Below are 56,713 nucleotides of genomic sequence, written 5' to 3'. Positions count from 1 at the left end.
CGCCTCCGGTCAGGTCGACCTGGTCAACGGCAAGGTGGTGCTGACCTCGATCGGCATGTCCAACACCACGCAGGAGTTCCAGAAGTTCATCTCCACGGCCAAGGCGTACTCCGGCCTGAACGACAAGCTCGTGATCGTCGACGGCGCGCAGGGCGGCCAGGACGCCAATGCCTGGGCGGATCCGGCGAACGCGACGTGGTCGGTGCTGGCAAGCCGGCTTTCCAATGCCGGTGTGACCGCGGCTCAGGTGCAGGCGGTGTGGCTGAAGGAGCAGTACGTGGGCGACAGCCTCGGGTCCTTCCCGGCCGGGGCGCAGAACCTGCGCAACTCGCTCGCCTCGATCCTGCGCAACGCCCGCTCGAAGTACTCGAACCTGGCGCTGGGCTATGTCGCCAGCCGCATCTACACCTACGATCCGGCCCGCAGCGCGGGTGCGTATCAGCAGGGCTGGGCCGTCAAGAAGCTGATCCAGGACCAGATCAACGGCGCCTCCGACCTGACGTACGGGACGGGCGGTGTCGCGCCGTGGATCTCGTGGGGTCCGTACATGTGGGCGGACGGGCTGGGCTCGGACCGTGTGGCAGGCGGCACGCCCGGGCGCGGCGACGGTCTGGAGTGGAAGTGCTCGGACCTGGAGTCCGACGGTGTCCACCCCTCGTCCATGGGCGAGCAGAAGGTCGCCAACATGCTTCTGAAGCAGTTGTCGAGCGACCCGACCTCCACTCCGTGGTTCAACAAGTAGCCGGCCGGCCGGGGAGAAGCGCGATGCCGCACATCGAGATCCCGGCGCCGGTGCCGGGCATCCGCGGGCTGATGGCCGCCAAGCCGTCCTCGGGCCGCCGGCTCAGCGAGCTGGCCGAGCAGTTGCTGCGGGGTGCCTCGCCGCTGTCGGTGGCCGAGCGGGAGTTGATCGCCGCGTATGTGTCGTACCGCAACGGGACCCGCTACTGCACGGGCTCGCACACGGCCGCGGCGGCGCACGCGCTCGGCGGCGACTACGCGCTGGTCGAGGCGGTGCAGCGGGATCCGGCGACGGCTCCGGTGAGTGAGCGGCTGCGGGCGTTGCTGGTCCTCGCGGGGAAGGTGCGGGGCGATGCCCGGACGGTGTCCGGGGAGGACGTGGCGGCCTCCCGGGCGGCGGGGGCGGATGACGAGGCCATTCATGACGCCGTGCTGATCGCGGCCGCGTTCTGCATGTTCAACCGGTATGTCGACGGGCTCGCGGCGATCGTTCCGCAGGATCCGGCGGCGTACGACGAGATCGGTGCCGCTCTGGTGGCGAACGGGTATCTGCCGCAGGGCGGTGCGGCGGCCCGGTGACGACGTGGCGAAGTTGCTTCGAGTACCGGACAGGAGGCGGGTTGGGGCCCAGCTCGCGTGCAGGCTGGTGTAGTCGGCCGTAGTCGGCGTGGACGATTGGGAAAGCGAGGAGCACATGTCGTTTCAGGCGTACCTGGACAACATTGAGGACAAGACGGGCCTGACGCCTCGTCAGTTCATCGAGCTGGCGAAGGAGCGCGGGTTCGAGGGGCCGGACATGAAGGCGGGGCCGGTCCTGGAGTGGCTCAAGGAGGACTACGGGCTGGGCCGGGGGCATGGGATGGCTCTGGTGCACGTCTTCAAGAACGGCGCGAAGATCTCCGAGAAGCACGTCGGTTCGGACGGCACGCACCGCGACGACTCCGACACCCTGTGGCTGGAGGGGAAGGCCAACCGCCCCTGAGTCAGCGCCGGGCAACGCTGCGGCACCACGACGCCGGCTCCCTCTGCGGGGAGCCGGCGTCGTGCTTGTTGTTCAGCGTCGTCCGTTGCGGCGGGCCTGTTTGCTGACGGCCTTCCACTGGCGGCGCATGTCGGCCATCTCGGCGGGGTTCTCCCGGCGGCGGCGGTGGGCCATCTCGCCCTGGAGCTTGCGCCAGGTGGCCAGTCGGGTGGTGGGCAGGGTGCCGGTGCGGACGGCTTCCTCGACGGCGCAGCCGCTGTCGCCGTCGTGGCCGCAGTCGGCGTACCGGCAGTGGGCGGCGAGGGCTGCGAGGTCGGTGAAGACGTCGTCGACGGCCTCCCGGCCTGCGGCTACCTCCAGGGAGCGGATGCCGGGGATGTCCAGGAGGACTCCGCCGCTGGAGAGCAGGTGCAGGCGGCGCGTGGTGGTGGTGTGGCGGCCGCCCGCCCGGCCGGTTGCGGCGACGGCTTCGGCGGTGCCTTCCAGGGCGTTGAGCAGGGAGGTCTTGCCCGCGCCGGAGGGCCCGAGCAGCACCGCGGTGGTGCCCGGGCCCAGGTGGCGGCGCAGGGCGTCGAGGCCGTCTCCGGTCAGGACGCTGACCGGTATCACGGGGACGCCGGGGCTGAGGGCCGCGGCGGTGGTGGCGTCCTCGGTGCCGGCGTCGTCGGTGGTGTCGCTCTTGGTCAGGACGAGCACGGGCCGGGCGCCGCTGTCCCAGGCCATGACGCTGAGGCGTTCGACCATGGTGGTGTTCAGCCCGCTGGCCAGCGGGACCACCACCAGGACGGTGTCGATGTTCGCGGCGAGGACCTGGCGGCCGTGTCCGGCGGCCCCGGCCCGGCCGAGGACGGTGCGGCGGGGGGCCACGGCGTGGACGCGGCCGTCGTCGCCGAGCCGGATCCAGTCGCCGGCGACCGGGGTGACCGGCAGGGTGGGCGCGATGGCGGCGGTGTGCGCGGCGAGGGTGCCATCGTCGGCGGGCCGCAGTACGTCGCAGACGGTGCCGTGGTGGACGACGACACGCGCCCAGCCGGTGCCGGCGGGCATGTGGCCGAGACGGGTCTCGATGGTCGCGGAGGCGGTCGCCGAGGTGGTCGCGGCGGTGGTCGCGGCGGTGGTCGTGGCGGTGCCGGTCATGGGGTGTCCTCGGTGATGAAGCCGGTGTGGGTGCGGCGCAGCCGGTCGCCGGCGGTGGCGTCGACGCGCTGGACGGCGTGCATGGTGTGGGCGCGGAAGACGACCAGGCGGTTGGGGCGGGGCAGGATGAGCGTCGGGTGCGTGGTGGTGTGGAGCAGCGCCGCGCCGTCCGCGGCGTCGGCGCGGGAGGGCTCGTCGATCATGGTCAGGCCGCCGCCCCAGTCCGTGTCCCAGGCGCGGTGGGTGAAGTAGACGTAGGCGCCGACGCGTCCGGCGCCGGCGTCGTTGTGCCAGCTGAGGCGGGAGCCGGCGGGGTAGCCCCAGGCGCTGAGGGTGAGGGAGAGCCGTTCGGCGCGGTCGGGGGCGCCGAGGAGGCCGAGGAGGTCCAGGTGTGCGGTGATCTGTTCCTTGACGGCGCGCTGCCAGCGGGGCGTGTCGTCGGGGCTGTCGGCCAGGCGCTGTTTCTCCTCGCCGCCGCGGTAGGCGAAGCCGTCGTAGACCGGGTCGATGGTGCTGAGGACGGGCTTGAGGCGGATGCGTTCGAAGGCGGCGGCGGTGTCGTCGAAGTCGGCCTGGGGCAGCAGGTCGTCGATGACGACGAAGCGGTCGCCGCGGGAGTGGACGCCGGCGTCGGGGCCGGTCGCGGGCGGGGCCAGCAGGGTGGCGGTGTTCATGCGGTTGCCTTCCTTCCGTGTCCGGCGAGGGATGCGGCGGGGATGCAGAGCAGGACGAGTACGACGGCGATGCCGGTGAAGACGGTGTCGTAGTGGTCGGCGGTCAGCCCGCCCAGGAGCATGCCGAGGGGGACGCCCGCGGCGTTGACGAAGTTGTCCACGGAGCCGAGGCGGGAGAGGTACCGCTCGGGGATCTCGCTCTGGTAGGCGGTGTCCCACACGATTCCGCAGGCGGCGGTGGTCAGGGCGGACAGGACGAACGCCGCCGCGACGACGGCGGTGGGCAGCTGGTCGCGCAGGGCGAGCGCGGTGAACTGGAGTACGACGCCGACGGTGACGACGACGGCCGCGGGCTTCCAGCGGTGCTTCTGGGTCGCCATGACGGCCAGTGAGCCCAGCAGCGAGCCGACGGCGAGGCAGGTGGCCAGCAGCGACCAGGCGCCGGTGCCGCCGAGGGATCGTACGGCCAGCACGGGGCCTGCGACGGCGGTCAGGCCGATGCCGAGGGAGACCACGAACCACAGGGCCATGCCGAAGGAGAACCACGGGTAGCGGGCCATGACCGCGAACCCGGCGCGGAACCGGGTGTCCGGCTCCGCGTCGGGGGTGGCGGTGGGCTGTGCGGTCGGGGTCGTCCGGTCGCGCAGGGGGGTGTACAGGCGGGTGAGGCGGGCCAGGCAGGCGAGGTTGACGGCGAAGGACGCCACGTCGAGCCAGAGGATCCAGGAGAAGCCGGCCGTGGTCATGAGGACCCCGGCGAGGATCGGGCCCAGCAGGAAGCTCACGTCGGCCACGAGGGAGAGCAGGCCGTTCGCCCGCTGGAGCTGTTCCCTGGGGACGAGTTCGGGGGTCAGCCCGATCTGCGCAGGGTTGTAGAGGGCGGTTCCCGCGCCGTAGAGGGCTGCCGACAGGCACAGGTGCCAGCTGTGCAGGGGCAGCGGGCTGATCGCGACGACGGCCAGTGCGCCCTGGGCGAGCAGGCGCAGTACGTCGGCGCCGATCATCACGCTCACCCGGTTGTGGCGGTCGGCGAGTCGTCCGCCGGTGGCGACCAGGAGGAAGCGGGCCGCCCACAGGGACAGCAGGACCCAGGTGAGGGCGGCCGCCGAGTGCGAGATCTGGTAGGCGGCCAGGGCGAACGCGACCGGGACGGGGGCGTCGCCGAGTTTGGAGACGACGTGGCCCGTGAAGAACGTGGCGAAGCGGCGCTCGCGGAGCATCGCGGCCTGGTCCTTGAGCGTGGCGGTCAGCACAGGCGGGTTCATCCTTCGCAGATCAGGAAGTCGTTGCGGGCGCCGAAGGCGACCAGGGCGCGTACGTCGGTGGTGGGCAGGTCGCTGCGGACGGCCAGTTCGCCGAAGGTCAGGGCACCTCCGCGGGCCAGCAGGCCGACCGTGTGCCCGAGCCGGGTGTCCAGGCGGATGCGCCGGCCCATGGTGGTGACGGTCAGGTGGTCCTCGTCGGTGGTGATGTACGGGGGGAAGCGGCTGGCCCAGCGGATGCGGGTGGTGGGCTGGACCTCGCCGGTCAGCGCGCTGGGCAGGGAGGCGCCGGCGCGGCGGTCGGGGCGCTGTGCCAGGCGGGCGGCCAGCCACTCGCGGCCGGGGTCGGGGGCGGGCCGGCCGGCGAGTTCGTGGGCGGCGCGCGTCTCCTCCAGTACGTCGGCGAACGGCTCGTATCCGACGGTGAGATGGACGGTGAGGTCGCCGGTTCCGCTGACGCGGTGGGCGGTGTCGCGCGGCACGGACAGGCACATGCCGGGGGTCAGGACGCGGTCGAGGCTGTCGTCGGCGAGGTCGCGGGAGCGGGCGCCGACGCGGGAGTCCACCTGCCAGTGCTTGCGTCCGTGCAGTTGCAGGATGAGCGCGTCGTGGTCGTCGCTGTGCACGTCGAAGGCGCTGTTGTCGCCGGCGGTGATGTAGCAGTTGACCCAGGCGCGGGCGTGCAGCAGGTACTCCAGGGCCTCGCAGAGCAGCATGACGCGTTCGTCGAGGGCTTCGAGGTGGCTGACGACGAGGGTGGCGCCGCGTTCGACGGCGCTGTGCAGGTAGGCGGGGACGAGGGCGGTGTGCAGGACCTCGCCGTCGCCGACGCGGGAGCGCAGCCAGCGGCTGCGGTCGATCTGCCGGCCGGACTCGACGAGTCGGAAGTTGGTGGCGAGCGCGCCGGGTCGGGCGAGTGCGGACCAGACTCCGGCGAGGAGGGCGTCGCGGGCGGCGGCGTCCGCGGCCTTCCCGGGTTCGTACAGGCGGACTCTGCCGGCCGGTGGCTGCCGGTCGCCGAGGCCGTCGAGACTGTCGAGGCCTTCGAGGAGCGACTGGGCGTGGGCGAAGGCGTCGAACGCGGTCATGGGGCGGTCACCGCCCCCATGGTGTGCAGGGCGCGGGCGAGTTCGGCGCGGCTGCCGGGCGGGAGGGTGTCGGGCAGGGCGGCGGTCAGCTCTTCGAGGGTGAAGGGGGCGGTGGAGGCGGTGGCGTTCTCCAGGGCGGTGAAGTCGGCGCGGTGGGGGATGGTGAGGGTGCGGCCGCGGGCGACGAGGACGGTGCCGTCGGGGTGGGGGGCGGCGGCGACGGCGCCGGGCCGGGCCCAGCGCAGCGGGGTGCCGGGGGCGGGTGGCGTGGCGGGCAGGGCGGCGCGGTGGGGCGGGCTCAGGTAGCCGTTGGTGCGCAGGCGGAGCCGGGCGAGGGCCAGTTGGTGGGCGACGCGGTCGGCGAGGGCGGTGCCCGGGGTGCCGTCGTCGCGCAGCAGGGTGCGGGCCCGGTCGGTGACGTGGCGGGCGGGCGGGTAGGCGGCGAGTGCTTCGGCCGGCTCGGCGGTGCGCCACAGGGCTTCGGTGATCAGGGAGCGGGTCCGTACCGGGTAGAGGGTGAGCCCGAGGAACGTGGAGGGCCCCAGGTTGCGGAAGACGTGGTACGTGTCCTGGGGGATCAGCAGGAAGTCGCCGGGCCGCAGGAGGTGACGCTCGGCGGAGCCCAGGTGCTCCTCGATGTCGAAGGTGATGCGGCCGAAGGACGGGCTGGGGGTGATGCCGGAGGCGTCGAAGGGGTGGTCGTGCCAGACCCACACCTCTTTGGGGGAGGGTCCGAGGTGGAAGATGAGCGAGGGTTCGCCGTCCTTGTGGATGCCGAACGGTGTCCATCCGGAGTGGGCGACGAAGGTGTACACGTCGGTGCCGGAGGGCAGTTCGTGCCGCTCGTCGGCGACGAGCTCCGCCACGATCCGGGCCGCCTCGGTGCCGAGGGGGAGGCTGAAGGCGGCGATGTCGTTGACGGCCAGGCAGGATTCGTCGCTGTCGGCGGTGCGGGCCAGCCAGTCGGTGGCGCTCTCGCCGTCGTCGAGCGGTGTGTTCACGAACCTCTGGGTGAGCCGGTAGTCGAACGCACCGGGTCGGAAGGCGCGCAGGCGCAGGTCTCCGGGCGCCTTGCGGGTCGCCGTCCGCAGGCCTTCGTCGATCAGCCGGCGCAGGTGCTCGGGGTCGGTGACCAGTCCGGGCAGGTAGACGGTGCGGGTGAAGTCGGGGGCGTGGGCCGCCGCGAACGCCTTCCAGGTCTTGAGGTCGATGCTCATCCAGCTCACCACTCGCTCGGGGTAGATGGCCGACGCGGCCGGTTGTCCGGAGAGAGGACGACCGGCCGCGTCACGGTGCGGGCCTCAGTGGCCGACGTCCTGACGGGGGCCGAACTCGGCCTCGAAGTCGTAGTTGTCGTCCTCGAGGATCTCCATGACGAGGTTCTTCTCGTTCTCCATGATGCTTTTCCTTTCCTGTTTACAGTGATTGGGTGACCCGTTCCGTCGGGGGATTCGGATATTCGAGTCGGGGACTTGCTGTTGGAATTGAGCGGTCCTTCAAGCGGGGTTCTTTTTGCTTTCCGGCCCGTTCTCTGGAATGACTCTGACATGCCCGCAAGGGGGTTGTCAGCATTTTTTGGCGGCACAGGAATGCCTTGACACTGTTGTGTCACACCAGGCCGCTTCGGGCGGCCTGCAGGCCGAGTTGGAAACGGCTGCGGGCGCCTGTCCGGTCGGAGAGATGGGAGATCATGCGCCGTTCGCTGCGCAGGGAGATGCCGAGTTTTCGGGCCGCGGCCTCGTCGGTCAGTCCCTCTGCGAGAAAGCGCAGCAGGGCGCGTTCTCGCGGCGAGTACATGTCCGTGGCGTCGTCACCGGCGCCGTCCGTCGGGTCCGTGCCGTCGGCCGGGGTCGCCGTGTCCCACAGGTGCGTGAACAGGGCGCGCAGTCCGGCCAGGGCTCCGGGTTCGTCCAACAGGACGGCTCCGCCGTCGGGTTCGTCGGGGTCCAGGGGCAGGATTGCGCTCGCGCCGTCGACGAGGCGCAGGTGCAGCGGCAGCGCGGGCAGCGTGCGGATCTCGGCGCCGGCCCGGGTGAGGCGGCGTACGGCGTCGCGGCGCCGGGCCGGGCCCGTGGTGCTGTCCATGTGGAGGACGCGTACGCGCACGCCCCGGTCCAGCAGGTCGAGATGGAGGGGCACGTCGAGGTCCCAGGGGCCGTCGCCCGCCGTGGTGGAGGGGGCGAGCGCGAGGAGTTCACCGCGGGCCTGCGCGGTCAGGTCGGCCTGGAGGCGGCCGACGGCCTCGGCGCCGGTGAAGCGCTCCACGCCGGCGCCGGCGGTGCGGCCGAGCGCTGTGTAGCCGGCCAGCAGGTCAGCGACCGCGGCACGGCTCGCGTCGATCTCCAGCTGGGTGCGGGCCAGTTCGTCCTGGCGGCGTTCCAGGAGTGCGCCGAGTCCGGCCCGGGGCGGCACGAGCAGCGGGGCGCCGCAGGTGCCCTCGGGCGCGGCCGCCCTGCGCAGCAGCGCGAGGTCGGCGAGCGTGTCGAGGGCCGCGGTGACGGCGGACCGGTCCTGGTCCAGTTCCTGGGCCAGCCGGTCCACGCCCCAGGAGGGATGGTCCAGCATGAGCCGGTAGACGGCCTCCGTCCCGAAGTCCAGTCCGAGTACGCGCAGCATCAGCGTCCCCCCGCATCGTGTGGGTGCCGGGCACATGCGTGCCACGGCATGTTCGTGGCCCCGTCAGGACTGGGACGGGACCGGTGGCGTGCGGCACACTCGGGTGCGTGCACCTCGTCGAGTTCGCCTTCGCCAAGCCGCACGACGCGCCGGAGCTGCCCGGCGACGTCCTGCTCGCCGCCCTGTGGGCGGTGTGCGGCCCGGACGACGGCATGGAGCACATCCGGGTGCACGTGAGCCGCGCGGGTGCCCGGGGTGCCGCGTTCCTGCTGGCGCCGGACGGGCCGAGCGCCGTCCGTCAGTGCCGGGCGGTGTGCCGGCGGGCGCTGGCGGTGACCGGCGCCCTGAGCGCGTGGCGGCTGACCTGTCCCGGCGAGGCATGAGGCGGAACGGCCCAACGTGCCCGTACCGGCACGGCCATCTGCCGAAGTCCCGGTGTACCGCGAGGTGTTGCTTGCCACGTCTCCATTCTTGGACTAGCGGGCGGCGGGACGCTTCTCTCTGAGTGCGCAGATGGGAGCGCCGGCCGGGCCGGCCGGAGTCCGCATTCTGGGAGTTGGCCGGGCCGCCCACGGGTTCCGACGATGAGGGCCCCGTCGGTAACACGGCAGACAAAGGACGCGCATCGTGCCCCACATCGAGCTGACTCATGATCTTCCCGGCATCAGCGGGCTGTTCGCCCAGCGCCCGGACACCGCGGACGTGCTGTCGCAGCTCGCGGAGACCCTGCTGCGCAGTGGCCCCTCGCCGCTGAGCCGGGGGGAGCGCGAGCTGATCGCCGCCTACGTCTCCCACCTCAACTGCACGGAGTTCTGTGCCGGTTCGCACAGCGCGTTCGCGGCGGCGCAGCTCGACGGCGGCGCCGAGCTGGTCGCCGCTGTGCTCACCGACCCCGGCACGGCCCCGATCTCCCCGCTGCTGCGGGCGCTGCTCGCGGTGGCCGCCGAGGTGCAGGCGAAGGCGGCTCCCGTGTCCGACAAGGCGGTCGCCGCCGCCCGGGCCGAGGGCGCCACCGATACCCACATCCACGACACGGTCCTGATCGCGGCCGCGTTCGCGATGTTCAACCGGTACGTCAACGGCCTGGCCACCGAGGTTCCGTCTGACCCGGCGTTCTACGGCGTGGCGGCCGAGCTCATCGTCGAGCACGGCTATGGCGCCGCGCACTGACCTGGCGTCCGACCGGCGTCCGAGGAGGACGACATGACGTGGTCCGCAGCAGATGTTCCCGACCTGAGCGGCCGTACGGCCCTGGTCACCGGCGCCTCGGGTGGCATCGGCCGGGAGACGGCCCGGGTGCTCGCGGCCCACGGGGCGCATGTCGTCCTCGCCTGCCGCAGCGAGCAGCGGGCACGGGCCGTGGCCGAGTGGGCCGGGGGCAGCACCGAGGTGGTCGAACTCGACCTGGCGTCACTGGACTCGGTGCGCCGGGCCGCCGCGCGGGTGCGCGACCGGCACGCCCGTCTGGACCTGCTGGTCAACAACGCCGGGGTGATGTTCCCGTCGTACGGGCGTACGGCGGACGGCTTCGAGGTCCATCTCGGTGTCAATCACCTCGGTCACTTCGCGCTGACGGGGCTGCTGCTCGGTCTGATGTCGGGGGTGCCGGGCTCACGGGTCGTCACCGTCGGGAGCCTCGCGCACCGTGTGGGCCTCGGCGGTTTCGACGCGGACCGCGCCCGGTCCGGGTCCGGGCGCCGGTCGGTGACGGCGTACGGGCGCTCCAAGCTGGCGAATCTGCTGTTCGCCCGGGAGTTGCAGCGCCGTCTCACCGCGGCCGGTGCCGCCACCGTGTCGCTCGCCGCGCATCCGGGTCTGTCGCCGACCGGGCTGTGGCACGGCGACCCTCCCGCTGTGCTGCGGCCCGTGGTCGCGGCGGGGATGCGCTGGCTGGCCCAGCCGGCGCAGGCGGCGGCGCTGCCGTCGCTGCGGGCGGCGACGGACCCGCAGGTGCCGCGGGGCGCCTATCTGGGGCCTGCCCGGCGGTTCGGGAGCCGTGGGGCGCCGGTGCCCGCGCGGTCCAGCCGTGCGGCGCGCGATGCGGCGGCGCAGGCCCGGCTGTGGGAGCTGTCGGAGGAACTGACCGGGGTGCGGTACGAGTTCGCGTCGGCACCGGGGCCCGGGCCGGGAGAGCCGGCCGCGGGTGTGTGCCCGGTCATGGGATCGCGGGGCTGAGCGCCGTGGCCGGGGAGAGCATCGCGGCCGGTGTGGGTGCGGGTGTCACCGGTCGGGCCCGGTTCCGTCCGGTGGCTGCCTGGGCGTGGATGTGGCGGAACTTCGACGCGGTGCTGCCGGACGGCGATGACGCAGTTCCGACGACGGGTTCGGCGGACGCAGTTCCGGCGTCGGGCCGGCCGCTCCCACTGCGGCCGGCGACCGTGCTCGCGGTGGCCGACGGGGACGGGGACGAGGGGCTGCCGCTCCCCTGACGGAGCGCCGCGCGACGCTGCGGGCGGCATCGACTTCACGAAGTGGGTCCGGTTCTTTCTTCCCCCGTGCTCACTGCGGGCTCGGACCGTCACTGCGCGTGCGCGCGGGCCTAGCGTGGCGTTCGATCGCCCGCAGATTCCCCGCACATCCGCGCAGATCCCTCCGCTCCCTCCCGAAAGGCGACTTGTCATGGCTCAGACAGCACAGCGGCCTGCCGCGCCCCCCTCCCGGGCGCAGCGGGCCGCAAACACCGGTCCCGCATCGTCATCGTTCTTCTTCAATGGCCATGCGCCGCGCCGCCGCACGCTGGTCGCCGCGGTCGCGGCGGTCTTCGGTTTCGCCCTGACGGTGGTGTGGTCCGCACAGTTCGTGGACCGGACCATCGGCGACAACGTCGCGGACACCCTGCTCGGCCACGCGGCCAAGGGCACGCCGATCGCGGGTGTGCTCGCGGGTCTGGCGTTCGCGCTGGCCACCGGTGTCGCGGGCACGTTCACCGCGTGCAACGTGGCCGTCTTCAGCGCGCTGGCGCCGCTGGCCGGCGGCCCTTCCACCTCCCGGCGGGGCCGGATGGCCGCCGCGCTGCGTCCGCTGAGCCGGCTCGCGCTCGGTGCGGTCGTCGTGTCCGCCGCGTACGGGGCGGTGGTGTCCCTCGTCGGTACGGGCATGCCGCAGTTCGACGACAGCCAGGGCGGCGGCGGATTCTCCGGGCGTCTGGTGCAGGCGATGGTGGTCTACGGGCTGATCGGTCTGCTGATGACGTATCTGGGCCTGGCCGCGCTGGGTGTGGTGCGTGATCCGCTGGCGCGGCTGTCACGGCGCTTCCCGGGCGCGCCGATGCTGGTGATGGGCGGGCTGATCGGGGCGTTCCTGATCGGGCGTCCCTTCCCGCTGTTCCGCCAGCTGTTCCGCGACGCCGCCGAGAGTCACAACCCGCTGTACGGCGCGGTCGCGTTCGGCCTGCAGTCGATCGGCAACATCACTGTCATGTCGGTGCTGTTCCTCCTGGTGGCCGGTCTGTTCGGGGAGCGGCTGCACCGGTGGACGGCGCTGCGGCCGAGCCGCGCGTCGGCGCTGATGGCGGCGGGCTTCCTGGCGGCGGGCGTGTTCCTGGTCCTGTACTGGGACGTGCGGATCCTGGCCGTCCGCGATCTGATCTGGTACCCGATGGCGCCCTGGGCGAAGTGAGGTGACCGTGCGTCACCTGGTGGGGCCCGGCCGGAGCAGCCTCCGGCCGGGCCCCATGTCGTACGGGGAGGGGTTCAGCCGCCCGCGGCGGCCACGGCGGCGACCAGCTCGCCCGCCGTGTCGAGGATGCCGGGGGCGGTGAGCCGCGGGTCGTCCAGGACGGGGACGAGGCCGGCGAGGGTGCGGGCGAACCGGCCTTCGTTGTCGTGGACCATCGTGACGGCTCCCTCCCACAGCGCGGCCCGGATGCGGCGCGAGGTGAGCAGGCCGTCACCGGCGACGGAGGTCAGCAGCAGCCCGGCGACGCGGACTTCGAGCGGCGTCGGGCGCCAGGTGCCGGTGCGCAGGTCCGCCAGAAGGCCTTCGACGCTGCCGCGCGCGTGCGGTGGCGGCAAGCTCGGGAAGCTGGGCGGTGATCGTGGACACGGGTGGTTCCTCTCGCGGGTCGCGGCCGGCTAGTCGAGGCCGGCCACGGCGCGCAGGGCGGCGGCGCGGTCGATGCGTTCCCAGGTGAAGTCGGGGAGTTCGCGGCCGAAGTGGCCGTACGCGGCGGTCTGGGCGTAGATCGGGCGGAGCAGGTCGAGGTCGCGGATGATGGCGGCCGGGCGGAGGTCGAAGACCTCGCCGATGGCCTGTTCGATGAGGTGCAGGGGGATCTCCTCGGTGCCGAAGGTCTCCACGAACAGGCCGACGGGCTCGGCCTTGCCGATCGCGTAGGCGACCTGGACCTCGCAGCGCGAGGCCAGGCCCGCGGCGACCACGTTCTTGGCGACCCAGCGCATCGCGTACGCCGCCGAGCGGTCCACCTTGGACGGGTCCTTGCCGGAGAACGCGCCGCCGCCGTGGCGGGCCATACCGCCGTACGTGTCGATGATGATCTTGCGGCCGGTCAGACCCGCGTCGCCCATCGGGCCGCCGATCTCGAAGCGGCCGGTCGGGTTGACCAGCAGGCGGTAGCCCTCGGTGTCCAGCTTGATGCCCTCGTCCAGCAGCGCCTTGAGCTCCGGCTCCACGACGAACTCACGGATGTCGGGGGTGAGCAGCGACTCCAGGTCGATGTCGCTCGCGTGCTGCGAGGAGACGACCACCGTGTCGAGGCGGACGGCCTTGTCGCCGTCGTACTCGATGGTGACCTGCGTCTTGCCGTCCGGGCGCAGGTAGGGGACCGTGCCGTTCTTGCGGACGTCCGAGAGACGCTTGGACAGGCGGTGGGCGAGCTGGATCGGCAGGGGCATCAGTTCCGGTGTCTCGTCGGTCGCGTAACCGAACATCAGGCCCTGGTCGCCGGCGCCGCCGGTGTCCACGCCCTGCGCGATGTCCGGGGACTGCGCGCCGATGGACACCGACACACCGCAGGAGGCACCGTCGAAGCCCTTCAGGGAGGAGTCGTAGCCGATCTCCAGGATTTTCTCGCGGACCAGCTCGGCGATCGGCACGTAGGCGGTGGTCGTCACTTCGCCGGCCACGTGCACCTGGCCGGTGGTGATCAGGGTCTCCACGGCCACGCGGGCGGCCGGGTCCCGGCCGAGCAGCGCGTCGAGCAGGGTGTCGCTGATCTGGTCGGCGATCTTGTCGGGATGGCCCTCGGTGACCGACTCCGAGGTGAACAGCCGTTTCGTCATGAGCGCATCAGATCCGCGGCCGCGGCCGGACCGCAACCGGACCTGCCCGAGTCACGGCCGGCACCGCGGATGCGTGACGCTTGGGCATGTCAGGCAGCGGCCGGAACCTTCTCCTGCGTGGTGCGCGAGGCGCGTACGCCGACCACGGACCGGTACAGCAGGATCGCGGCGCAGCCGGCCGTCCCGTACAGCAGGCTCATGCCGAGGGCGGGGACGAACGCGCCGAGGGTGACGCACAGGGCGGCGACGAGGAGCCCGATCCGGGCGTTGAGCGCGTAGGCCGCCATGTACTTGGTGCGGGCCTCGGGGTCGATCAGGTCGGCCAGGAGCGCCTGGCGCACCGGGACGCTGGCGATCTCCCCGAAGGTGAGCAGGACGGCCGCCGCGATGAGCACCCAGCCGATGTCGCTGACGGCCCAGACCATGTAGCCGGCGGTGAAGACGGCGATCCCGCCGTACAGCCGGAGCCGCTCGGGGACCCGCGCGAGCAGGGTCTTGGCGAAGAGGACGAGGGCGACGACCAGGGCGGCGTTGACCGCCCGCAGGATGCCGAGGACGGCGACGCCGTCCACGTCCAGCCGCAGGCCGCCGACCGCGAGCAGGGTCTGCCGCGGGAACTGACGGGACAGGCGTACGGCGATGTAGTAGCCGATCTGCATCTCCACCGCGGCGATCAGCGCGGCCGCGGCCAGCTGGCGCAGGAAGACACGGTCGCGCGCCACGGTGAGGTAGCCGCGCAGCATGGCGCCGGGCCCGGCCGCCGCCCTGCCGGTCTGCGGGGCGGTCTCGCTGATCCAGCGCCACATCACCGACGTGGTCAGCAGGCACAGCGCGGCGGCGCCGGTCAGCAGCTGGAGGAAGTGGCCGTCGTAGAGGAACCCGCCTAGCAGGGCGCCCACGGTGAACGCCAGGTTGATCGACCAGTAGTTGATCGTGTAGACGAGCGGGCGGTTGTCGGGGGTGGAGACGTCGACCATCATCGCGTCGGCCGCCGGGGTGGCCAGTTGCGAGCAGCAGGTGTTGAGCAGGAACAGGCCGAACGTGACGGGCCCGGAGGTCCACCACGGGGAGTTGGCCAGGGCGAGCAGGCCGAAGGTGAGGGTGGCGCCGAGTTCGCCGGCCACCATCACGGGGCGCCGGCCGTGGACGTCGGCGAGGTGGCCGCCGAGGAAGTTGGCGGCGATGCCGGCCGCCGCCACGCAGACGGTGAGGACACCGGCGACGGCGGGGCCGTAGAGGGCCGCCAGATGGATGACGAGCAGCGGCATCAGCATGACCGACAGCAGCCGCTGGACGAAGCCGACCGCCATCCGCAGCCGGATGTTGGGGTGCAGGGAGCGCAGGGTCATCGCCGGCCTCGCCGGGAGCGGGATTCGTCGGCGAGGTGGCCGCCGTTGCCCCAGTGGTCGGGGTCGACGTCCCGCACGATGACGGTGACGGCGTCGTCCGGGCAGCCGGACACGCGCGTGACCACGTCGGTGATGCCCGCCACCAACTCCTTTCGCGCTTGCCGGTCGTTGCCCTGCCACCAGTTGACGGTGATCACTGGCATGTCAGCAGTCCTTTGCTCCGGAGGACGATTCAAGGGCGCGGCGGCTAGAGAATCCCCGGGGCGCCACGACGTTGACAAGCCAAGGCCGCACACGGAATACGACTTGAACAAGTCGGCCCTTTTCCGCGGGTTTTCCGTGCCCGAACGGGAGCGAGTTGGTGAAGTCGTATCGCCTTTTCGGCTTCCGTTGCCGCCGGATTGAGCCACGTGCTGTGATCGGACGCCGGGAAGGACTTGCGGTGCCGTGCCCGCGCTCCCCCGCCGGCACGGCCACGCGAGTCCCTGACATATTCGGAGGGAATGCTGGTGTCCCTGTTCGACATACGCCGGATCGGCGGCAGGATCGGCGCGGAGGTCACAGGCGTCGATCTGTCCACCGAGCTGTCGGATTCCGATTTCCGGCAGATCCACGAGGCATTCCTGGAGTACAAGGTCCTCTTCTTCCGGGACCAGGACATCACCGACGAGCACCAACTCGCCTTCGCCGGCCGCTTCGGCCCGCTGACCCAGTCGCACCCGATGATGCGCACCGTCGACGGCTCCCCGCAGGTGATTCCCGTCGACGGGGAGGACCAGCGGGCCGACCACTGGCACACCGACATCAGCTTCACCACCGCGCCGTCGCTGGGCACGACCCTGCGCAGTGTGGTGCTGCCCCCGTACGGCGGGGACACCCTGGTCGCGAACGCGGCCGCGGGCTACCGGGACCTGCCGGCCGAACTGCGCGCGGTGGCCGACCGGTTGTGGGCCGTGCACACCAACCACGCCGAGCAGCCGCGGCTGGGCACCGAGCGCGGCGACAAGGTGCGCGCGGCGTTCCTGGCCCGCCGGTTCGAGACCGCCCACCCGGTGGTGCGCGTCCACCCGGAGTCCGGTGAGCCGAGCCTGTTCCTCGGCGGTTTCGCCCAGTGGCTGCTGGGCGTGGAGCCGCGCGAGTCCCGGCCGATCATCGATGTGCTCCAGGGCTATGTGCGCCGGCCGGAGAACGTCGCCCGCTGGCGCTGGCGCCCCGGCGACGTGCTGATCTTCGACAACCGCAGCACACAGCACTTCGCGGTCAACGACTACGGGCGCCACCAGCGGGTGCTGCACCGGGTGTCGATCACCGGTGACGTGCCCGTCGGCCTCGACGGCAAGCAGAGCTACGCACTGAAGGAAGGGGAATGAGCATGGCGTCCGTCTCGCATCCGGACCCGGGGTTCGCGGCGCGGCTGCGCCGCCGGGAGCCCCTGGTGGGTTACTGGATCTCCCTGGACAGTCCGGTCGCGACCGAGCGGGTCGCCGGGCTCGGCTACGACTACATCGGCGTGGACGGCCAGCACGGTGTGCCGCACCAGCCCGGGTGGCAGGCCGCGATGCTGGCCGTGGACGCCCGCGGCCGCTCCGCCGGGGTGATCCGGGTGCCGTCGCCGGACCCGGTCGCCATCGGTGTCGCGCTCGACACCGGGGCGCGCGGTGTGATCGTCCCGATGGTGGAGAGCGCCGGGCAGGCGCGCGACGCCGTGCGGGCCTGCCGGCACCATCCGGCGGGTACGCGCAGTCTGGCCGGGCCGGTCCGCGCGGAACTGCGGCTGGGATCCGTACCGGCCGAGATCGACGACCGTGTCGCGTGCGTCGTGATGATCGAGACCGCGGCCGCGCTGGACGACCTGGAGGCCATCTGCGCCACGGACGGCCTCGACGCGGTGTACGTCGGGCCCGCCGATCTGTCGGCCGCGCTCGGCGCGCGCTGGTTCGGCGACCCGGCGGCCGCCGACGCGCTGGAGGCCGCGCTGGAGCGGATAACGCAGACCGCCCGCCAGCACGGCATCGCCTGCGGCATCCATGTGCCGGACGGCGAGAGCGCCGCGAAGCGGCTCGCCGAGGGCTTCACCTTCGCCACCGTCTCCAGTGACATCACCCACCTGCAGCAGGCGGCCACCGCGCACCTGCGCGCGGCGCGCGGCCTGAGCACGGTCTGAGCGCGGCGGACGGGGGGGGAACCATGACGACAGAGGTGAGACACACCGCCGCGGAGCCGGCCGGGTCCGCGGAGCAACTGGGCGGTTCCGCGGAGCAATTGGTCCGGCCCGTGGAGCAACTGGTCGGGTCCGTGGAGGAACTCGTCGGGGGAACACCGCTGTTGGAGGTCCCGCTGCCGGGACTGGCCGGCTCGGTGCGGCTGCTGGCGAAGCTGGAGATGGCCAACCCGTTCTCCAGCGTGAAGGACCGGCCCGCGCTGTTCATGGTGCGGGCCGCCGAGGAGGCGGGGCTGCTGCCCGCGAGCGGGGGCACCGTCATCGAGTGCTCCTCCGGCAGCACCGGCATCTCGCTGGCCGCGCTGTGCGCCCGCCGCGGCCACCGGTGCATCATCGTGATGCCCGACAACGCCACCGAGGAACGCCGTCTGATCCTGCGCCGGCTGGGCGCCGAGGTGCATCTCGTGCCGCACCGGGACGGTCTTCTGGCCGCCTGGGCGTACGCGGAGGAGCTGCAGCGCGCCGTGCCCGGCTCCTGGGTGCCGCACCAGGACCGCAATCCCGCCAACGTGCGGGCGCACTACGAGACGACGGGCCCGGAAATCTGGCAGGCCGTACGGGGCCGGATCGACGTGCTGGTGTGCGGGGTCGGCACCGGCGGAACGCTGACGGGCACCGCCCGCTATCTGAAGGAGCGCACCGCGCTGCACGTCGTGGCGGTCGAACCGGCCCGCAGCGCCGTGCTGTCCGGGGGCGAGGCCGGTCCGCACGGCATTCCCGGCATCGGCGCCGGCTACGTCTCACCGATCACCGACCTCGCCCTGGTGGACGAGGTGGTGGCCGTCACGGACGAGGCTGCCGCGGCCACCACGGACGAAGTGACCCGCGCGACCGGTCTGCCGGTCGGCATCTCGTCGGGCGCCGCCGCCTGGGCGAGTCGTGCCGTGGCGGCCCAGCCCCGCTGGGCGGGTGCCACGGTCGTCACCGTGTTCCCCGACAGCGGGGAGCGCTATCTGTCGACGGCCCGCTGATCCGCCGTCCTCACGGAAAGACAGGCAGAGATGTGCCGGATCTTCGGCTACTTCAACGCGGCGGCGACGCCGCACGCGATGCGGACCGTCGCCGCCCTGCAACGGCACGGCGGCCCGGACGCGACGGGCGTCGCGCAGGGGGCCGGCTGGGGCCTGGGCAACAACCGGCTCGCCGTCGTCGGCCTGGACGGCGGACAGCAGCCGTACGGGCGGGGCGGACCGGTGCAGGTGGTCTTCAACGGGGAGATCTACAACCACGAGGAGCTGCGCCGCCGCCTGGAGGCGCTCGGCCATGTGGTCCCCGACCGCTGTGACGGATCGGTGCTGCCCGCGCTGTACCTGGAGTACGGCGAGGAGTTCACCGAGCACCTCGACGGAATGTACGCGCTGGCGTTGCTGGACACGCGGGGCGCGGTGCCGCGGCTGCTGCTCGCCACCGACCACATCGGGATGAAGCCCCTGTACCACCGGTGGAACCCGGCGGACCGGTCCCTGTACTTCTCCTCGGAGCTGCCCGCGCTGCTCGGGTTCGGCGGCATCGGCGGGCGGGTGCGCGAGTCGGCGCTGGACGCCCTTCTGACGACCCGTACGCCGTTCGGCACGCGGACGATGTACGAGGACGTGGAGGTGCTGGAGCCCGGCACGACCTGGGTGTGCGAGCTGGGCGGCCTGCCGCGGGTACGGCGGCGCGCCGCGCACACGGCGAACGGCGCCGAGGGGCCGGCCGGTGACGGGTTCACCGCGGCACGGCAGGTGCGGCGCACCCTGCGCCACGAGGTGGGCCGGCTGCTCGCGGCGGACGTGCCGGTCGCCGTGGTCACCTCCGGCGGCCTGGACTCCTCCCTGGTGACGGCGCTCGCGGCCGAGTACGGGCCACAGCACACCTTCACCATCGCCTACCGGGGCACCTGGCCGTTCGACGAGCGGCACTTCGCGCGTGAGGTGGCCGACCGGGCCCATGCGGTCCACCACGAGGTGGAGATCGACCCGGCCTCCTTCCCCGAACTGCTGGAGGAGACCGTCTGGCACCTGGGCCAGCCCAACGCCGATCCGATCGCGCTGAGCACGTACGCGCTGTTCCGGGCGATCCGGGAGGCCGGCTTCACGGTGGCGCTCACCGGTGACGGCGCGGACGAGGTGTTCGGCGGGTACGAGCGGATGCGGCTGGCGGCCGAGCGCGCGGCGGCGGGCGCCGACTGGGCGCCCGGCTACCTGGACGCGCTGTCCGCCGTACCGGCCGCGCTGCGCGACCGCCTGTACACCGACGCCTACCGGGCCCATGTCGCCGCCGACCCGGCGCTGCCCGGGGCAGCCCGGGAGGACCTGCTGCACGGCCCCGGCACCGCCTTGGACCGCATCACCCGGTTCGAGCTGGAGCAGCGGCTGCCCGCCTATCATCTGCGCCGGGTCGACCACCTCAGCATGGCCTCCGCGGTGGAGGCACGGCTGCCGTTCTGCCAGCGGTCGGTCCTCTCCCTGGGCCGGCCGCTGCCCGACCACCGGCGTGTCCAGGGCAGCCAGGTCAAGCGCACCCTGTACGCGGCGGCGGCCGGGCTGCTGCCCGAGCGGGTGCTGTCCCGGCCCAAGCAGCCGTTCACCCTGCCGGTGACGGCGATGCTGCGGCCGGGCACCACGCTGTGGGAGTACGCGCGGGACCTGCTGGCGCCGGACCGGACCGCCGCGTCGGGACGGCTGGACGGCCGGGCGGTCGACGCCCTGTTCACCGCGCAGGGCGAACGTCCCGACGACACCACGGCGCTGGCGCTGTGGGCGCTGCTGGTGCACGAGGTGTGGGACGGGCAGTTCCGGCGTTCGCTCGACGGCTCGGGTACGGCCGCGGCGGCACCCGGGGGCACGAGACCGCTGGCGGTGGCGGCATGATCGGGCACCTCGCGTACGCGGCGGGCAGCCCCTGCCCCACCTTCGTGCTGGACGCCGGCCGGTTGCCGCGCGAGGACGAGACGTTGCTGGCCCATCTCGCGCAGGCGCGCCGCTATCTGGCGTCGGCGGGGGGCGCGCACGTACTGAAGATCGCTCTCATCGAGCCGTCCGCGCATCCGATGTTCGACCTGGACTACCGGTTCGTGCAGGCGCTGCCCGGCGCCCCGGACCGGTTCGACGTACGCGGTTCGTGCGGTCACTCGGTGCTGGCGTCGGTGCTGGCGGCCTCCCGCTCGGGAATGCTGCCGCGGCTGGTGCCGGGCGCCCGGATCCGGGTGCGGGTGCACAACAACGGCGACAGCGTGGTGTGCGAGGCCGAGCGGGTCGAACGGGACGGGGCGGGATTCACGGTCACCTTCGTCCAGCCCACCCCGGTGCCCTTCGCGGATCTGCTGCCGGCCGGGCGGCCGCGCACCGTGCTGGCGGACGACGGGGAACACGTCGAGGTCTCCCTCGTCGCCAGCTCCAACACCTATGCGTTCGTCGACGCCCGCACGCTCGGCATACCCGACCAGGCGGCGCTCTTCCTCGCCGGCGGGGAGCTGCTGGAGCGGCTGGAGTCGATCCGGGCCGCGGCGGCCGACCTGCTCGGCTGGCCGCGCGGCGGGGCCTTCCCCAAGATCGCGGCGGTGCTGCCCGGCGCGGACGGCGGCATCGCGGCCCGCGCCGTGACGGTGCCCGGCTGGCACCCGTCGATCGCCCTGACCGGTGCCGTCTGCCTGGGATCGGCGATGCGGATCCCAGGCACGCTGCCCTGGCGGATCGCCCGCGAACACGGCACGGACGACGGCCTGGTGGGCATCACCACGCCGGGCGGACGGACGGCGGTCACGGCGGTCACCTCGGCCGCCGGGACGGCCCGCGACGAGGGCGCCCTGCTGTGGGCGACCGTCGCGCACAAGCACGTCACCTTCCAGGGCTCGTTCGCCCTGACACCCCTGACTCACCTGCAGTTCGAGGAGGTCGCCCAATGTCTGGCGCTGTCCGGAGCGGTGTGAGACCGCTGCTGACGGCCGAGCTGCGCGCCCGGCTGTCGGAGTCCGCCGCACACAGCGGGCCGGCCGGTGTGCCCGACGGCGAGACGCTGGCGGCGCTGCGCGCCGACGGGCTGCTCGGCACGGCCGTCGCGGCCCGGCACGGCGGCGCGGGCGGGGACGCCGCCGCGGTCAACCACGTCGTGGAGGAGCTCGCCGCCGTCGACCCTTCGGTGGCCATCATCGCGTTCCAGCACTTCGCCGTGTCGGCCCGGATCGCCGAGTGGGGCACCGAGGAGCAGCAGCGGCGGATTCTGCCGCTGCTGGCCGACGGCACCTGGCTGGCCGCGTCGGCGTGGAGCGAGCCGGGTGCCGGGGCGGCCAAGCGGAACCTGGCCAGCCGCGGCGAGCGTCTGGCGGACGGCCGGTGGCGTCTGGACGGCGCGAAGACGTTCACGACCGGCGCCGGGGTCGCCGATGTGTACCTGGTCCTGGTGCAGACCGGCCGGCCGGGCGGTACCGCGCAGGGGTACGGGTCGGACGGGCAGACCTTCTTCCTGGTCGGGGCCGACGCCCCGGGGCTGGTCGCGGACCTCGGCCTGGACCTGGCCGGGATGCGCGGCTCGGCGACCGGGCTCCTCGCCCTCGACGGCTGCGAAGTGGCGGACGCCGACCGGCTGGGGCCGGCCGACGGGGCCGCGTCGGTCATCGCGGGTGTGCGCGAGTCGGGCGCCAGCCTGGGCGCGGTGTCCGTGGGCATCGCACGGGCCGCGTTCGACCTGGCCGTGCGTCACGCGCGGCAGCAGGGGCTGCTGGAACTGCCCACGGTGCGGCACCGGCTGGTGGATCTGGCGACCCGTCTGGAGGCGGCGCGGGCCGTCGTGGCCAGGGCCGGTGCCCGCAGCTCGGCGCAGCCGGGACTGACCACGCTGCACAGCAAGCTGCACGCGTCCGTGGCCGCCGAGGAGATCTGTCTCGACGTCGCCCGGATGCTGGGCTCGGCCGGATACCGCGAGGGCGCACCGATCGGCAGGCTGCTCGCCGACGCGCGCGGCATCGCCTTCATGGGCCCGACGAACGACCTGTGCCGTGATCTGGTGGCGGCGGCATGGACCGGCTGACCCCCGTGCCCGAACTCGTCGTCAGCGGCCGCCGGCTGGTGACGCCGTACGGCGTGCGGCCCGGGCACGTACTGATCAGCGGCGGCCGGATCACCGCCGTCACCGGCCCCGGCGCGGCACCCGCCGCGGCCGGACACCTCGACGCCGGTCAGCACTACGTGCTGCCCGGACTCATCGACTCCCATGTGCACTTCCGCACGCCCGGTCTGACGCACAAGGAGGACTGGGAACACGGCAGCCGGGCGGCGGTACGCGGCGGTGTGACCACGGTGCTGGACATGCCGAACACGGTGCCGCCCACGCTGGACCCGCAGTCGCTGTCCGACAAGGCCCGGCTGGTGCGGGGCCGTTCGCTGGTGGACTTCCGCTTCCACATCGGGGTCGACCCGGCGCGCCCGCGGCTGCTGGCGGACCTCGACCCGTCGGTGGCGACCAGCGCGAAGGTGTTCATGGCGGGCCACCACACGGCCCCGACGGTGGTCCGCGATCCGGCGGTACTGGAGCAGACGTTCGCCGCGGCGGCCGAGGCGGGTCTGCAACTGGTCCTGCACGCCGAGGACGACGGGCTGTTCGCGCTGCTCGACGCCTGGTGGGGGGAACCGTCCGGCTACCTCGACTACGAGCGGCGCAGGCCGCGCAGCGGCAGCATCGTCGCCGTCGCCAAGGTCGTCGAACTGGTGCGGCGGCACGGCACCCGGGCGCACATACTGCACCTGTCGAGCGCCGAGGAGGCCGACCTGGTGTGCGCGGCGCAGGCCGCCGGGCATCCGGTCACCTTCGAGGTCACCGGCCACCACCTGTCGTTCACCGACGAGGACACCCGGCGCCTGGGCGCGCGGACGCGACTGTCGCCGTCCATCCGCTCCCGGGCGGACCAGGACCGGCTGTGGCGGGCCCTGGCACAGGGTCAGCTCGCCACCCTGGGCAGCGACCACGCCCCGCACACCGCCCGGGAGAAGACCCGCTCGCCCGCCGCCTCGCCGCCGGGGCTGCCCGGTGTGCAGGAACTGGCCGTCGCCGTGTGGACGGGGATGCGCCGCAGATGGCCCGAGGAGGACCCGGACGTCGCCGTGACGCGCCTGGTACGGCATCTGTCGCAGAAGCCCGCCGAGTTGTTCCGGCTGCCCGGCAAGGGGCGGATCGCCCCGGGCGCCGACGCCGACCTGGTCTTCTTCGCGCCCGACACACCCTGGATGTTCTCGGCGCACGACGTGGAGAGCAAGTGCGGCTGGTCGGCGTACGAGGGCTGGACGTTCACCGGGCGCGTCGAACGCACCCTGCGGGCGGGCCGCACCGTCTGGGACGCCTCCTCGGGCACCTTCGGCGGGTACGACGGTCGTCTGCTGACGGCGGCCGGGGACGGACCGCAGCCGGCGGCGATCGCCGCCAGGAGGGGAATGACATGACCAGACAACGGTCGGTGGTGGTGGCGGGCGGCGGCATCGGAGGGCTCGCGGCGGCCGCCAGCATGGCCGCGCGGGGCCTGGACGTGACCGTCCTGGAACGGGCCGAGCGGATCGGCACCGGCGGCTCGGGACTCGTGCTCCACCCCAACGGGTTGCGGGCCGCCGACGCCCTGGGCGCGCGCATCGGCGCCCGGATCCGGGCCGCTGGGCGGGCCGGCCGGCCCGGTGAGGTGCGGGTCCTGATGGACGCGCGGGGCACGGTGCTCGCCGAAGAGCCCGTCGGTGACGCCGGTTCCGGCGGCACCGCGCAGATTCCGGTGCTGCGCTCCGCGCTGCACCGGGCCCTGCTCGACGAGGCGCTCACCGCGGGGGCGGCGGTCGTCCTGGCGACCGCCGTCACCGACTACACCGTGCGCACCGGCCAGGTCGCCGTGCAGCTGTCGGACGGCTCCGTCACCGCCTGCGACGCGCTCGTCGGCGCGGACGGCATCCACTCGGCGGTGCGGGCCCGGATGCTCGCCGACGGCCCGCCGCAGTACCGGGGTTACACCTCGGTGCGCGGCAGGACCACCGGCTCGGCGCTGGGGCAGCGCGGCCACGTCGTCAACGGACGCGGCATCCAGTTGTTCATCGCCCCGGTGGGCGACGACACCCTGTACTGGACCGCCAAGATCACCGCACCGGCCGGGGTGTGGCCCGCCCTGGGACCGGCCGGGGCCCGGCTGGCCCTGCTGGACGCCCTCGAAGGCTGGTACGCCCCCGTCGTCGACCTGGTGCGCACCGCCGACCCCGAGGACGTCGTCGTCACCGACATCCACGACCGCGACCCCGCCCCGCGCTGGGTGGACGAGCGGGTGGCGCTGCTGGGCGATGCCGCGCATCCGATGGTCCCGGCCCTCGGTCAGGGCGCCAACCTGGCGCTGGAGGACGCCGCCGTGCTCGCCGACGCGCTCGCCTCGCCCGCGCCGGTGGCCGACGCCCTGGCCGGCTACGCCCGTGAGCGCATGGAGCGGGCCGCGGCCGTCGTCCTCGCCTCCCGCCGTCAGGGCGCACTCGACCAGGGCGCGGACCGGGCGGGTGAGGAGAGGCGCAACGCGCACATCAGGTCCGCCGGCCGCAAGGACGCGGACCTCGCCGACGTCGTCGGCTGGCGGCCCCGGCCGCAGTGTCCGGAACCGGGCCGCGCACCGGCCGCGACGACCACCGTCCGTCCGAGGAAAGGGACCATCGTCATGGGGGCACCGCACATCGTCCTGATCAGCGGATCGCTGCGCCCGGGTTCGACCTGCGACCGGGTGGCGGAGTGGTGCGCCCGGCGGTGCGCCGAACACGGAGCGTCCGCCCGCGTCTTCACCGGCACGGAGATCGACTTCCCGGCGTACCGGCCGGGGTTGGCCGGCCGGCACGCGGCCGTCACCGGTTTTCTGGAGGAACTGCGCGCCGCCGACGGCGTGATCCTGGTGTCGCCGACGTACCACGCGACCGTGTCGGGGCTGCTGAAGAACGCCCTGGACTACGTCAACGACATCGACGGGCCGGTGCCGTACCTCCAGGGGCGGGCGATCGGTACGGTCGCGGTGGGCTCCGCCGCCCAGGGCGCGGTCTCGACGCTGACCACGCTGCGCACCATCGGGCACGCGCTGCGCGGCTGGCCGACGCCGGTGGGTGTGGCCGTGTCGCAGGCTCCGGAGCAGCCCGCCGCGGACGGCGGGGAGCCCGCGCCCGACGTGGAGCGGCTGACGCAGATGGTGTCCCAGGTGGTGTGGCTGGGCGGCCTACGGGCCGAGGACGCCCACCCGCCCGTGCTCGGCGCCGTCGCCTGACCGCACACCCCGTCCCGCCAACCCCATGGTCGCGTGCGACGGGCGCGCGGCGGAAGGAGACATCCATGTCCGTGTCCTCTGTCGGCCCCCACGCCTTTCGGGCCCGGCTCGGGCCCGTGTGGCGTGACGCCAACATCCGGTCCGGGCCCTCCCTGGACAGCCCGGTGCTCCGGGTGGTGCTGCCCGACCCGGCGGTCGCCCATGCGTGCGAGGGCTGGTCCGAGGGCGACGAGGTGGTGGAGGACCAGCACCCGGACGGTGTGATCACCAGCTCGGTCTGGTTCCGGCTGGCGGGCGGCGGCTGGTCCAGTGCCGTCAACTTCGAGCCCGTCACGGTGACCGGGCTGCTGGCGCACGCCGTCACCGTCGGTCCCGGTCAACGTCCGGGCCTGTCATAGCAGTTCAGAAGATGCGCCGTGGTCCGGCGCGCTGAAAGCATCCAGGGAGCCGGGGCCGTACGGTCTCCGTCTTCTTCTCCCGCGGGCTGCCGCCCGCCCGACAGAGAGGTGTGCGCAGATGGCCACCGCACTGAGCACCGAGATCCAGCAGCGCATCGTCGAGGAGACCGGCAGCGCCGCTCCGAGCACCGACGACGCCGCCGCGTTCGAGGCGTGGCTCGACGGCATCAAGGACTCGCACGAGGAGCTCTACGCCGGCGTCGCGGCCGAGATCGAGTCCGCTGTGATGACCAAGCTGCCGTCCTGACCCATTCAGCGCGCAGTGATCCTGCCGGCCGGTACCGCGACGTCGCGTCGCGGAACACCGGCCGGCGGGTCGCGCGGGGCGGCACGCCCCGCACAGGCATCACGGGGACGAGAGGAAGGACGCCGGCGGGTGCGCTGGACGACGCTGCTGTTCGACGAGGCCGGTCTGGACGAGCTGTCCCGGCTCGACTCCGAGGCCCTGCTGGGCGGCGCCGGGGACACCCTGGAGCGGCGGTTCGACCCCCGTGAGCTCTACCGGCGTTGGGAGCGCCAGCAGTGGCTCGCGTCCGACATCGACCTGGAGCGGGACCGCCGTCACTGGCACCGTCTGCTCGGTCCCGGCACCCGCGAGTCCCTGTCCTCGTTCGTCACCAGCTTCCTGGTCGGCGAGTACACGGGCCTTGACCTGATGAGCCCGATCCTCGCGGCCTGCCCGGACGAGGAGTATCTGCTGTTCCTGGGCACGCAGGCCGCCGACGAGGCCCGGCACACCGTGTTCGTCAGCCGCCTCGCCGAGGAACTGCTCGGCCTCACCGACTCCCTGCGCGGCCAGTTGATCGCCTCCTGGGCGACGCTCAGCCCCGCGAACCGCGCCGTGCACACCCTGGAGAACACGGTCCTGCGCGAGCTGTACGACGCGCCGCGCGACTACGAACGGTGGCTGCGGGCCGTCGCCTTCTTCCATCTCGTCACCGAGGGCGTCCTCGCCCTGCACGGCCAGCGCGGCCTGGTGCGCGGCCTGCAGCGCATCCCGCTGCTGCCCGGGATGAAGGCCGGGTTCACGGCGATGACCCGGGACGAGTCCCGGCACGTCAGCTTCGGGCTGCACGCGCTGCGCCGCGGGGCGCTGGAGGGTCATGCCCCGGCGATCCACGAGATGATCGAGACGGGGATGCCGCTGGCCGCCGTCGTCGGCATCTCCCCCGGCGGCACTGCCGGGCACGCGGCGGCGGCCGCCGCCTCGGCGCGTGACCTGCTCGCGACGATCGCGGTGCGGCTGCGCCAGTTGGATCTTCCCCAGGACTTCACCGAGCATGTGCTCGGCAGGTGCGGGGCGGCCCAGGACGCCGCCCTGCGCGCTCCGGTGACCGCCGCCGCGAACGGGTGAGGGACATGACCGACGACACGAAGACGTCCACCCCGAAGGGCGGCTTCGCCCGGGTGCTGCGCAGCCCCGGCGCGCTGCGCCTGGTCGGCTCGCTGTTCGTGCTGCAGACCGGGTCCGCCATGACGACGGTGGGCCTGCCGTTGCTGGTCATGCAGCGCTACGGCCTGGGCCTGGAGGTCGGCTTCACCCTCGCCGCCCGGTTCCTGCCCAACATCCTGCTCGGGGCGCTCGCCGGCCAGGTCGTCGACCGGCACGATCCGCGCCGGGTGGCGACGCTCGCCGCGCTCGGCAGCGGCCTGGCCGCCGTCCTGTTCCCGCTCACCACGGCGATGTGGCAGATCCAGCTGCTGGCCCTGGCCATCGGCATCGGCTACATGTTCGGCTTCCCCGCGACCATGGCGCTGCGCCCGCAGGTGATCCCCGAGGGCAGCGAACTGGAGGGCAACGGGCTGATCGTGACGGCGGAGCGGGTGCCCAAGCTGCTCGGGCCGGCCGTCGCCGGACCGATCGCGGCCGTCGCGGGCATCAACTGGCTGTTCACCGCGGAGGCCGTGACCGCGCTGGTGGCGGCCGCGCTGCTGACTCGCCTGCCGCGGACGGCAGGCGCCGGCGGATCGCCGGGCGCGGCCGGGACCGCACAGGATGCGGCCGGCGCGCGGAAGGCTCCCTCCTCCGTCGGCGGCCGGCTCGCCGGCTGGGCCCGGGCGGTGGCGGGCGGCGCGCGCGACCTGGTGCGCATGGTGCGCGGTGACGGGCGGCTGTCCTCGCTGACGATCACGGCGTTCACGTACATGGTGGCTCTGGGCCTGGGCCGTACCTTCCTCGCCGCGTACTCGCTGCACGGCTTCGGGCACGTACCCGGGATGCTCGGCTATCTGCTGGCGGCCATGGGGCTGGGCGGCGCGCTCGGCGGGATGGCGGCGGCAGCCTTCCGCTCCTGGAACCAGGGCTGGGTCTACATCCTCGGCAACGTGCTGGAAGGCGCGTGCTGGGTGGCGCTGATCGCGACCGGTGACTGGTACGTGGCGCTCGGCCTGCTGTTCCTCGCGGGTGTCTTCGAGTCCATCGCCTCCGTCGTCTACTTCGCCGAGGTGCAAAAGCGCCTGCCGGCCGGTCTGCAGGGCCGCTACTACGCCACTTTGGTGCCGCTCTCCGACGTGTTCCTCGTCGCGGGCACCGTCGCGGGCGGCGTCCTCGTCGACCGGGCGGGCATCTCCACCGGCGCGGTCCTGGTGTGCCTCGCGATGGCCCTGCCGGTCGTGGTGCTGGTGACCCGGCTGGTGCCGGAACGGCCGGCGCCGGCAGTGGAGGAGGCGGCCGCGGATACGGAGCGGTCCGCGCCGGTGGCCGAGAGCGCGGCGGCATGACCGAGGACGCCACGGGCTCCTTCCCCTATCTGAGTGCCTCGCTGGACTCCGTCGAGGGCCTCGCGCACTCCCGGATCTCCTGCTGGGTGCACTGCCTGCGCGACAGCCTGTACGCCGCCGGGTTCCGGGACACCGCCCGGGCGCTGGCCCAGCCGCTCAACTTCGCCGTGGAGCGCACCGCCGACGGTGAACTCCTCACCCTGTACGGCGGCCTGGACACCGACTACCACGCGCCCCGCTTCCAGCGCGGCGTCCTTGCCCGCTGGGAGACCAGCCCGGACAGCGCGGAGCGCGCGTTCGACGTCGTCGAGCGGGAGCTGGCCCGCGGGCACGCCGTGCCGGTCTCCCCGGACCTGCGGGGCATGCGCCACTCCGAGTTCTACCGCGTGCCGTTCTCCGGCTATCCGCACACCTTCCTGGTGCACCGTCTGGACGGGGACACGGCCTGGGCCGCCGACCGCAACACCCGCCGGGGCAGCGGCTTCGCGGACAACCGCGGCACCGTGCCCGCCGAGGAGCTGCGCCGGGGCCTGGCCGGGCGGCCGGTGCTGGTGTGGGACACCGGTGGCCCCGCCGAGGACTGGGCGGAGGAACGCCACGCCCTGCTGGTCCGCTCCGTACGGAACCTGACGGAGCCGAAGTCGCCGCACGAGGGGCTCGCCGGGCTGCGCACGCTGCCGGACGTGCTGGCCGGCCTGGAGGAGCACCCCGGCCGCTCCTCCGTGCTGCGCATGCGCGTGTCGGGGCCGCTGCAGCGGCAGGTCGCCGGAGACCGCCAACTGCTCGCCGTGGCCCTGCTCCGGGACGTCCCGGAGCAGGCCGGTGGCGGCCGCCGGGCGGCGGTCGAGGCGGCCAGGCTGCTGCGCGCCTCGTCCGCCGCCTTCGTCGACCTGGCCCGGCTGGTGTTCCTGCTCAGCCGCTCCTGGTCGGCCGAGGCGCTCGAACTGTGCCGGCGGCGCGTGGCGCGCATCCACGACCTCGACGCGCAGGCCGTGGAGCGGCTGGCCGTCCTCGTGTGAGCCGGGGCGTCAGCCGAGGGCGGCGGCGTTGGAGAAGCCGCCCATGTAGTAGTCGACGCTGTCCTGTTCACTGCAGACCGCGACGACGCCGGCCCGCAGCAGCCGCTCGCACAGCGCCATGTCCTCCGTCGTTTCGAGGATGCGCTGCCAGACGGTGAAGTCGGTGGGGAACGGAATGCGTTCGTGTGTCTCGCGGCGCAGCAGCAGCTCGTTGGTGTCGACCCGGTTCAGCATCCCCTCGTCCGTCATCCGCATCACGTCGCGGACGACCGGCGAGCCCGGGACGAAGACGCCATGGCGGGCCAGCGACCGGTAGGAGGCGGCCCGTTGACGCGGGATCGGGTGCCAGGGATCCTCGCCGTCCGGCACGAACTCGGCGCCGTCCTCGGTGAGCAGACGGCGCCAGCTGTGGGCGACCTGGGCCTGCGGGTTGCGCTCCAGCAGGTCCACCAGGGAACGCAGATGGCCGGGGGCGTAGGCGTTGTCGTCGTCGAGGTGGGCGACGTAGGGGGTGCGGGCGAGGCCGACGCCGAGGTTGCGCAGGTAGGACAGCCGGGCCGGCAGGTAGTCACGGGGCATGTCCGGGTGGTCGCCGGGCACGACGTTGACGAACCGGGCGTGCGGGAACTCCTCTTGCAGGGCAAGGCAGTTGGCCTCGTCACCGAGATGGGGGCAGTCGTCGCCGACGACCACCTGGGCGGCCCTCAGCCCTTCCTGCGCGGCGACCGAGGCCAGCGCCCGCCTCAGTGAACGGGGCCGCCCCTTGGTCGGGGTGACGACGGTGACGGTCATGCGGTCTCCTCGTACGGGTTCGTGGGTCAGCCGCCGGTGGTGGACAGCACCAGGGACGCGTTGTTGCCGCCGAAGCCGAAGCTGTTGACCAGGGCGTGCTCGGCCGTGGCGGCGCGGCGCGGGCGGTTCGGGGCGAGCACGCCGTCGGGCAGGGGTGCCGGACGGCGCAGCCCCGGGGTGCCGGGAATGTGCGCCTCGCGCAGGAAGCCGGCCGCGGCCACGAGGCCGGGGAAGGCGGAGGCGTGCAGCAGGTGGCCGACCGCGCCCTTGTGCGAACTCATCGGCAGCGGGCCGTGGTCGAGGGCGCGGGCGAGTCCGGCGACGGCCTCGGCCTCGGCGGCGTCTCCCTGCACGGTGCCGGTGGCGTGCGCGTGGATGTAGTCGACGCGGCGGGTGCCGGCGTCGTCGAGTGCGGCCCGCATGCAGTCGAGGACCGCGGCGGGTGCGGAGGCGACGGGCTCGGAGGTGTCGACCATGCAGGCGGCACCGGTGAGCCAGGCCTCCGGCCGGTGCCCGCGGGCACGGGCGGACGCGGCCGTCTCCAGGACGAACGCGCCGCCGCCCTCGCCGACGGTGATGCCGTCACGGTCGGTGTCGAAGGGCCGGGCGCCGTGCGGGCTGAGCGTCCTGACGACGTCCATGCTGGCGTACTCGTACCGGTTGAGCGCGCTGGCCCCGGCGACCAGGGCGGTGCTGCCGAGACCGGACAGCAGCCAGTCGCGGGCGAAGGCGGCGGCGTACGCGGCGGAGGCGCACGCGTGCGAGAGGTGGACGACGTGCGTGCGGCGGGCGTCGGCGCGGCAGGCGGCGAGCAGGGCCTCGGGGCGCGGGCCCGCGAAGTCGCCGTCCCGCTCGGCAGGGGCGGCACCGAGCGCGGGCGCCTGGGAGACGACGACGAGCAGCGAGCCGTCCGGCAGGCCGGTGAGCCCGGCCGCGGCGAGGGCCTGGCGGGCGGCGGTCGTGGCGAGGGCCTCCTTGCGCCGCCCGGCCGGGGCGGGGCAGTCGCCCGGAGATACGGCGGCCACCACTCGGCTGCGGAAGTCGCCCTGCGGGCAGCCGAGTTCGCCGAAGGCCCGCTGCCCGCGCAGCAGCCCGCGCCAGAACACGCCGGGGGTGGGGCCGAGCGGGCTGATCAGGCCGAGGCCGGCCAGGGCCACGGCGGTCATGCGGCACCCTTCGTGTCGTCCGTGTCGTCGGTACGGTTCCGGGGTGGTGGCGTGGTCATGCGGCCGCCGCCGTCGGCTCCGAGGCCCAGGCGCGCAGGCGCGTCCGGTCGTGCTTGCCGCTGCCGGTGCGGGGCAGTGCGGTCAGCACGCGGACGGTGCGGGGGCGGGCGTACGGGGGCAGGCGGCGCCGGCATGCCTCGGCGACCCGGCCGGCCACGGCCGCGTGGTCGGTGTCGGGGCTCTCCACGAAAGCCCATACGGCGTCGCCGCGGTCGCCGCGCCGTACTCCGACGACGGCGGCGTCCACGACGCCGGCCGCGGCGCGCACCGCGTCCTCGACGACGGTGGGGGCCACGGTCTCGCCGTGCACCACGAGGATCTCCTTGATCCGTCCGCCGACCGTGAGCCGGCCGTCGGCCGTGACCGTGCCGGTGTCTCCGGTGCGCAGCCAGCCGTCGGCGGTGAACGCGCCGCGGTCGAGGCCGCCGGTGACGGGGTCGAGGTAGCCCAGCATCAGGCCGGGGCTCGCGATCTCGATCTCGCGCCGGGGTCCCGCGATCCTGGCCCGGACTCCGTCGAGGAGGCGCCCCACGGTGCCGGGCCGCACGTCGCCCGGGGCGTTGAGGGCGACGTTGGGCCCGGCCTCGCTGAGTCCGTAGCCGTCGTGCAGCGGCGCCCCTGTGACCGCCAGGAAGTCGTCGTACAGCGCGGGGGTCATGACGTCGCCCCCGCAGCCGCGGATCCGCAGCGCGGCGAGCAGCCGGGCGGACTCGCCGTCGCGGGCGGCCTCGTTGGCGAGCATCCGGTACATGGTGGGGACGCCGTCCAGGGAGGTGATGCCCTCGGTGGCGAGCCGGGTCAGTGTGCCGCGCAGATGGAATCCCGACTCGGCGTACAGATGGGCGCCGGTGGTGCGCCACACCCGCAGCACGCTGTGCCCGTAGGCGTGCCGCAGCGGCAGCGGGAGCAGCAGCCGGTCCTGTGCCGTGATCCCCATCCGGTCGGCGGCGGCGCGGCCCTGGTGGGCGAGGGCGCCGGCCGGGACGGCGACCGCCTTGGGGTCGCCGGAGCTGCCGGAGGTCCAGAAGACGGCGGCGGTCTCCTCGGGCAGGGTCAGCGGGCGGGTGCGCGCTTCGACGACGGGTTCGCCCGAGGCGGTGGCGTACACGGAGGCGGCCGCGGCGATCCGGCGGGCGGGGGCCGCCCCGTCGAGCAGCAGGGGCGCGCCGGCGGCCTCGGCGGCGAGCGCGGTGACGACGGCGGTGAGCGGGTGGTCCGAGGCGAGTGCGGCGGCCCGGCCGGGTCCGGCTCCCGCCGCGGTGAGGCTGCGCGCGGTGCGGGCGACGAGCCGGGCCAGGTGTCCGGGCGGGACGTGCCGCCCGTCGACGGTCAGGCGCGGCGCTCCGGCCGCGCCGGGGCGCGCGGTCACGCGGCGGCTCCCGTGGGCGGGCCGGCGTCAAACACCCGGCGGACGCCCACGGGGACGTCGTCGTCGCGGACCGGGACGGTGATGACGGTCGTCCGGCCCTCGGCGTGGGCCTTGGCCGCGTCGTCGAGGGCGGCGGTGAGTTCACCCGCGGTGGTGCAGCGCGCGGTGAGACCGCCGAGGGCGCGGACGGCGGCGTCGGTGTGCGCGGGCGCGGTGAAGCGGGTGAGGGTGTCGGGTGCCCCTTCCTCGGCGCGTACGAAGCGGGGCCAGCCGTAGCCGCGGTTGTCGAGCACCAGGACGGTCAGGCCCAGGTTCAGTTCGGCGGCCGTCGGCAGGGCGGCCAGCCCCATCTCGAAGGCGCCGTCGCCGCAGACGAGGACCGTGCGCCGGGAGCGGTCGGCGAGGGCGGCGCCGACGGCCGCCGGCAGGCCGAAGCCGACCATCGTCTGCTCGCCGGGGGTGACGACCCGGGCGCCGTCGCCGACGGACACCACGGGGTGGTGGTAGCCCCACATGTCGTGCAGGCCGTTCTCCTGCACGAGGGTCGCCGCGCGGGTCACCGACTCCTGGAGCAGCCGCAGCGCCGTGGCGACGGTCAGCTCGGGGCCGTCCGCGGCGGTGCGCCGGTGGCGGGCGCGCATCTGGGCGCGTACCGCGGCGACCTCGGCCCCGCGGGCGGCGCCGGCGGCACTCACCGCGGGCGCCTGGGCCACGACGGCGTCGGCGAGCTGGCCGGCCACCAGGGCGGCGTCGCCGAGCAGGGCCACCTCGGGTTCCGACGCGGTGTGGAAGACGGCCGGGTCGACGTCGACGTGCACCAGCGTCTTGTCCTTGAGGCCGTCCCAGCCCATACGGGCGGTCTCCTCCAGGCGGGAGCCGATCGCGAGGACGACGTCGGCCTCGGCGAGCAGCCGGTCGGCGGGGGGTGTGGTGTACAGGCCCACCAGGCCGCAGGCCAGCGGGTGTTCCTCGTCGACGAGGCCGCGTCCGGCGGCGGTGGTGAACAGCGGCGCGGCCAGCAGCTCCGCCAGCCGGCGTACGGCGGGGCCCGCGCCGGCGGGTTTGCAGCCGCCGCCCGCGACGACGACGGGCAGGCGGGCCTCGGTGAGCAGCCGGGCGGCGCGGCGTACCTCCTCGGCGTCGGCGGCGAAGCGCAGTCGGCGCACGGGCTGGGCGGGCCGCCGTTCGGGGGCGGGAGCGCGCAGCACCTCGTCGGCGATCTCCACCAGGACCACGCCGGGGCCGCCGTTGACGGCGAGGTGGACGGCGCGGCGCAGCGCCCAGGTCAGCTGTCGCGGGTCCTCGACGAGGAAGTCCCATTTCGTCAGCGGCCAGGCCATGGCCGCCTGGTCGGTGTGCTGGAAGCCGCCGCGGCCGATGCCGAGGGCGGGTACGCGGGTGGTCACGACGACGACGGGGGCGCCCAGCGAGGAGGCCTCCAGCAGGCCGGTGAGGGCGTTGGCGAAGCTCGGTCCGGAGTTGACGGCGAGGACGGCGGGCCGGCCGGAGACGGCCGCGTGGCCGATGGCGGCGCAGGCGCCGGCCCGCTGGTCGCGCACGCCCAGGACGCGCAGCCCGGGTGTGGTGCGCGCGGCGTCCATCAGGCCGGGTTCGTCGGAGGGCAGCCCGACGACGATGTCGCAGCCGGCGTCCGCGAGGGTGCCGGCGACGACGTGCCAGGGGTGGTGGTCGGGGGGCGCGCTCACTGCTGCTCCTCGGCGGGGTCGTGGGGACGCGGACGCAGGTGGGCGCGCAGGACGGCGCTGCGGCGGCGGGTTTCGGGATCGAGTCCGGCGGCGGCGTCCGGGGGTGCGGGGGTGCCTGCGGGCAACGCCGGTACGGCGTCGGACCGCGGGGGTTGCGCGGTGGCGCGGCGGACGCGGGTGGCCACGGCCCAGAAGGCGCCCGTGTCGGGGCGCCGCAGGACCTCGCAGAGGTAGACGACGGGGGCGCGGCCCGTGGCGGCCAGGGCGCGGGCGAAGCGGAGGGCGGCGGTGCCGTCGCCGGTGGGCTCGGCGATGACGTAGCCGGGTCCGCGCCAGCCGGTGAGTTCGGTGAACCGGCGCAGCAGGCCGGCCGGTTCGAGGCCGACGGAGTCGGCGGGGCGCGGCCTGCGGGCGGGGTCGTCGCAGTGGGCGGCGAAGGTGCCGGCGGCGTGGACGCAGTAGTCGCCGGCGGAGAGGACGACCGGCACCGCGGCGGGTGCGCCGGCGTCGTACAGGGCCGCAAGGGCCTCACCGACCGCGTCCACGGCCTCCGGATCGGCGGCCAGCCGCCGGGCACCGGTGACGGGCGGCGCGGGCGGATCACCGACGGCCCGCCCGCGGACGACCGGGGGGTCCACGACGACAGGCTCCCGGGCGACCGAAGGAGCCGGTACGACCTGGGTGACCAGCGGCTCCACGACAACATGCTCCCGGGCGACCGTTGGGGCCGGGGCCGCCCTCACGGCCGGGCCCCTGTGGCGGCCTCGGCGGACAGCAGCAGCGGGCGCCCGGTGGCCGTGCCGTGGCGGTGCACGCTGCCTGCCAGGGGGCCGTAGCCGCCGAAGGGACGGTTGCCGTCCTCGACGTCGAAGGTGATGCGCTCCTCGCAGACCACGCTGGTCGCGATGCGGGTGCCGCCCGTGAGGCCGGGCTCGCCGAAGACGGAGACGTACATGCCGCGCGCCCGCTCCTCGGCGGAGTGCAGCCAGCGGGTGATCTGCCGGGGGTCGTCGTACGCCATGGTGAGCACGACCGGGGAGAAGAACTCGGGCGGGTGGAAGGCGTCCTGCCAGGGCAGGTGGAGCAGGGTCGGCTCGACGACGTGGCGGGCGAGGTCCACCCGGCCGCCGTGGACGGTGAACTCGCGGTACGCGGACAGGAACGCCGCCGCCTCCTGCACGGCGTCGGGATAGACCAGCGGCGCCACCCGGGTGGCGGGGTCGGCGCGCTCGCCGACGCGGATCGAGGCGAGCGCCCCGGCGAGCCGGGGTACGACCTCGCGGACGAGCGAGCGGTGGACGAAGACGATGTCGGTGCACAGGCAGTCCTGGCCCGAGTTGTACAGCCGGGCGGCGAGCACGGTGCGGCAGACCGCGTCGGGGTCCGCTTCGGGTCCGACGACCAGCGGGTTGGGCCCGGAGCCGAAGGTGAGCAGCAGTGCGTCGCCGGGCAGTTCGGCGGCGACAGCACGGCCGTTGTCCGGCTGCCCGGTGAAGACGACGGCGTCGGAGCGGGCGCAGTCGGCGAGGAATCGCCGTTGCGAGACCGGCTCCATGACGATCCGTCCGCCGTCCGGGCCGCGCAGGTGCGGGCCGAGGATCTCGTGGACGGCCATGGCCGCGGGCGCGACCCGTGCCGAGGGCCGGATGCGGACCTCGTCGGTGTACAGCGAGGGGATGACGCCGAACAGGACGTAGGAGTAGAGCAGGTTGTTCGACGGCAGGAAGGTCGCGAGCCGGCCGAGCCGTCGCGGCGCATTGCGCAGCACTTCCCACGGTGCCCCGGACAGAGCGCGCAGCGAGCGGAAGAGTTCGTCGCTCGCGGCCTGGGCGGTGGCCACGCGCGTGAGGACGTCGTGCAATTCGTCCCGGTGTCGCAGGAGTGTGTCGACAAATCCGGGAACGACCGTGTCCGCCACGGCCGCGGTCGACGACGTGTCGCGACCCGCCTCGATGACGCTGCTGTGCATGCGCATACCCCCTTGCACTCGCCCGTGACCTTCGGGCTCGATCAGGAAGCGTCTCCCGCCCGGACGCGGTCGCGCATCTCGGTTCGTGCTCTCTTTCAAAGGCGGCGAACCCACTGAGCATTCTCGGAGAACGAACGCGGCTGAGCGGCCACTAGCATTCACAACTGCAGCGGTGCACAGCTCATGGTGCCGAATTCCGTCGTTTACATATAGACCTCGAAAACATTCTGTGAAGAGGAAGGAGAAACGCTGTGTCCGCCCATGAATTGCGTTTCAGCTCTTTCCTCTCCACGGTTGTTGTTGATTCAGGAATTCTGCTCGCCCATGGACCGCGCCAGCAGCGGATCGTGCTGGACGCGGCGTGGGAGCGGTGCGTGCGCGCCCTGTCGGGCGTGGCCTTCGGGCCGGAGGCGTTCGCGGAGCTGGCGCCGGACCGTGCGGCCGCCCCGGGCGTCCTCCGGGCGCTTGTGGAGCGGCACCTGATCGTGCCGGAGGGCTGCGACGAGGAGGCCGTGCTGCGGGCGTCGTTCGCGGACCGGCCCGAGAGCTCCGGCCATGACCCGGCAGTGGACCCTGCCGGGTCATGGCCGGCCACCCGTTACGGACTGCCCCAGCACCTGTCCGACACCGCCGCGGCCGCCTCGGGCGCCGGGGAGGCGGTGCGGGTGCTGCTGATCGGCGGCTGTGTCACACAGTTCACCGAGGAGCCGCTGCACGCCCTGGGCCGCGAACTCGGCCTCGACGTGCGTACCGAACACCTGTGGCCGGGGCCCTCCGCGGGTCTCGCGCGTGCGGTGCGGCGGTCGCGCCCCGATGTCACGGTCTACCAGCCCGGTGTCCAGCCGTTCCTGACGGGCCTGTTCGACGGCGCGCACACCTGCGACGACGAGGAGCGGGCGCACCGGCTGGCGCTGATGAAGAACGCGCTGACCCTGGCCGTCGGGGCCCTGGCGCAGGCGCTGGAGGGCTCCCTGGGCCTGGTCCACAACATCGCCCCGCCGGCGCTGTCCCCGTTCGGCCGGTACGACTTCGCCGAGGAGTACGGTCTGCGGCGGCTGGTCGCCGAGCTGAACCAGCACATCGACCGGTGCGTGCGCAGCCACCCGAACCTGATGGTGGTCGACGAGGAACGGCTGGTCGCCCGGTACGGCGCCGCCGCGCTCTTCGACGACCTCGTGTTCCCCTTCGGCCACCACGGCGGCTCGGTAGATCCCGGCGACGAGCGCCCGCACCAGCTGCCCGCGCTCGGCCGCGCCCTGGCCGGCGAGTACCTGGCCTGTCTGCGCGCCCACCGCGGCACCGGCCGGATCAAACTGGTCGTGACCGATCTGGACGGCACGCTGTGGCCGGGCATCGCCGCCGACGACGGCTTCGACTGGGTCGACGGCGACGCGACCAGCCGCTGGCTGCACCTCGGCCTGCACCAGGCCCTGTCCGTGCTCAAGAGCCGCGGGGTGCTCCTCGCCACCTGCAGCAAGGGTGACGCGCACGCCACCCTGGGCGTGTGGGAGGAGGCGGGCGGGCGGCCGCTGCTCGGTCCCGACGACTTCGTCCTGCACCGCATCAACTGGCGGCCCAAGCCGGAGAACATCGCCGACATCTGCGCACGGCTGGGATTCACCCCCGACCAGGTCCTGTTCCTGGACGACAACCCCGTCGAGCGGGCCGAGGCGGCCGCCGCGCTGCCCGGCCTGCACATCGCCGAGGGGCCCGTGCACGGCTTCCGCGAGCTGCTGCTGTCCAGCCCCGCTCTGGAGGCGGGCCGGCGCACCGCGGAGGCGGCGCGGCGCACCGACACCACCCGGGCGATGCTGCGCCGCGAGGAACTGCGGGCCGACCTGGACCGGGACGCGTTCCTGCGTTCCCTGGACGTCCGGGTGCGGGTGGCGAGGGCCGGCCGGGAGCAACTGGCGCGGGCGGCCGAACTGTTCAACCGGACCAACCAGTTCACGACGACGGCCTGGCGCACCGACCCGGAGGAACTGCGGCGTGTCCTCGCCGAACCGGACACGCGGCTGCACGTCGCGTACGTCTCCGACCGGTTCGGTGACTACGGGCTGACCGGCGCCTGCCTGGTGCGGGGCGGGACCGTGACGGCGTTCGCGCTGAGCTGCCGGGTCATCGGCCTCGACGTCGCCGTGCCGTTCCTGGTCGCCGCCCTTGAGGACGGCGTCGGCGGGCGGCGCGCGCTGCTGGCCGGGCTCGTCGGCAGGATCGTCGCCACGGACCGCAACACCCCTGCGCGGGAGCTGTTCCTGAACGCCGGGTTCGAGGTGCGGGGCGACGACGGCCTGCACGTGCTGGCCGATCCCGGCCGGCTGCCGGAGCTGTCGGCCCTGCCGGTGGCCGTGCTGTCCGCGGCCCCGGCCACTGCCCGCACGGGCGGGCCGTGAGCGGCGCCGGCAGGGCACCGCGGCAGCAGACCGAGACAGTCATCAGGAGGGGGAGAACCGTGCGAGCAGTGGTCACCGGGGGCGCGGGTTTCGTCGGATCGCACCTGTGCGAGCGGCTACTGTCGCGCGGCGACGAGGTCGTCTGCGTGGACGACCTGTCCACCGGCCGCGCCGGGAACATCGCGCACCTGCTCGACCACCCCGGTTTCCGCTTCGTGCACCAGGACGTGACCGCGGGCCTGGATGTCTCCGGCCGGGTCGACGCCGTGTACCACCTTGCCTCCCCCGCCTCGCCCCGCGACTATCTGCGGCTGCCGGTGGAGACGCTGCTGGTGGGCTCGTACGGCACCCGCAACGCCCTGGAGCTGGCCCGCCGCGACGGCGCCGCGTTCCTGCTGACGTCCACCTCCGAGGTGTACGGCGATCCCCAGGTGCACCCGCAGCCCGAGAGCTACTGGGGCAACGTCAACCCGGTCGGCCCGCGCTCCGTCTACGACGAGGCCAAGCGCTTCGGCGAGGCACTGACCATGGCCTACCGGCGCACCCGCGGTGTGCGCACCACCATCGTGCGGATCTTCAACACCTACGGTCCGCGGATGCGCGCCGACGACGGCCGGGCCGTGCCCGCCTTCGTCACGCAGTCGCTGGCCGGCCTGCCGCTGACGGTCACCGGCGACGGAAGCCAGACCCGCTCCCTGTGCTACGTGGACGACCTGGTGACGGGGCTCGTCAGGGCCCTGGAGGCGGGCGTTCCCGGTCCGGTCAACCTCGGCAACCCCGAGGAGGTGACCATGCGCCGGCTCGCGCTGACGATCCGCGGGATCTGCGGGTCGTCGAGTCCGGTGACCTTCGTCGCCCGACCGCAGGACGACCCGCGGCTGCGCCGGCCGGACATCTCGGCCGCCCGCCGGGAGCTGGGCTGGACGCCCCGGACTCCCCTCGCCGACGGCCTCGCACGCACCGTCGCCTGGTTCCGGAACAACTCCGCGTCCGGCGCCCTTTCCCTGCCCGACCTCGTCCACTCCCGGCCCACGCCGGCGCCGCCGACCCGGCGCCGGCGACCCGAACGCTCCGGCCCGGCCGCCGGATGCGACTCTCCCAGGAAGGGGGACACGACCCATGACCCAGCAGGACCGCTTCACCGTCAGACCGCCGAGCGAGGTATCGCTTGACAGCCTGGTCGACCTGGTGCGCTCCTACGAGGAGCACGCCACGGGAGTGGCCACCTACACCCGGGAGGACATCCTCCTGGAGACCGGCCATCCCGGTTACGAGGACAACAGCTGGTGCCTGACCGGCCCCCACGGCCAGGTGTTCGCCTGGGCGGCGCTGACCGCGCAAGGCGGCACCCTGGACGCCGCGCTGACCGTGCGGCCGGGCCGGCACGCCGAGAGCGCGGCCCGCACCCTGCTGGCCCGGCTCCTGGACCGGGCCGACGAACTCGCCGCCCGGCAGGGCATCCGGTATGCCCTCACCGTCAGCGGCGTGCTGAGCGGTGACGAGGTGGTTCCCTCGGTCCTGCGGGAGGCCGGGTTCAGCCCCGGTGCCACCGCCGGCCAGTACACGATCGATCTGACGGTGCCGCCGCTGCCGCCCGTGCTCCCCGACGGGGGAACCATCCGGCGGGCCGGCCCGGACGATCTCGGCGCCCTGCACACCATCCATCTGACCAGCCGCGGCAAGGGCCCCAAGACCGAGGATCCGGTTCTCTTCGACGCCCGCCTGCGGCGGTTGCGGGAGGCGGGTGGTGCGGTACTGCTGATGGAGGTCACCGGCCGTGCGACCGGCTATGTCCTGACCCAGGCCGCCGACGGCAAGGAGGGACGCGTCCTGGAACTCGCGGTCGCCCCCGCCTTCCGCGGACTGGGCATCGGCTACGCCCTGCTCACCGCGGGGCTCGCCGAACTGCGCGCCCTGGGTGCGGCCCGCGCCCGGGTCCTGCTGGACACGGGCGACCTGCACGACCCCGAGGCGCTCGGTCGTGTCCTCACCGTGCAGGCGGCACGTACCGTCACCCGCTTCCACCGCATCGGCGACTGACCCGGCCTCGGCCGCACCCGGGTTCCGGGCCACGTGCCACGCCTGACCGTGCAGGAACGTGCAGGACCGTGCCTGACAGGGACGGCGCTCCCGACCGAGTCCGTCCCGACGTCTGACAGAACGATACCGATCCGCCCCCGCCCCCGAAGCACTCGCCGGACGCTCGGTGCTTCTTCGTGAAGTCGCCGCCATATCCGGCTCGTTGACGCCCCGCCCCGCCCGCCCACCGGCCTGCCCGTATCCGAACGGAGCCCCTGATGAACCGCACCGCCGCATCCCGGCGCCTGCTGATGGTGATGCCCTACAGCCAGTTCGTCCGCAAGGCCGCCGAGGCGGGCTTCGAGGTCTGGGCGATCTGGGACCCCTCCCTGCGCGAGCAGCAGTACCTCGACGAAGTCGCCGCGCACGCACAGGAGTTGCTGCTGACCGACTTCGGTGACGAGGCCGGCCTGCGCGCCCTGATCGCCGAGACGGTCCGCGCCCACGACATCGGCACCGTGCTGCACCTGGGCGCGGAGGAGTCGATGCCACCGGCCCTCGCGGAGGCCGAGGCGCTCGGTGTCTCCCCCAACCCGGCCGCCGCGGTCGGCGCCCTCAACGACAAGGCCGCGATGCGGGCGCTGCTCGCCGCGCACGGTCTGTCGCCGGTGCGCGCGCAGACGGCGGGGACCGCCGAGGAGGTCGCCGCCGCCGTGGCCGGGCTGCCGCTGCCCGTCGTGGTCAAGCCGGCCCGCGCGTCCGGCAGTCGCGGCATCGCGCTGATCCGTGACGCCGACGACCTCCAGGAGTGGACCGCCCGCGTCACCGAGGCCGCTCTCGCCGGCCCCTACCTGGTCGAGGAGTACCTCGAAGGCCCCGAGTACAGCGTGGAGACCCTTTCCGCCGACGGCGAGCACCATGTCATCGGCATCACCGCGAAGCAGACCACGGGCGCGCCCTTCTTCATCGAGACCGCGCACGTCCACCCGGCCCCGCTGGACCCCGGCGAACGGGCCGCCCTGCACGCGGTCGTGATCGGACTGCTCGACCTGGCCGACTATCGCTTCGGGCCCGCGCACACCGAGGTCGTGCTGACCGCGCACGGCCCGCGCATCGTGGAGTCGCAGACCCGGCTGGGCGGCGACCGCATACCGCTGCTCATCGAGACCGCGTCCGACTACGACATCGAGGCCGCGATCTTCCGCACGCTGGCCGGGGCTCCCGTCGAGCCGCCGTCCCCGCGGCACACCGCCTCCGTCGGCTTCTTCTTCCTGCCCGCCGGACGGCTGGAGTCCGTCGCGGGGATCGACGCCATCCGTGCGCTGCCCTTCGTCCAGGCGCTGCACTTCCCGTTCCAGCCGGGCGACGAACTGCCGCCCACCACCAACTCGTTCACCCGCCACGGCTACGTCGTCGTCGACGCCGAGTCGCCCGCCGAGGCCCGGGCCCGTATCGCCCGGGTCCGCGGGCTGCTGCGCGCCGACGTCCGCGAGGCCGCCCTGGCCACCCCGAAGGGAGCCCTTCGATGAGCACCCGCAAGACCGTGCTGCTGATCGGCGGCGTCGACGCCCACGTGGACCGTTTCACGGCGCTCGGCGTCAAGGTCGTCCTGATCCAGCACCCCGACAAGGTCACCGAGCACCAGATGCGCGCCGTCGACGAGCTGCTCGTCGTCGACTACACCGACTGGGACACCGTACGGCCGTACGCCGAGGCGGCGCATGCCGTCCACGGTGTGGACGCCGTGGTCTCGCTCACCGAGCCCGGACTGAACCCGGCGAGCCGGCTCGGCGACCGGTTCGGGCTGACCGACGGCCACCGGCACGAGGTGAGCCGCCGGATGCGCGACAAGTGGCTGATGCGCCGCCATCTCGCCGAGCGGGGCCTGCCGGTGCCGCACGCCGCCCGGGTGTCCGACCGGGCCTCGCTCGACGCCTTCGGCGAGCGGGCCGGCTACCCCTTCATCGTCAAACCGGTCTCCACGACCGCGGGGTTCGGCCTGCTCCGGGCCGAGAGCCCGCAGGACCTGGATCGGGTGTGGGCACGCGTGAGGGAGCTGGACGGCGGCCGCACGGACCGCGGTTCGACCATGTTCACCGTCGACGGCTTCCTGATGGAGTCCTACATCGACGGTCCCGAGTTCAGCGTCGAGGCGCTCAGCTTCGCCGGCCGGCACGTCGTCGTCGCCGTCACCGAGAAGCTGACCGCCGAGGAGCACTTCGCGGAGCTGGGGCACGCGGTGCCCGCCCGGCTGGCAGACACCGACCGGCAGCGGCTGACCGGCGCGGTCGAGGAGTTCCTGACCGCCATGGGTGTCACCGACGGCCCCAGCCACACCGAGATCCGGCTGTCCTCGCGCGGCCCCGTGGTCATCGAGTCCCACAACCGGCTCGGCGGCGACCACATCGTCGAACTGGTCGAGGCGGCCTACGGCATCGACATGATCGCCTACGGCGCCGCCTGGCCCCTCGGGCTCACCGAGCCGCTCGCCGCGCCGCCGGAGCCGAAGGCCGCGGCCGTCATGCGGGCCGTGGTGCGCGAGCCGGGCACCGTCACCGCGGTGAGCGGCGTGGAGCGGGTCCGGGCCCGGCCGGACGTGCTGGCCGCGCAGGTCTCCGTGCGCCCGGGCGACACCGTACGGCCGCTGGGCGACAACTGGGACCGGCTCGGCAGCGTCGTCGTCACCGCCGCCGACACCGACGGTGCGGTGCAGCTGTGCGAGCGCCTGGTGCGCGAGGAGATCCGTATCCACGTCGAGCCCGCGGCGGCACCCGTGCCGGCCCGGGCCGCCTGAGCGGCGGGTTCGCCGGAAGGAGTCGGCCGCATGCCCGAGGAACTCTCGCTGCTGCGCACGCTGGGCGAGGATCTCGCCGTCGTCGTCGCCCGCGACCCGTCCCTGTCCAGCCGCCTGGCGGCCGTCGGCCACACCGGGCTGTCCGCCGTGTGGGCGCACCGGGTGGCGCACCGGTTGTACCGGCGGCGGCTGCGGACGGCCGCGAGCCTCATCGCGCGGACCGCCCGCCGCCGCACCGGTGTCGAGATCCATCCCGGTGCGGTGCTGGGCCGCCGTGTCTTCATCGACCACGGCGCGTCCGTGGTGATCGGGCAGACCGCCGTCGTCGGCGACGACGTGACCATCTATCAGCAGGTGACGCTGGGCGCGGTGGGGTGGTGGACCGACAACCTCCGTCCGCCGGGCGCCCGTCGGCACCCGGTCGTCGGCGACGGGGTGGTGCTGGGCGCGAACGCGACCGTGCTGGGTCCCGTGACCATCGGCGACCGGGCCCTGATCGGCGCGATGGCCACCGTCACCGAGGATCTGCCGCCCGGGGCGCGGGTGTACGCCCCGCGCTCCGTGGTCCGTCCCGGCCCCGGGCTGCGACCGGTGCCGGACACCGCGCCCGGCGCCCACGAGGTGAGCGGCCCACAGCCCGACGCCGTGCGCCTGCTCGCCTCGGCGGGCTCCTGGTGACCGTACGCCCCGTTCGCCCCGTACGCCCTTCCCGAAGCAGGAGTTGGCCATGACCACCGCCCTACCCCCGGCGACCGCCGTCCGGCGCGTCGCCGCCGACCTCGAAGAACTCATCGGACGCACCCCCCTGGTCCGCCTCACCGTCCCCGGCGCCGCCCCCGGCACCGAGGTCCTCGCCAAGCTGGAGTCCGCCAACCCCTTCGCCAGCAGCAAGGACCGCGCGGCGCTCGCCATGCTCAGCGGCGCCGAGCTGCGCGGCGACCTCGGGCCCGGCGGCACCGTGGTGGAGTCCACCTCAGGCAACACCGGCATCGCCCTGGCCGCGCTGTGCGCCCGGCGCGGCTACCGCTGCGTGGTCGTGCTGCCCGACAGCGCCACGCCCGAGCGGATCGGGCTGCTGACGGCGCTCGGCGCACAGATCGTGCAGACGCCCAGCGCCGAGGGGTTCGCCGGCGCCATCGCCAAGGCCGAGGAGATCCAGGCCGCCACCCCCGGATCCTGGTACGTGCGCCAGCACGAGAACCCCGACAACGTCCGGGCCCACTACGAGAGCACCGGACCGGAGATCTGGGCGGACACCGGCGGCCGGGTGGACGTCCTGGTCGCGGGCGTCGGCACCGGCGGCACCCTCACCGGCGCCGGCCGCTTCCTGAGGGAACACAATCCCGCGCTGGAGATCGTCGCCGTGGAGCCGGAGGGCTCGCCCGTCCTCTCCCTCGGCCACGGCGGCACCCATCGCATCCCCGGTCTGAACGGCGGCTTCGTCTCCCCCACCACGGACGTCTCGCTCATCGACCGGGTGCTCACCTGCTCCGACGAGGCGGCCCTCAGCACCGCCCGCGCGCTCACCCGGGAGCAGGCCGTCTTCGCCGGGCTCTCCTCCGGTGCCGCCGTGCACGCGGCGACGGTGCTGGCCCGGGACCCCGCCTACGCCGGCCGGACGATCGTCACCGTGCTGCCCGACACCGGGGAGCGGTACGTCAGCATCTGGAACGAAGGGACCTCCGCATGACCACGCTCGTCCTGCACCGCGGTTCGCTGCGCGCCAATCCCTACGAGCGGTGGCTCGCCGACCACGGCGAGAAGCTCGTCCTGCTGGGCTCGGCCGAGCAACTGGCCCTGTTCGGTGAGGAGTTGCCCGTCAGGGCGCCGTACCTGCACGCCGAGGTGCTGGCGGACTACGACACCGGAGCGCACGTCCTGGCGCGCGCGGCCGAACTCGTCGAGGAGTTCGGCGTCACCGACGTCGTCGCCTGCCAGGAGTTCGACATCGAGCGGGCGGCGATCCTGCGCGAGCGCTACGGCCTGCCCGGCCAGCGGCCCGACTCCGCGCGGGTGTACCGCGACAAGTGGGAGATGAAACAGGCCGCGACGCGCGCCGGGATACCCGTCGCCGACCATGTGCTGCTGCGTTCGGCCGGGGACCTCGACGCCTTCGCCGACCGGCACGGCTTCCCCGTCGTGCTCAAGCCCCGCAAGGGCGTGCTGTCCATCGGTGTGTCCGTGCTGCGCACCCGGGAGGAACTGCGGGCCCGGCTCGGGGAGGTGGAGCTGTTCGACGCGGACGGCACCCCGCAGTGGCTGGCCGAGGCGTTCGTCGAGGGCTCCATGTGCCACATCGACGGCACGGTCCTGGACGGGCGGATCGCCACGCTGTGGCCCTCGCAGTACCAGTACGCCCTGGCCGACTTCCGGGACCGCAAGGGCCGTGTGGACATCGCCCTGGACGTCGCCGACCCGCTGGCCCGCCGGCTGGTCGCGTTCGGCGAGCGGGTGCTGGAGGCGTTCGGCGGGCCGGAGCACTTCGCCTTCCACATCGAGGTGTTCCACACCACCGACGGCGAACTGGTGCTGTGCGAGGCGGCCTCCCGGGCGGGCGGTGCCGGGGTGCGGGACGTGCAGCGGGTGCTGTTCGGCTTCGACCCGATGGAGTACCCGGTCCGCCGCCAGCTCGGCCTGCCCGTGGCGGCCGGCGAGCGCCGGGACCCCGAACGCCTCGCCGGTCAGCTGCTGTTCACGAAGCGGCCCGGTGTGCTGCGGTCGCTGCCGGACCCGGCGACCCTGCCGCTGGGTGTCGTGAAGTACACGACGTACGCCGAGGTCGGACAGACCGTCCAGGACGCCGCGCACTCCGGGGACTTCCTCGCGGCGTTCATCGTCACCGGCGCGGACCGGGCCGAGGCGGAGGCCCGGATCCGGGTCGCGGAGGAGTGGTTCCGGGCCGGTCTCGACATCGGCTGAGGCCGTGGTCAGTTCGCTCCGTGCCGGCGCAGGACGGTGACCAGCCGACCGGCGAGGACCACGGCGAGCGCGGCGATCGCGACCTCGGCGACCATCGCCGGTGTGTACCGCAGCGGCAGTGCGGCCGACGACGGGTAGAGGACGATGCCGACGACGGCGATGCCGAGCGCCGCGGCGAGCTGCTGCGTGGTCGCCAGGACACCGGCCCCGGCTCCCGCGTCCTTCGGCGGCACCCTGCTCATCACGGCCCCGGTCAGCAGCGGCACGATCATGCCGTTGCCGAGCCCGTACACGGCCATGCCGGTGAGCAGTACGGCCATGGAGGCGCCGTCGGACGTGAGGCCGGCGGCGGCCGGTGCGGCGGCGAGACCGAGGGCGATCAGAGCGGCCGCGAGGACGAGGACGCGCTCGCCGAACCGCGCCCGCAGCGGGACGGCGAACCGTGAGCCGACGGCGATGGCGACGGCGGCGGGGGTGAACGTCAGCCCGGCCTCGGCGGAGCTGAGCCCGGCCTCGTCCTGGAGGTACAGGGCGAGGACGACGGCGAAGGGCACGCTCGCCATGTAGAGCAGGAAGTTGAGCAGGACCCCGTGCACGAAGACGGGTACGGAGAACAGGTCCACCGGCAGCAGCGCCGGCTGTCCCCGGCGCACCCTGGCGCGCTGGTTGCGTACGAACACGGCCGCCAGGACGCAGCCCGATGCGCACAGCGCCAGCCCGGTGGGCAGGAACGGCCACTGCCGGACGGCGGCGAGCGGCAGCAGGACCAGGGCCACCGACACCGCGCTGAGCACCGCGCCGGTCACGTCGGCGCCCTTCCCGGCCAGGGCGGGCCGGTCGGCGTCCAGGGTGGCGGGCAGCAGCAGGAACACCGCCAGGCAGAGCGGCACGGCCACCAGGAACACCGGGCGCCAGCCGAGACCGAACACGTCCCAGGCGGGCAGGGCGCCGCCGAGGATCTGGCCGAGCACCATGCCGAGGCTCATCGACACCGCGAACCAGGACAGCGCCCTGGGCTGCTCGGCGGGCGGGAACTGGGTCCGGATCAGGGCCAGTACCTGCGGCTGCAGGACCGCGGCGGCCGCGCCCTGGGCGAGCCGGGCCGCGATGAGCGAGCCGGGCGAGTAGGCGAGCGCACAGGCCAGCGTGGTCAGCGCGAACACCGCGATGCCGGCCCGGTACATGCGCCGCCGTCCGAACAGGTCGCCGAGCCGTCCGCCGGTGATCAGCCCGAGTCCGTAGACCAGCCCGTATCCGCCCACCACGGCCTGGAACTCGAACGGCGTCAGCCGGAACGACTGGTTGATGGACGGCGCCGCGAGATTGACGCAGAACTGGTCGAACAGCGACAGGAAGGGTCCGACCAGCAGGAGTACCAGCGCCAGGCGACGGCGCGGGTTGGGCGGTGGCGGGGCGGGGCTGTGCCCGCCGCCCCCGTGCTCGTGCCTCTCGAACCGTGCCGCGGGCTGCCGGTCGACGAGTTCCGTCATGTGTGCCTGTCCCCTCCACGCGTGTCCTGCGGGACATCCCACGAGCAGCGCACGGCGGTCGGCAAGCGGACATGGCCAAGTCGCCGCCGGCCGCCGAGGGCCGCGCAGGCTTGCGCAACTCGCCGTGGACACGGTCAGGACGGCCCGCACATTCTGCCGACGCAAGCAGACGCAGAAAGGCTGTGCGATGAAAAGCGGTCGTTCGGCGATGCACCTGACCTTCGAGGGCGAAGCCGGCCATGACGAGGCCCGCTCCCTCGTGCTGCGGTTCCTGAGCGGTGACGTCCACGTCGACCCGTATCCCGTGCTGAACCGCATCCGCGAGGCGGGACCGGTGTGGCTCGGTGACGACGTGGTCGTCCTGTCCTCCTACGCGCACTGCGCCGCCGCCCTGCGCGCGGCCGACCGTGCGCCGGCCTCCGTCGGCGGCTGCCCGGTCGCGGTGGCCGGGCCGCACGGTGTGCTGGAACGCGTCCTGGGCGCGGACGCGACGGCGGACCTGGCGCCCCTCGTGCGCTCCCTCGTCGACGACCGCCTGGACTCGGTGGCGGCCCGTGGCCGTCTCGAGGTGGTCAGCGACCTGGCGCACCCGGTGCCCATGGCCGTCCTGTCCCGGCTGCTGGGCCTTCCGGCCGGTGACGCCCAGTGGCTGCACCGGCGGCTCACCGCACTCGGCGCGGCTCACGACCTGCCGCTGACCGGCGCCCAGAACCCCGCGCGCCTGGCCGAGCGCCGCTTCGCCGAGGCCGAGCTGGAGACCTACCTCGCCGAAGCGGTCCGCGAGCGGCGCGGCCGGGCCGGCGGTGACGACCTGCTGTCCCGGCTGGTCCGGGCCGACGGACACGGGGAACGGCTCACCGATGCCGAGGCCACGTCGGCCGCCCGGTTGCTGCTCGCCTCCGGGTACGAGACCACCGCCGCCCTCGTCTCGTGCGGCGTGCTGGCGCTGCTGCGCGCCCCGCACGAGATCGACGCGCTGCGCCGCGCCCCCCGGCGCGCGCACCGCCTGGTGGAGGAGACCCTCCGTGTCGACCCGCCGGTGCAGGTCCTGCAGCGCCTGGCCGGCACCGACCTCGACCTGTGCGGGACGCGCGTCCCGCGCGGCACCGTGATGGTGCTGCTGCTCGCGGCGGCCCATCGCGACCCTGCGCTCACCCCGGCCCCCGACGTCTTCGCCCCGGAAGGCGGCGCGCCGCACCTGGCGTTCGGCGCGGACCCGTACCACTGCCCCGGGGCGCCGCTGGCCCGGTTGATCGCGCGGACCGTGCTCGTGCGCTTCGTCCAGCGCGTCGCCGGTGCGCGGTTCGCCCTCGGCAGCACGTCCTACCGGCCCTCCGTCGCACTGCGCGGGCTGCGGGCGCTGTGGGTGGACGCGGACGGCTTCGCCGCCCGGGACCTGCCCTGGCAGCCTGCCGACGGCCGGGCGCCGGACCTTCGACCACCCGCCCATGCCGCGCGCGACGCGGCGGGAAGGACATCGTGACAGTCACGCACCCGGACACGACCCGTACGGCCGCCCTGGACTGCCTCTTCGTCAGGCCCGGCGACGACCAACGGGCCCGCACCGCCGGCCGGCACGTGCTCGGCAGGGTGACCTACGGCCATGGCGGCAGGCCCCCGCAGCTGCACGACGGCGCCCCTCTGGCCCGGTTGGCCATGGCCGCCGCGGGCGACGAACGGATCACCGAGGTGTGGACCACCGACCAGCCGGTGCGCCACGGCCGGGACGGCGACCTGGTGTATGCCGAGGACGGCGAGCACTTCCTGTGCGCGGTACGCGTCGAGGAGCGGGACGTCTACCGCGACACGGTGCGCGCGGTGTACGAGGCGGCGTTCACGCTCATGTGGCGGCTCGGCTACCCGGAACTGCTGCGCATGTGGAACCTCGTGGGAGCCATCACCGGCCCCAACGGCGAGGGCATGGAGAACTACCGGGACTTCTGCGTGGGCCGCGCCCAGGCGTTCGAGTCCTGGTCGGGGCGGATCGCGGGTATGCCGGCGGCCACCGGCATCGGCTCCCTGCGCCCCGGCATCGACATGTACTTCCTGGCCTGCCGCGACGGCCGGACCCGGCACCTGGAGAATCCGCGCCAGACCCCGGCGCACCGGTATCCGGACCGGTACGGGCCGAAGTCGCCCAGCTTCGCCCGCGCCACCCTCCTGGAACCGGCCGACGGCAGCCGGCCGGTGCTCTATGTGTCGGGTACGGCCAGCATCATCGGCGACGACACCGTCCATCCCGGCGACGTCGAGCGGCAGTGCGCCGTCACCCTCGCCAACATCGAGGCGCTCATCGCGCCCGAGAACCTCGGCCGGCACGAACTGGCGGGCGGTTTCCGCCTGACCGATCTGGACTGCGTGAAGGTCTACGTCCGCGACGCCGGCCACCTGCCCGCGGTCCGCGCCCACTGCGCGAAGGCGCTGGGGGCGGGCCGGGACGTCGCCTTCTTCAACGTCGACGTGTGCCGCCCCGACCTGCTGGTGGAGATCGAAGGGATATGCCGATGACCAACTTCGCGCAGCGGCTGGCGGACACCGCCCTGTCCCGGGGCTGGCTGGAACGGCCCGCGTACCACGTCGGCGACAGCGTGTACCGCTTCGAGGACGTGTACGCGGGCGCGGCACGGGCCGCCGCCGCGTTCGTCTCCCGTGGACTGGGGCGTGGCGACCGGATCCTGATCGCCCTGCCGGACGGCATCGAGTTCGTGTGGGCGTTCCTCGGTGCGCTGCGCATCGGGGCCGTGGCCGTGCCGGTCAACTCCATGTTCCACCCTGAGGAGATGCGGCGCGCGGCACTCGTCGCCGAGCCCGCGGCCGTCGTGGCGGACGCCGAGTTCGCGGACCGGTTCACGGCGCCGCTGCTCACGCCGGACGCCCTGTACGGCGACGCCGTGGCGCCGCCGCCGTACGCCCCGGTCTCGCGGGACACCCCGGCGTTCGCGGCGTTCACCTCCGGCACGACCGGCGGTCCCAAGCTGTGCTTCCACACCCATGGCGATCCGGAGGTCCTGGTGCGGGCGGCCGGTGGTGCCGTGGGGGTGAGCGCCGCCGACGTGAGCTATTCGGTGCCCCGTATGAACTTCGCCTACGGGCTGGGCAATTCGCTGTTCTTTCCGCTGCTGACCGGTGGCGTCACCGTGCTCACTCCCCGGCGGCTCGCACCGGGCGACGCGCTGGCCGTTCTGGAGAAGCACGGCGTGAGCGTGTTCTACAGCCAGCCGTCCTTCTTCGCGCACATGCTGGGCCACCCCGACGCCCCGCGGGCGCTGGGCGGTCTGCGGGTGGCGGTGGTGGCCGGGGAGGTGCTGCCCGAGTCCCTGGAGCAGCAGCTGCGCGAGGTGCTCGGGCCGCGGCTGCTGAACGTGTACGGCACGACCGAGATCGGGCACGCCGTCCTGGCCAACGGGCCCGAGGCAGTACGTGAGTTCACCCTCGGCAGGGTCCTGGCTCCTTACCGGCTGCGGATAGTCGACGAGGCCGGCCGGCCGGTCCCGGCGGGTGTCGAGGGCCGGGTGGAGGTGTCGGGGCCGACCATCGGGCTCCCGGTCCCGCGCGGTGGGGACACCCCGGTCCGGCTCGGCACGGACACCTGGTTCACCACCAATGACGCCGCCACGATGGACGCCGACGGGTTCGTCCGGGTCTACGGACGGCTCGACGACGTGGAGATCGTCGCCGGCATCAACGTCCACCCGGCGGAGATCGAGGACCGGCTGATGGCGCACCCGGCCGTCGAGGAGGCCGCGGTGTGCGCGGTGCGGCGCGGCACCGGCGTCTCGGTGCTGCGCGCCTACGCCGTCCTGCGCGACACAGTGGACGGCACCGCCGCCCAGACGCTGCGCGCGGAACTCCTCGATGCCTGCCGCGCCTCGCTGACCTGGTACAAGGTGCCGGAGGACATCACCTTCACGGCCCGGCTCCCGCGCAATCCGACCGGGAAGCTGCTGCGCCGCACCATCCGCGCGCTGGCCGCCGAGGACGCCCTGAGCTGATCCCGGACGCGGCCGCGCTCCCCTGTTCGTCCCACCCTTTCCATCACCCCGCCTATGCCTGGAGTGAAAGCGTTGACCTCAGTCGAGACTTCCGCCGCCGTCGCCTTCGACGGCCAGACTCTCACCATCGACGCCGTCCGGCGCATCGCCGAGGAAGGGGCACGGGCAGCCGTCGCCCCCGAGGCGGTCGACAGGACCCTGCGCAGCCGGGCGATGCTCGAAGACCTGGCCGGGCAGAACGTCCCCATCTACGGCGTCACCACCGGGTACGGCGAGATGATCTACATGCAGGTCGACAAGTCGAAGGAGGTCGAGCTCCAGACCAACCTGGTGCGCAGTCACAGTGCCGGGGTGGGGCCGCTGTTCGCCGAGGACGAGGCCCGGGCCATCGTGGCGGCCCGCCTCAACACCCTGGCCAAGGGGCACTCCGCGGTGCGCCCGGAGATCCTGGAGCGCCTGGCGCTGTATCTGAACCGGGGCATCGTCCCGGCGATTCCGGAGATCGGCTCGCTGGGCGCCAGCGGTGACCTCGTACCCCTGTCGCACCTGGCGAGCACGCTGATCGGCGAGGGGTACGTGCTCCGGGACGGTCGGCGGGTGGAGACGGCGACGGTGCTGCGCGAGGAGGGCATCGAGCCGCTGCGGCTGAAGTTCAAGGAGGGGCTCGCGCTGATCAACGGCACGTCGGCGATGACGGGTCTCGGCTCGCTGGTCGTGCAGCGCGCCCTGGCCCAGACCCGGCAGGCCGAGCTGGTCTCGGCCCTGCTCAACGACGTCCTGCGCGGCTCGGCCAGCCCGTTCCTCGCCGAGGGTCACGACGTGGCCCGTCCGCACCGCGGGCAGATCGACTCGGCCGCCAACATACGGGCCCTGCTGGCAGGCAGCCGGCTGATCGAGGAGCACGCGGAGCTGCGCCGGCAGGTGCAGGACGTCAAGGAGGACGGCCGGGACGTCCAGCGCACCGACACCTACCTCCAGAAGGCGTACACGCTGCGGGCCGTCCCGCAGATCCTCGGCGCGGTGCGCGACACCCTCTACCACGCGCAGGACAAGCTGGAGATCGAGCTCAACTCGGCCAACGACAACCCGCTGTTCTTCGAGGGCCAGGAGATCTTCCACGGCGCGAACTTCCACGGCCAGCCGATCGCCTTCGTCCTGGACTTCGTCACCATCGCGCTCACCCAGCTCGGTGTGCTCGCCGAGCGGCAGCTCAACCGACTGCTGAACCGTCATCTCAGCTATGGCCTGCCGGAGTTCCTGGTGGCCGCGAACCCCGGTCTGAACTGCGGGTTCGCCGGCGCCCAGTACCCGGCGACGGCGCTGGTCGCGGAGAACCGGACGATCGGGCCGGCCTCCACCCAGTCGGTACCGTCCAACGGCGACAACCAGGACGTGGTGAGCATGGGCCTGATCGCGGGCCGCAACGCCCGCCGGGTGCTGGGCAACAACAACCGGATCCTGGCGGTGGAGTTCCTCGCCGCCGCCCAGGCGGTCGACGTCTCCCGACGCTACGACGAGCTGAGCCCAGCCTCGCAGGCGACGTACGACGCGGTGCGGTCGCTGGTGCCCACGCTGGGCGTGGACCGGTACATGGCCGACGACATCGAACTCGTCGCTGCCGCGCTCTCGCGCGGTGAATTCCTCACCGCGCTCGGCAAGTACACCGGGATCGAGCTGCGCTGACGCGGCCGGAACGCCAAGCGCCGCCGGATGGCCTCGTGGGGCTGTCCGGCGGCGCTCGTCGTGCGGGCGGAGCGGGGGCCGTCAGGCGGCGAGGATCTTCTCCTCCGCCGGCTCGGCCTCCGCCTCGGCCGGGGCGGCCTGCTCCTGGCCGATCGGCGGGATGTGGCGCATCAGGGCCACGAAGAACACGCCCGCTACGGCGATCAGTCCGGCGGCGACGGCCGCGACGGTGTGGATGCCGCCGGTGAAGGCGGCGCGGACCGGCTCCATCAGCGCGTCGGCCATCTGCCCGGGCAAGCCGTGCGAGGCGGCCGCGGCGCCGGAGACGCTGTCGCGTGCGGCGTCGGCCGCACCGGCGGGAACGCCTGCCGGGACGGTGGAGTGGATCTGGTCGCGGTAGACGGCCAGACCCAGGGTGCCCAGCGTCGCGACGCCGAGGGCGGCACCGAACTCGTTGCTGATCTGGGAGAGCGCGCCGGCCGAACCGGCCTTCTCCGGCGGGACAGTGCCGACGACCATGTTGGTGCCGAGGGCGACCAGCGGGGCGCCGCAGAAGGAGAACACGGCGAAGCCGACGACGAGGGTGGTCGTACCCGAGTCGGCGCTCAGCTGGGAGAAGACCAGCAGGACGGTGACCACGCCGACCAGGCCCGCGCCGATGACGTAGGCGGGGCGCACCTTGCGGGCGATGATCGGGCAGACCATGAAGGAGACGGTCGCCGCCGCCATGCCCGGCAGCAGGCCGAGACCGGAGTCGAACGGGCTCATGCGCTGGGCGGCCTGGAAGTACTGGGTCATCAGGAGCATGACCGTGCCGCCGATGAGGCTGTAGGCGAGCAGGCCGAGCAGCGAGGCGTTGAAGCGGCCGTGCCGGAAGAGGGTCACGTCGAGCAGCGGGGAGGTCAGCGTGCGCTGGCGGCGGACGAAGAGCGTGCCGAGGACGACGCCGAGGACGATGGCGGCGACGGGCAGCGGGTGCCAGCCGTTGCGGGCCAGGTCCTTGATGCCGTAGATGACCGGGATGGTGGTGCCCAGGTTGAGGGCGACGCTCGGCAGGTCGATGCCGCCCGCCTCCGGGTTGGCGGACTCGGGCAGCACCTTCGGTCCGGTGATCAGCAGCAGGACCATCACCGGCACGCCCATCAGGAAGAGCGAGCCCCACCAGAAGTGCTCCAGCATGACGCCGCCCAGCATGGGGCCGATGATGGCGCCGAGGGTGAAGCAGCTGGCCCACAGGCCGATCGCGGTGGCCCGCTGCTTCTCGTCCTTGAACATGGTGGAGATCAGCGCCAGCGTGGACGGGCTGATCGCGGCGCCGGCGATGCCCAGCAGCACCCGGGCGGCGATCAGCATGCCGGGGCTGGTGGCGAACGCGGCGAGCAGGGAGGCGGCGCCGAAGGCCGCGCCGCCCATCAGGAGCAGCTTGCGGCGGCCGATGCGGTCGCCGAGGGTGCCCATGGGCACCAGGAAACCGGCGACCATGAAGCCGTAGATGTCCATGATCCACAGCTGCTGGTTGCTGTTCGCGCCGAGGTCCGCACTCAGATGCGGCAGGGCGAGGAGCAGTACGAAAACGTCGAGGGCCACGAGCAGGGTGGGCAGGGCGAGGATTCCCAGCCCGATCCACTCCTTCCGCCCGGCCTTGGGAGCACCGCCTGCAGTCATGTGCCTGTTCTTCCCGTCGTCGAGTGTGGTGGGGGCGTTGGCGTCGCTGCCCTGGGACACGCGAGGCCGCCCCCGAGCGTCTCGCTCCGGGCGGGTGGGCCGCATCTCGCAGAATGCCCTTCTGCGCCGGGAACCGAGTGAGTTGCATGAAGCAACCTGGAAGATGCCCGGGGTGATCACCGGCCCCTAACGTCATTGGCGGACACCGGGATGCGGCCCCGAGAAAAGCCCCGATCCCCCGTCCTTCTGCTTCCCCTCACACATGACATGGAGTCAAGAACATGACCGTCAAGAACAAGCTCGGCCTCGTCACCCGTCTCGGCGCCGCCGCCGCCATCGCCGCCGGTCTGGCCGTCGCCGTCCAGCCCGCCGCCATGGCCGCCTCGCCGGTCGTCTCGGTCTCGCCGGCGACGGGCCTCGCGGACGGCCAGCAGGTCACCCTCACCGCGTCCGGACTGACCCCGAACACGGTCTTCCACGTCGGTCAGTGCGCGTTCGTGGAGCCGACCAAGTACGGCTGTGACGCGACCACTGCCAAGGACGTCGTCTCGGACGCCCAGGGCAAGGTGAACACCACGCTGGTGGTGCACAGTTCCTTCCAGGCCGTGGTGACGGCCGACGGCCAGGTCTGGGGCACGGTCGACGCCAGGACCACCCAGACCCAGGTCGGCCTGGGCAGCAACACGGGTGAGGGCGGCGGCCAGGTGATCAGCTTCAAGTAGTCCGCTTCCCGCGCCCACATCCCCCTCCGAAGCCCCTGGCATGCCGGCCGCCCGCCGGCCTGTCGGGGGCTCGGGCGTGTCCGGGGTCCCGGGTATGTCCGGGACCCCGGGCGTGTTCGGCGTCCCGGGCCGGGACAGCACGACGGCGCGGGCCCACGGGGGCCCGCGCCCGCGGGGCGCGGGGGGGGAGATGGGGAGGGCGGCGGGGGGGGGCAGAGTGTGAGGGAGGG

General features: G+C 73.6%; 52 protein-coding genes (1 of these 52 cut by a window edge). 34 read left to right on the top strand and 18 right to left on the bottom strand.

Features of this window, described 5'->3' with window-relative positions:
• The 3 genes from AB0I54_RS36225 to AB0I54_RS36215 form a co-directional block, all read left to right on the top strand.
• Positions 1-742, top strand: partial view of a hypothetical protein gene (locus AB0I54_RS36225; protein WP_363300514.1) — the 3' portion only. It extends 254 nt beyond the left edge of the window; only the last 742 of its 996 coding nucleotides appear in the window; the start codon falls outside the window, past its left edge; its stop codon occupies positions 740-742.
• Between the two features lie 23 nt (positions 743-765).
• Complete coding sequence (locus AB0I54_RS36220; protein WP_363300513.1) at positions 766-1,320, top strand: peroxidase-related enzyme; 555 nt, start codon at positions 766-768, stop codon at positions 1,318-1,320.
• A 115-nt stretch (positions 1,321-1,435) separates the two neighbouring features.
• Positions 1,436-1,723: a DUF4287 domain-containing protein gene (locus AB0I54_RS36215; RefSeq protein ID WP_363300512.1), complete on the top strand. Its 288-nt coding sequence runs from the start codon at positions 1,436-1,438 to the stop codon at positions 1,721-1,723.
• 72 nt (positions 1,724-1,795) lie between these two features.
• On the opposite strand, the gene rsgA is transcribed toward AB0I54_RS36215, so the two are convergent.
• From rsgA to AB0I54_RS36185, 6 genes are all read right to left on the bottom strand, one after another.
• Positions 1,796-2,860: a ribosome small subunit-dependent GTPase A gene (rsgA, locus tag AB0I54_RS36210; protein ID WP_363300511.1), complete on the bottom strand. Its 1,065-nt coding sequence runs from the start codon at positions 2,858-2,860 to the stop codon at positions 1,796-1,798.
• A complete protein-coding gene (locus AB0I54_RS36205; RefSeq protein WP_363300510.1) occupies positions 2,857-3,534 on the bottom strand; it encodes a 2OG-Fe(II) oxygenase in 678 nt (225 codons plus the stop codon). The genes rsgA and AB0I54_RS36205 overlap by 4 nt, the downstream gene beginning before the upstream one ends.
• On the bottom strand, positions 3,531-4,799 hold the full coding sequence (locus AB0I54_RS36200) for an MFS transporter (RefSeq protein WP_363300509.1): 1,269 nt from the start codon (positions 4,797-4,799) through the stop codon (positions 3,531-3,533). Before AB0I54_RS36200 ends, AB0I54_RS36205 begins: the two co-directional genes overlap by 4 nt.
• Positions 4,796-5,884, bottom strand: a complete 1,089-nt coding sequence (locus AB0I54_RS36195; RefSeq protein ID WP_363300508.1) for a cupin domain-containing protein — start codon at positions 5,882-5,884, stop codon at positions 4,796-4,798. Before AB0I54_RS36195 ends, AB0I54_RS36200 begins: the two co-directional genes overlap by 4 nt.
• On the bottom strand, positions 5,881-7,101 hold the full coding sequence (locus AB0I54_RS36190; protein WP_363300507.1) for a hypothetical protein: 1,221 nt from the start codon (positions 7,099-7,101) through the stop codon (positions 5,881-5,883). Before AB0I54_RS36190 ends, AB0I54_RS36195 begins: the two co-directional genes overlap by 4 nt.
• A 391-nt stretch (positions 7,102-7,492) precedes the next feature.
• On the bottom strand, positions 7,493-8,500 hold the full coding sequence (locus AB0I54_RS36185; RefSeq protein ID WP_363300506.1) for a hypothetical protein: 1,008 nt from the start codon (positions 8,498-8,500) through the stop codon (positions 7,493-7,495).
• A 107-nt stretch (positions 8,501-8,607) separates the two neighbouring features.
• Between AB0I54_RS36185 and AB0I54_RS36180 the strand changes: the two genes are divergently transcribed.
• From AB0I54_RS36180 to AB0I54_RS36160, 5 genes are all read left to right on the top strand, one after another.
• Complete coding sequence (locus AB0I54_RS36180) at positions 8,608-8,883, top strand: hypothetical protein (RefSeq protein ID WP_363300505.1); 276 nt, start codon at positions 8,608-8,610, stop codon at positions 8,881-8,883.
• Between the two features lie 244 nt (positions 8,884-9,127).
• A complete protein-coding gene (locus tag AB0I54_RS36175; protein ID WP_363300504.1) occupies positions 9,128-9,670 on the top strand; it encodes a carboxymuconolactone decarboxylase family protein in 543 nt (180 codons plus the stop codon).
• A 33-nt stretch (positions 9,671-9,703) separates the two neighbouring features.
• The gene (locus AB0I54_RS36170) at positions 9,704-10,675 is read left to right on the top strand and encodes an oxidoreductase (RefSeq protein ID WP_363300503.1); all 972 of its coding nucleotides are present in this window, start codon (positions 9,704-9,706) and stop codon (positions 10,673-10,675) included.
• A 5-nt stretch (positions 10,676-10,680) separates the two neighbouring features.
• Complete coding sequence (locus AB0I54_RS36165) at positions 10,681-10,929, top strand: hypothetical protein (protein WP_363300502.1); 249 nt, start codon at positions 10,681-10,683, stop codon at positions 10,927-10,929.
• Positions 10,930-11,119: 190 nt separating this feature from the next.
• Positions 11,120-12,118, top strand: coding sequence for a hypothetical protein (locus tag AB0I54_RS36160; protein WP_363300501.1), 999 nt, complete (start codon positions 11,120-11,122; stop codon positions 12,116-12,118).
• Between the two features lie 74 nt (positions 12,119-12,192).
• Here AB0I54_RS36160 and AB0I54_RS36155 read toward each other — a convergent pair whose 3' ends face one another.
• The 4 genes from AB0I54_RS36155 to AB0I54_RS36140 all read right to left on the bottom strand — a co-directional run bounded on the left by AB0I54_RS36155 (position 12,193) and on the right by AB0I54_RS36140 (position 15,292).
• Entirely contained in the window at positions 12,193-12,513 is a 321-nt protein-coding gene (locus AB0I54_RS36155; RefSeq protein WP_363300500.1) for a hypothetical protein, read from the bottom strand.
• 60 nt (positions 12,514-12,573) lie between these two features.
• Positions 12,574-13,740, bottom strand: coding sequence for a methionine adenosyltransferase (gene metK / locus AB0I54_RS36150; RefSeq protein ID WP_363300499.1), 1,167 nt, complete (start codon positions 13,738-13,740; stop codon positions 12,574-12,576).
• A gap of 89 nt (positions 13,741-13,829) precedes the next feature.
• On the bottom strand, positions 13,830-15,089 hold the full coding sequence (locus AB0I54_RS36145; protein ID WP_363300498.1) for an MFS transporter: 1,260 nt from the start codon (positions 15,087-15,089) through the stop codon (positions 13,830-13,832).
• The gene (locus AB0I54_RS36140) at positions 15,086-15,292 is read right to left on the bottom strand and encodes a 4-oxalocrotonate tautomerase family protein (protein ID WP_363300497.1); all 207 of its coding nucleotides are present in this window, start codon (positions 15,290-15,292) and stop codon (positions 15,086-15,088) included. Before AB0I54_RS36140 ends, AB0I54_RS36145 begins: the two co-directional genes overlap by 4 nt.
• A gap of 306 nt (positions 15,293-15,598) precedes the next feature.
• Between AB0I54_RS36140 and AB0I54_RS36135 the strand changes: the two genes are divergently transcribed.
• The 13 genes from AB0I54_RS36135 to AB0I54_RS36075 all read left to right on the top strand — a co-directional run bounded on the left by AB0I54_RS36135 (position 15,599) and on the right by AB0I54_RS36075 (position 29,744).
• The gene (locus AB0I54_RS36135; RefSeq protein WP_363300496.1) at positions 15,599-16,459 is read left to right on the top strand and encodes a TauD/TfdA family dioxygenase; all 861 of its coding nucleotides are present in this window, start codon (positions 15,599-15,601) and stop codon (positions 16,457-16,459) included.
• Positions 16,456-17,253: an aldolase/citrate lyase family protein gene (locus AB0I54_RS36130; RefSeq protein ID WP_363300495.1), complete on the top strand. Its 798-nt coding sequence runs from the start codon at positions 16,456-16,458 to the stop codon at positions 17,251-17,253. Before AB0I54_RS36135 ends, AB0I54_RS36130 begins: the two co-directional genes overlap by 4 nt.
• Positions 17,254-17,276: 23 nt before the next feature.
• Positions 17,277-18,281, top strand: a complete 1,005-nt coding sequence (locus tag AB0I54_RS36125; RefSeq protein WP_363300494.1) for a cysteine synthase family protein — start codon at positions 17,277-17,279, stop codon at positions 18,279-18,281.
• 30 nt (positions 18,282-18,311) lie between these two features.
• On the top strand, positions 18,312-20,162 hold the full coding sequence (asnB, locus tag AB0I54_RS36120) for an asparagine synthase (glutamine-hydrolyzing) (protein ID WP_363300493.1): 1,851 nt from the start codon (positions 18,312-18,314) through the stop codon (positions 20,160-20,162).
• Positions 20,159-21,220 (top strand): PrpF domain-containing protein, encoded by a 1,062-nt coding sequence (locus AB0I54_RS36115; RefSeq protein WP_363300492.1) that lies wholly within the window; start codon positions 20,159-20,161, stop codon positions 21,218-21,220. Before asnB ends, AB0I54_RS36115 begins: the two co-directional genes overlap by 4 nt.
• Positions 21,193-22,317, top strand: coding sequence for an acyl-CoA dehydrogenase (locus AB0I54_RS36110; RefSeq protein WP_363300491.1), 1,125 nt, complete (start codon positions 21,193-21,195; stop codon positions 22,315-22,317). Before AB0I54_RS36115 ends, AB0I54_RS36110 begins: the two co-directional genes overlap by 28 nt.
• On the top strand, positions 22,305-23,723 hold the full coding sequence (locus AB0I54_RS36105; protein ID WP_363300490.1) for a dihydroorotase family protein: 1,419 nt from the start codon (positions 22,305-22,307) through the stop codon (positions 23,721-23,723). The genes AB0I54_RS36110 and AB0I54_RS36105 overlap by 13 nt, the downstream gene beginning before the upstream one ends.
• Positions 23,720-25,546 (top strand): NAD(P)H-dependent oxidoreductase, encoded by a 1,827-nt coding sequence (locus tag AB0I54_RS36100; RefSeq protein ID WP_363300489.1) that lies wholly within the window; start codon positions 23,720-23,722, stop codon positions 25,544-25,546. The genes AB0I54_RS36105 and AB0I54_RS36100 overlap by 4 nt, the downstream gene beginning before the upstream one ends.
• Before the next feature lie 65 nt (positions 25,547-25,611).
• Positions 25,612-25,944, top strand: coding sequence for a hypothetical protein (locus AB0I54_RS36095; protein WP_363300488.1), 333 nt, complete (start codon positions 25,612-25,614; stop codon positions 25,942-25,944).
• A 118-nt stretch (positions 25,945-26,062) separates the two neighbouring features.
• Positions 26,063-26,251 carry a hypothetical protein gene (locus AB0I54_RS36090; RefSeq protein WP_363300487.1) on the top strand — a complete coding sequence of 63 codons (189 nt, stop codon included), beginning with the start codon at positions 26,063-26,065 and terminating at the stop codon, positions 26,249-26,251.
• A gap of 129 nt (positions 26,252-26,380) precedes the next feature.
• On the top strand, positions 26,381-27,358 hold the full coding sequence (locus AB0I54_RS36085) for a ribonucleotide-diphosphate reductase subunit beta (protein WP_363300486.1): 978 nt from the start codon (positions 26,381-26,383) through the stop codon (positions 27,356-27,358).
• Between the two features lie 5 nt (positions 27,359-27,363).
• Positions 27,364-28,725 (top strand): MFS transporter, encoded by a 1,362-nt coding sequence (locus AB0I54_RS36080; RefSeq protein ID WP_363300485.1) that lies wholly within the window; start codon positions 27,364-27,366, stop codon positions 28,723-28,725.
• Positions 28,722-29,744, top strand: coding sequence for a hypothetical protein (locus AB0I54_RS36075; protein ID WP_363300484.1), 1,023 nt, complete (start codon positions 28,722-28,724; stop codon positions 29,742-29,744). Before AB0I54_RS36080 ends, AB0I54_RS36075 begins: the two co-directional genes overlap by 4 nt.
• A gap of 9 nt (positions 29,745-29,753) precedes the next feature.
• Here the strand turns inward: AB0I54_RS36075 and AB0I54_RS36070 are convergent, their stop codons facing one another.
• Genes AB0I54_RS36070 through AB0I54_RS36045 form a run of 6 tightly spaced genes read right to left on the bottom strand, consistent with a single transcriptional unit; the run spans position 29,754 to position 36,806 of the window.
• Positions 29,754-30,536, bottom strand: coding sequence for a glycosyltransferase (locus tag AB0I54_RS36070; protein WP_363300483.1), 783 nt, complete (start codon positions 30,534-30,536; stop codon positions 29,754-29,756).
• 26 nt (positions 30,537-30,562) lie between these two features.
• Positions 30,563-31,702, bottom strand: a complete 1,140-nt coding sequence (locus AB0I54_RS36065) for a beta-ketoacyl synthase N-terminal-like domain-containing protein (protein WP_363300482.1) — start codon at positions 31,700-31,702, stop codon at positions 30,563-30,565.
• A 55-nt stretch (positions 31,703-31,757) separates the two neighbouring features.
• Positions 31,758-33,131, bottom strand: a complete 1,374-nt coding sequence (locus tag AB0I54_RS36060; RefSeq protein ID WP_363300481.1) for a fatty acid--CoA ligase family protein — start codon at positions 33,129-33,131, stop codon at positions 31,758-31,760.
• On the bottom strand, positions 33,128-34,837 hold the full coding sequence (locus tag AB0I54_RS36055) for a thiamine pyrophosphate-binding protein (protein ID WP_363300480.1): 1,710 nt from the start codon (positions 34,835-34,837) through the stop codon (positions 33,128-33,130). Before AB0I54_RS36055 ends, AB0I54_RS36060 begins: the two co-directional genes overlap by 4 nt.
• Entirely contained in the window at positions 34,834-35,535 is a 702-nt protein-coding gene (locus AB0I54_RS36050) for a hypothetical protein (protein ID WP_363300479.1), read from the bottom strand. The genes AB0I54_RS36055 and AB0I54_RS36050 overlap by 4 nt, the downstream gene beginning before the upstream one ends.
• A 41-nt stretch (positions 35,536-35,576) precedes the next feature.
• Entirely contained in the window at positions 35,577-36,806 is a 1,230-nt protein-coding gene (locus AB0I54_RS36045) for an aldehyde dehydrogenase family protein (protein WP_363300478.1), read from the bottom strand.
• Between the two features lie 251 nt (positions 36,807-37,057).
• Between AB0I54_RS36045 and AB0I54_RS36040 the strand changes: the two genes are divergently transcribed.
• From AB0I54_RS36040 to AB0I54_RS36005, 8 genes are all read left to right on the top strand, one after another.
• Positions 37,058-39,199 carry an HAD-IIIC family phosphatase gene (locus AB0I54_RS36040; protein WP_363300477.1) on the top strand — a complete coding sequence of 714 codons (2,142 nt, stop codon included), beginning with the start codon at positions 37,058-37,060 and terminating at the stop codon, positions 39,197-39,199.
• 68 nt (positions 39,200-39,267) lie between these two features.
• On the top strand, positions 39,268-40,371 hold the full coding sequence (locus AB0I54_RS36035; RefSeq protein ID WP_363300578.1) for a UDP-glucuronic acid decarboxylase family protein: 1,104 nt from the start codon (positions 39,268-39,270) through the stop codon (positions 40,369-40,371).
• Entirely contained in the window at positions 40,319-41,239 is a 921-nt protein-coding gene (locus tag AB0I54_RS36030) for a GNAT family N-acetyltransferase (protein WP_363300476.1), read from the top strand. The genes AB0I54_RS36035 and AB0I54_RS36030 overlap by 53 nt, the downstream gene beginning before the upstream one ends.
• Positions 41,240-41,496: 257 nt before the next feature.
• A complete protein-coding gene (locus AB0I54_RS36025) occupies positions 41,497-42,747 on the top strand; it encodes an ATP-grasp domain-containing protein (protein ID WP_363300475.1) in 1,251 nt (416 codons plus the stop codon).
• A complete protein-coding gene (locus tag AB0I54_RS36020) occupies positions 42,744-44,012 on the top strand; it encodes an ATP-grasp domain-containing protein (protein ID WP_363300474.1) in 1,269 nt (422 codons plus the stop codon). Before AB0I54_RS36025 ends, AB0I54_RS36020 begins: the two co-directional genes overlap by 4 nt.
• A 30-nt stretch (positions 44,013-44,042) precedes the next feature.
• The gene (gene epsC, locus AB0I54_RS36015) at positions 44,043-44,690 is read left to right on the top strand and encodes a serine O-acetyltransferase EpsC (protein WP_363300473.1); all 648 of its coding nucleotides are present in this window, start codon (positions 44,043-44,045) and stop codon (positions 44,688-44,690) included.
• Positions 44,691-44,739: 49 nt separating this feature from the next.
• Positions 44,740-45,702 (top strand): cysteine synthase family protein, encoded by a 963-nt coding sequence (locus tag AB0I54_RS36010; RefSeq protein ID WP_363300472.1) that lies wholly within the window; start codon positions 44,740-44,742, stop codon positions 45,700-45,702.
• On the top strand, positions 45,699-46,931 hold the full coding sequence (locus tag AB0I54_RS36005) for an ATP-grasp domain-containing protein (protein ID WP_363300471.1): 1,233 nt from the start codon (positions 45,699-45,701) through the stop codon (positions 46,929-46,931). The genes AB0I54_RS36010 and AB0I54_RS36005 overlap by 4 nt, the downstream gene beginning before the upstream one ends.
• An 8-nt stretch (positions 46,932-46,939) precedes the next feature.
• Here the strand turns inward: AB0I54_RS36005 and AB0I54_RS36000 are convergent, their stop codons facing one another.
• Positions 46,940-48,421: an MFS transporter gene (locus AB0I54_RS36000; RefSeq protein WP_363300470.1), complete on the bottom strand. Its 1,482-nt coding sequence runs from the start codon at positions 48,419-48,421 to the stop codon at positions 46,940-46,942.
• Between the two features lie 187 nt (positions 48,422-48,608).
• Here AB0I54_RS36000 and AB0I54_RS35995 point away from each other — a divergent pair, with 187 nt between their 5' ends.
• From AB0I54_RS35995 to cmdF, 4 genes are all read left to right on the top strand, one after another.
• The gene (locus tag AB0I54_RS35995; RefSeq protein WP_363300469.1) at positions 48,609-49,904 is read left to right on the top strand and encodes a cytochrome P450; all 1,296 of its coding nucleotides are present in this window, start codon (positions 48,609-48,611) and stop codon (positions 49,902-49,904) included.
• The gene (locus AB0I54_RS35990) at positions 49,901-50,929 is read left to right on the top strand and encodes an FkbO/Hyg5 family chorismatase (RefSeq protein WP_363300468.1); all 1,029 of its coding nucleotides are present in this window, start codon (positions 49,901-49,903) and stop codon (positions 50,927-50,929) included. The genes AB0I54_RS35995 and AB0I54_RS35990 overlap by 4 nt, the downstream gene beginning before the upstream one ends.
• Positions 50,926-52,413 carry an AMP-binding protein gene (locus AB0I54_RS35985; protein ID WP_363300467.1) on the top strand — a complete coding sequence of 496 codons (1,488 nt, stop codon included), beginning with the start codon at positions 50,926-50,928 and terminating at the stop codon, positions 52,411-52,413. Before AB0I54_RS35990 ends, AB0I54_RS35985 begins: the two co-directional genes overlap by 4 nt.
• 72 nt (positions 52,414-52,485) lie before the next feature.
• Positions 52,486-54,096 carry a tyrosine 2,3-aminomutase gene (cmdF, locus tag AB0I54_RS35980; protein WP_363300466.1) on the top strand — a complete coding sequence of 537 codons (1,611 nt, stop codon included), beginning with the start codon at positions 52,486-52,488 and terminating at the stop codon, positions 54,094-54,096.
• 81 nt (positions 54,097-54,177) lie between these two features.
• Here cmdF and AB0I54_RS35975 read toward each other — a convergent pair whose 3' ends face one another.
• Positions 54,178-55,821 (bottom strand): MFS transporter, encoded by a 1,644-nt coding sequence (locus AB0I54_RS35975; RefSeq protein ID WP_363300465.1) that lies wholly within the window; start codon positions 55,819-55,821, stop codon positions 54,178-54,180.
• A gap of 221 nt (positions 55,822-56,042) precedes the next feature.
• On the opposite strand from AB0I54_RS35975, the gene AB0I54_RS35970 reads away from it, so the two are divergent.
• Positions 56,043-56,483: an enediyne antibiotic chromoprotein gene (locus AB0I54_RS35970; protein WP_363300464.1), complete on the top strand. Its 441-nt coding sequence runs from the start codon at positions 56,043-56,045 to the stop codon at positions 56,481-56,483.
• Positions 56,484-56,713 lie beyond the last annotated feature (230 nt).

It is taken from the genome of Streptomyces sp. NPDC050625, from assembly GCF_040654755.1.
In the GTDB taxonomy this organism is placed as follows: Bacteria; Actinomycetota; Actinomycetes; order Streptomycetales; family Streptomycetaceae; genus Streptomyces.
Note: the sequence above shows the minus strand (reverse complement) of the source record. Positions and strands in the feature narration are given on the sequence as shown.

Coding starts and splice junctions, on each gene's coding strand:
- AB0I54_RS36105 (WP_363300490.1), top strand. CDS start 22,305: ATGGACCGGCTGACCCCCGTGCCCGAACTCGTCGTCAGCGGCCGCCGG.
- AB0I54_RS36125 (WP_363300494.1), top strand. CDS start 17,277: ATGACGACAGAGGTGAGACACACCGCCGCGGAGCCGGCCGGGTCCGCG.
- AB0I54_RS36020 (WP_363300474.1), top strand. CDS start 42,744: ATGAGCACCCGCAAGACCGTGCTGCTGATCGGCGGCGTCGACGCCCAC.
- AB0I54_RS36170 (WP_363300503.1), top strand. CDS start 9,704: ATGACGTGGTCCGCAGCAGATGTTCCCGACCTGAGCGGCCGTACGGCC.
- AB0I54_RS35970 (WP_363300464.1), top strand. CDS start 56,043: ATGACCGTCAAGAACAAGCTCGGCCTCGTCACCCGTCTCGGCGCCGCC.
- AB0I54_RS36205 (WP_363300510.1), bottom strand. CDS start 3,534: ATGAACACCGCCACCCTGCTGGCCCCGCCCGCGACCGGCCCCGACGCC.
- AB0I54_RS36095 (WP_363300488.1), top strand. CDS start 25,612: ATGTCCGTGTCCTCTGTCGGCCCCCACGCCTTTCGGGCCCGGCTCGGG.
- AB0I54_RS36025 (WP_363300475.1), top strand. CDS start 41,497: ATGAACCGCACCGCCGCATCCCGGCGCCTGCTGATGGTGATGCCCTAC.
- AB0I54_RS36010 (WP_363300472.1), top strand. CDS start 44,740: ATGACCACCGCCCTACCCCCGGCGACCGCCGTCCGGCGCGTCGCCGCC.
- AB0I54_RS36090 (WP_363300487.1), top strand. CDS start 26,063: ATGGCCACCGCACTGAGCACCGAGATCCAGCAGCGCATCGTCGAGGAG.
- AB0I54_RS36005 (WP_363300471.1), top strand. CDS start 45,699: ATGACCACGCTCGTCCTGCACCGCGGTTCGCTGCGCGCCAATCCCTAC.
- AB0I54_RS36045 (WP_363300478.1), bottom strand. CDS start 36,806: ATGCACAGCAGCGTCATCGAGGCGGGTCGCGACACGTCGTCGACCGCG.
- AB0I54_RS36215 (WP_363300512.1), top strand. CDS start 1,436: ATGTCGTTTCAGGCGTACCTGGACAACATTGAGGACAAGACGGGCCTG.
- AB0I54_RS36195 (WP_363300508.1), bottom strand. CDS start 5,884: ATGACCGCGTTCGACGCCTTCGCCCACGCCCAGTCGCTCCTCGAAGGC.
- metK (WP_363300499.1), bottom strand. CDS start 13,740: ATGACGAAACGGCTGTTCACCTCGGAGTCGGTCACCGAGGGCCATCCC.
- rsgA (WP_363300511.1), bottom strand. CDS start 2,860: ATGACCGGCACCGCCACGACCACCGCCGCGACCACCGCCGCGACCACC.
- AB0I54_RS36000 (WP_363300470.1), bottom strand. CDS start 48,421: ATGACGGAACTCGTCGACCGGCAGCCCGCGGCACGGTTCGAGAGGCAC.
- AB0I54_RS36080 (WP_363300485.1), top strand. CDS start 27,364: ATGACCGACGACACGAAGACGTCCACCCCGAAGGGCGGCTTCGCCCGG.
- AB0I54_RS36100 (WP_363300489.1), top strand. CDS start 23,720: ATGACCAGACAACGGTCGGTGGTGGTGGCGGGCGGCGGCATCGGAGGG.
- asnB (WP_363300493.1), top strand. CDS start 18,312: ATGTGCCGGATCTTCGGCTACTTCAACGCGGCGGCGACGCCGCACGCG.
- AB0I54_RS36145 (WP_363300498.1), bottom strand. CDS start 15,089: ATGACCCTGCGCTCCCTGCACCCCAACATCCGGCTGCGGATGGCGGTC.
- AB0I54_RS36130 (WP_363300495.1), top strand. CDS start 16,456: ATGAGCATGGCGTCCGTCTCGCATCCGGACCCGGGGTTCGCGGCGCGG.
- AB0I54_RS36190 (WP_363300507.1), bottom strand. CDS start 7,101: ATGAGCATCGACCTCAAGACCTGGAAGGCGTTCGCGGCGGCCCACGCC.
- AB0I54_RS36200 (WP_363300509.1), bottom strand. CDS start 4,799: ATGAACCCGCCTGTGCTGACCGCCACGCTCAAGGACCAGGCCGCGATG.
- AB0I54_RS36185 (WP_363300506.1), bottom strand. CDS start 8,500: ATGCTGCGCGTACTCGGACTGGACTTCGGGACGGAGGCCGTCTACCGG.
- AB0I54_RS35985 (WP_363300467.1), top strand. CDS start 50,926: ATGACCAACTTCGCGCAGCGGCTGGCGGACACCGCCCTGTCCCGGGGC.
- AB0I54_RS35995 (WP_363300469.1), top strand. CDS start 48,609: ATGAAAAGCGGTCGTTCGGCGATGCACCTGACCTTCGAGGGCGAAGCC.
- epsC (WP_363300473.1), top strand. CDS start 44,043: ATGCCCGAGGAACTCTCGCTGCTGCGCACGCTGGGCGAGGATCTCGCC.
- AB0I54_RS36065 (WP_363300482.1), bottom strand. CDS start 31,702: ATGACCGCCGTGGCCCTGGCCGGCCTCGGCCTGATCAGCCCGCTCGGC.
- AB0I54_RS36220 (WP_363300513.1), top strand. CDS start 766: ATGCCGCACATCGAGATCCCGGCGCCGGTGCCGGGCATCCGCGGGCTG.
- AB0I54_RS36070 (WP_363300483.1), bottom strand. CDS start 30,536: ATGACCGTCACCGTCGTCACCCCGACCAAGGGGCGGCCCCGTTCACTG.
- AB0I54_RS36075 (WP_363300484.1), top strand. CDS start 28,722: ATGACCGAGGACGCCACGGGCTCCTTCCCCTATCTGAGTGCCTCGCTG.
- AB0I54_RS36160 (WP_363300501.1), top strand. CDS start 11,120: ATGGCTCAGACAGCACAGCGGCCTGCCGCGCCCCCCTCCCGGGCGCAG.
- AB0I54_RS36110 (WP_363300491.1), top strand. CDS start 21,193: ATGTCTGGCGCTGTCCGGAGCGGTGTGAGACCGCTGCTGACGGCCGAG.
- AB0I54_RS36030 (WP_363300476.1), top strand. CDS start 40,319: ATGACCCAGCAGGACCGCTTCACCGTCAGACCGCCGAGCGAGGTATCG.
- AB0I54_RS36115 (WP_363300492.1), top strand. CDS start 20,159: ATGATCGGGCACCTCGCGTACGCGGCGGGCAGCCCCTGCCCCACCTTC.
- AB0I54_RS36140 (WP_363300497.1), bottom strand. CDS start 15,292: ATGCCAGTGATCACCGTCAACTGGTGGCAGGGCAACGACCGGCAAGCG.